46 protein-coding genes, 6 pseudogenes and 1 riboswitch (2 of these 53 running past the window's edge) are annotated in these 57,058 nt (G+C 73.6%); of the genes and pseudogenes, 26 read left to right on the top strand and 26 right to left on the bottom strand.

The window, feature by feature from the left end:
* Positions 1-288, top strand: the 3' portion of a protein-coding gene (locus GEV43_RS54665) for a lytic transglycosylase domain-containing protein (RefSeq protein WP_160820084.1). 192 nt of this gene lie to the left of the window's left edge; only the last 288 of its 480 coding nucleotides appear in the window; its start codon lies beyond the left edge, outside the window; the stop codon is at positions 286-288.
* Positions 289-358: 70 nt separating this feature from the next.
* Here the strand turns inward: GEV43_RS54665 and GEV43_RS07685 are convergent, their stop codons facing one another.
* The 3 genes from GEV43_RS07685 to GEV43_RS53200 all read right to left on the bottom strand — a co-directional run bounded on the left by GEV43_RS07685 (position 359) and on the right by GEV43_RS53200 (position 3,155).
* Complete coding sequence (locus tag GEV43_RS07685) at positions 359-1,753, bottom strand: aspartate ammonia-lyase (protein ID WP_160820083.1); 1,395 nt, start codon at positions 1,751-1,753, stop codon at positions 359-361.
* 116 nt (positions 1,754-1,869) lie between these two features.
* Positions 1,870-2,613 (bottom strand): hypothetical protein, encoded by a 744-nt coding sequence (locus GEV43_RS53205; protein ID WP_309239512.1) that lies wholly within the window; start codon positions 2,611-2,613, stop codon positions 1,870-1,872.
* Entirely contained in the window at positions 2,496-3,155 is a 660-nt protein-coding gene (locus tag GEV43_RS53200; protein ID WP_254715863.1) for a serine/threonine-protein kinase, read from the bottom strand. The genes GEV43_RS53205 and GEV43_RS53200 overlap by 118 nt, the downstream gene beginning before the upstream one ends.
* Before the next feature lie 179 nt (positions 3,156-3,334).
* On the opposite strand from GEV43_RS53200, the gene GEV43_RS07675 reads away from it, so the two are divergent.
* A complete protein-coding gene (locus GEV43_RS07675; protein ID WP_160820082.1) occupies positions 3,335-4,846 on the top strand; it encodes a serine/threonine-protein kinase in 1,512 nt (503 codons plus the stop codon).
* Here the strand turns inward: GEV43_RS07675 and GEV43_RS07670 are convergent.
* Together GEV43_RS07670 and GEV43_RS07665 are read right to left on the bottom strand one after the other, a co-directional pair.
* Positions 4,827-6,467, bottom strand: coding sequence for a fumarate hydratase (locus tag GEV43_RS07670; RefSeq protein WP_160820081.1), 1,641 nt, complete (start codon positions 6,465-6,467; stop codon positions 4,827-4,829). The two genes, GEV43_RS07675 and GEV43_RS07670, sit on opposite strands and share 20 nt — an antisense overlap.
* A gap of 163 nt (positions 6,468-6,630) precedes the next feature.
* Positions 6,631-7,596, bottom strand: coding sequence for a DMT family transporter (locus tag GEV43_RS07665; protein ID WP_160820080.1), 966 nt, complete (start codon positions 7,594-7,596; stop codon positions 6,631-6,633).
* Positions 7,597-7,709: 113 nt separating this feature from the next.
* Between GEV43_RS07665 and GEV43_RS07660 the strand changes: the two genes are divergently transcribed.
* A complete protein-coding gene (locus tag GEV43_RS07660) occupies positions 7,710-9,248 on the top strand; it encodes a PLP-dependent aminotransferase family protein (protein ID WP_160820079.1) in 1,539 nt (512 codons plus the stop codon).
* A gap of 316 nt (positions 9,249-9,564) precedes the next feature.
* Here the strand turns inward: GEV43_RS07660 and GEV43_RS07655 are convergent, their stop codons facing one another.
* The 3 genes from GEV43_RS07655 to GEV43_RS07645 form a co-directional block, all read right to left on the bottom strand.
* Positions 9,565-10,785, bottom strand: coding sequence for an MFS transporter (locus GEV43_RS07655; RefSeq protein ID WP_160820078.1), 1,221 nt, complete (start codon positions 10,783-10,785; stop codon positions 9,565-9,567).
* Positions 10,786-10,948: 163 nt separating this feature from the next.
* Positions 10,949-11,776 carry an ABC transporter permease gene (locus GEV43_RS07650; protein ID WP_160820077.1) on the bottom strand — a complete coding sequence of 276 codons (828 nt, stop codon included), beginning with the start codon at positions 11,774-11,776 and terminating at the stop codon, positions 10,949-10,951.
* Positions 11,773-12,744 carry an ABC transporter ATP-binding protein gene (locus tag GEV43_RS07645; RefSeq protein ID WP_160820076.1) on the bottom strand — a complete coding sequence of 324 codons (972 nt, stop codon included), beginning with the start codon at positions 12,742-12,744 and terminating at the stop codon, positions 11,773-11,775. The genes GEV43_RS07650 and GEV43_RS07645 overlap by 4 nt, the downstream gene beginning before the upstream one ends.
* An 83-nt stretch (positions 12,745-12,827) precedes the next feature.
* Between GEV43_RS07645 and GEV43_RS07640 the strand changes: the two genes are divergently transcribed.
* The gene (locus GEV43_RS07640) at positions 12,828-13,445 is read left to right on the top strand and encodes a DUF1707 domain-containing protein (RefSeq protein WP_160820075.1); all 618 of its coding nucleotides are present in this window, start codon (positions 12,828-12,830) and stop codon (positions 13,443-13,445) included.
* A gap of 333 nt (positions 13,446-13,778) precedes the next feature.
* On the opposite strand, the gene glpX is transcribed toward GEV43_RS07640, so the two are convergent.
* The gene (gene glpX / locus GEV43_RS07635; protein WP_160820074.1) at positions 13,779-14,813 is read right to left on the bottom strand and encodes a class II fructose-bisphosphatase; all 1,035 of its coding nucleotides are present in this window, start codon (positions 14,811-14,813) and stop codon (positions 13,779-13,781) included.
* Between the two features lie 181 nt (positions 14,814-14,994).
* On the opposite strand from glpX, the gene GEV43_RS07630 reads away from it, so the two are divergent.
* Together GEV43_RS07630 and GEV43_RS55895 are read left to right on the top strand one after the other, a co-directional pair.
* Positions 14,995-15,657: a TetR/AcrR family transcriptional regulator gene (locus GEV43_RS07630; RefSeq protein ID WP_160820073.1), complete on the top strand. Its 663-nt coding sequence runs from the start codon at positions 14,995-14,997 to the stop codon at positions 15,655-15,657.
* 310 nt (positions 15,658-15,967) lie between these two features.
* Positions 15,968-16,560 (top strand): annotated as a pseudogene (locus GEV43_RS55895) (DUF4245 domain-containing protein).
* 68 nt (positions 16,561-16,628) lie between these two features.
* Here GEV43_RS55895 and GEV43_RS07620 read toward each other — a convergent pair.
* Both GEV43_RS07620 and xseA read right to left on the bottom strand, forming a co-directional pair.
* Positions 16,629-16,835, bottom strand: a complete 207-nt coding sequence (locus GEV43_RS07620; RefSeq protein WP_160824375.1) for an exodeoxyribonuclease VII small subunit — start codon at positions 16,833-16,835, stop codon at positions 16,629-16,631.
* Positions 16,836-16,859: 24 nt separating this feature from the next.
* Positions 16,860-18,082, bottom strand: a pseudogene (gene xseA / locus GEV43_RS07615) (exodeoxyribonuclease VII large subunit).
* 159 nt (positions 18,083-18,241) lie between these two features.
* On the opposite strand from xseA, the gene GEV43_RS07610 reads away from it, so the two are divergent.
* The gene (locus GEV43_RS07610) at positions 18,242-18,682 is read left to right on the top strand and encodes a MarR family winged helix-turn-helix transcriptional regulator (RefSeq protein WP_160820072.1); all 441 of its coding nucleotides are present in this window, start codon (positions 18,242-18,244) and stop codon (positions 18,680-18,682) included.
* 12 nt (positions 18,683-18,694) lie between these two features.
* The gene (locus tag GEV43_RS07605; protein WP_160820071.1) at positions 18,695-19,924 is read left to right on the top strand and encodes an MFS transporter; all 1,230 of its coding nucleotides are present in this window, start codon (positions 18,695-18,697) and stop codon (positions 19,922-19,924) included.
* 206 nt (positions 19,925-20,130) lie between these two features.
* Here GEV43_RS07605 and GEV43_RS07600 read toward each other — a convergent pair whose 3' ends face one another.
* The gene (locus GEV43_RS07600) at positions 20,131-20,973 is read right to left on the bottom strand and encodes a hypothetical protein (protein WP_160820070.1); all 843 of its coding nucleotides are present in this window, start codon (positions 20,971-20,973) and stop codon (positions 20,131-20,133) included.
* 247 nt (positions 20,974-21,220) lie between these two features.
* Here GEV43_RS07600 and GEV43_RS07595 point away from each other — a divergent pair, with 247 nt between their 5' ends.
* Positions 21,221-22,186, top strand: a complete 966-nt coding sequence (locus GEV43_RS07595) for a 4-hydroxy-3-methylbut-2-enyl diphosphate reductase (protein WP_160820069.1) — start codon at positions 21,221-21,223, stop codon at positions 22,184-22,186.
* Between the two features lie 270 nt (positions 22,187-22,456).
* Here GEV43_RS07595 and GEV43_RS54660 read toward each other — a convergent pair.
* Both GEV43_RS54660 and GEV43_RS07585 read right to left on the bottom strand, forming a co-directional pair.
* Positions 22,457-22,717: pseudogene (locus tag GEV43_RS54660) on the bottom strand (DUF6542 domain-containing protein); the annotation flags it as partial.
* 152 nt (positions 22,718-22,869) lie between these two features.
* On the bottom strand, positions 22,870-24,318 hold the full coding sequence (locus GEV43_RS07585) for a DNA recombination protein RmuC (RefSeq protein ID WP_160820067.1): 1,449 nt from the start codon (positions 24,316-24,318) through the stop codon (positions 22,870-22,872).
* 143 nt (positions 24,319-24,461) lie between these two features.
* On the opposite strand from GEV43_RS07585, the gene GEV43_RS07580 reads away from it, so the two are divergent.
* The 10 genes and pseudogenes from GEV43_RS07580 to GEV43_RS07535 all read left to right on the top strand — a co-directional run bounded on the left by GEV43_RS07580 (position 24,462) and on the right by GEV43_RS07535 (position 40,061).
* A complete protein-coding gene (locus tag GEV43_RS07580) occupies positions 24,462-25,469 on the top strand; it encodes an alpha/beta hydrolase (RefSeq protein WP_160820066.1) in 1,008 nt (335 codons plus the stop codon).
* A gap of 114 nt (positions 25,470-25,583) precedes the next feature.
* On the top strand, positions 25,584-26,675 hold the full coding sequence (ychF, locus tag GEV43_RS07575) for a redox-regulated ATPase YchF (RefSeq protein WP_160820065.1): 1,092 nt from the start codon (positions 25,584-25,586) through the stop codon (positions 26,673-26,675).
* Between the two features lie 620 nt (positions 26,676-27,295).
* Entirely contained in the window at positions 27,296-28,237 is a 942-nt protein-coding gene (locus tag GEV43_RS49655; protein ID WP_309239510.1) for a conjugal transfer protein, read from the top strand.
* 51 nt (positions 28,238-28,288) lie between these two features.
* Entirely contained in the window at positions 28,289-28,573 is a 285-nt protein-coding gene (locus tag GEV43_RS07565; RefSeq protein ID WP_160820064.1) for a hypothetical protein, read from the top strand.
* Between the two features lie 89 nt (positions 28,574-28,662).
* A pseudogene (locus tag GEV43_RS55890) lies at positions 28,663-28,956 on the top strand (conjugal transfer protein); the annotation flags it as partial.
* A 163-nt stretch (positions 28,957-29,119) separates the two neighbouring features.
* Positions 29,120-33,214, top strand: a complete 4,095-nt coding sequence (locus GEV43_RS49650; RefSeq protein ID WP_241682825.1) for a hypothetical protein — start codon at positions 29,120-29,122, stop codon at positions 33,212-33,214.
* Positions 33,215-33,335: 121 nt separating this feature from the next.
* A complete protein-coding gene (locus tag GEV43_RS07550; protein WP_160820061.1) occupies positions 33,336-35,825 on the top strand; it encodes an ATP-binding protein in 2,490 nt (829 codons plus the stop codon).
* A complete protein-coding gene (locus GEV43_RS53670) occupies positions 35,822-38,368 on the top strand; it encodes a type IV secretion system protein (RefSeq protein ID WP_164717179.1) in 2,547 nt (848 codons plus the stop codon). Before GEV43_RS07550 ends, GEV43_RS53670 begins: the two co-directional genes overlap by 4 nt.
* Positions 38,368-39,012 (top strand): conjugal transfer protein, encoded by a 645-nt coding sequence (locus GEV43_RS07540; protein ID WP_160820060.1) that lies wholly within the window; start codon positions 38,368-38,370, stop codon positions 39,010-39,012. Before GEV43_RS53670 ends, GEV43_RS07540 begins: the two co-directional genes overlap by 1 nt.
* Positions 39,009-40,061 (top strand): lytic transglycosylase domain-containing protein, encoded by a 1,053-nt coding sequence (locus tag GEV43_RS07535; protein ID WP_160820059.1) that lies wholly within the window; start codon positions 39,009-39,011, stop codon positions 40,059-40,061. Before GEV43_RS07540 ends, GEV43_RS07535 begins: the two co-directional genes overlap by 4 nt.
* 112 nt (positions 40,062-40,173) lie before the next feature.
* On the opposite strand, the gene GEV43_RS07530 is transcribed toward GEV43_RS07535, so the two are convergent.
* Both GEV43_RS07530 and GEV43_RS07525 read right to left on the bottom strand, forming a co-directional pair.
* A complete protein-coding gene (locus GEV43_RS07530) occupies positions 40,174-40,548 on the bottom strand; it encodes a ribonuclease domain-containing protein (RefSeq protein ID WP_160820058.1) in 375 nt (124 codons plus the stop codon).
* 135 nt (positions 40,549-40,683) lie between these two features.
* Entirely contained in the window at positions 40,684-41,205 is a 522-nt protein-coding gene (locus GEV43_RS07525; RefSeq protein WP_160820057.1) for a MarR family transcriptional regulator, read from the bottom strand.
* 60 nt (positions 41,206-41,265) lie between these two features.
* Here GEV43_RS07525 and GEV43_RS07520 point away from each other — a divergent pair, with 60 nt between their 5' ends.
* From GEV43_RS07520 to GEV43_RS07510, 3 genes are all read left to right on the top strand, one after another.
* Positions 41,266-42,552 carry an amidohydrolase family protein gene (locus tag GEV43_RS07520; protein WP_160820056.1) on the top strand — a complete coding sequence of 429 codons (1,287 nt, stop codon included), beginning with the start codon at positions 41,266-41,268 and terminating at the stop codon, positions 42,550-42,552.
* A 60-nt stretch (positions 42,553-42,612) separates the two neighbouring features.
* Positions 42,613-43,425, top strand: a complete 813-nt coding sequence (locus GEV43_RS07515; RefSeq protein WP_375539033.1) for a Mut7-C RNAse domain-containing protein — start codon at positions 42,613-42,615, stop codon at positions 43,423-43,425.
* Between the two features lie 109 nt (positions 43,426-43,534).
* Positions 43,535-43,912, top strand: coding sequence for a (deoxy)nucleoside triphosphate pyrophosphohydrolase (locus GEV43_RS07510; protein ID WP_309239509.1), 378 nt, complete (start codon positions 43,535-43,537; stop codon positions 43,910-43,912).
* A gap of 195 nt (positions 43,913-44,107) precedes the next feature.
* Here GEV43_RS07510 and GEV43_RS07505 read toward each other — a convergent pair whose 3' ends face one another.
* Positions 44,108-45,148, bottom strand: coding sequence for an NlpC/P60 family protein (locus tag GEV43_RS07505; RefSeq protein ID WP_160820055.1), 1,041 nt, complete (start codon positions 45,146-45,148; stop codon positions 44,108-44,110).
* 7 nt (positions 45,149-45,155) lie between these two features.
* Positions 45,156-45,294, bottom strand: a riboswitch (cyclic di-AMP (ydaO/yuaA leader).
* Positions 45,295-45,514: 220 nt separating this feature from the next.
* Between GEV43_RS07505 and typA the strand changes: the two genes are divergently transcribed.
* The gene (gene typA / locus GEV43_RS07500; RefSeq protein WP_160820054.1) at positions 45,515-47,368 is read left to right on the top strand and encodes a translational GTPase TypA; all 1,854 of its coding nucleotides are present in this window, start codon (positions 45,515-45,517) and stop codon (positions 47,366-47,368) included.
* Between the two features lie 139 nt (positions 47,369-47,507).
* On the opposite strand, the gene GEV43_RS07495 is transcribed toward typA, so the two are convergent.
* Positions 47,508-48,230, bottom strand: coding sequence for a hypothetical protein (locus GEV43_RS07495; RefSeq protein ID WP_160820053.1), 723 nt, complete (start codon positions 48,228-48,230; stop codon positions 47,508-47,510).
* A gap of 176 nt (positions 48,231-48,406) precedes the next feature.
* On the bottom strand, positions 48,407-48,901 hold the full coding sequence (locus GEV43_RS07490; RefSeq protein WP_160820052.1) for an FHA domain-containing protein: 495 nt from the start codon (positions 48,899-48,901) through the stop codon (positions 48,407-48,409).
* Here GEV43_RS07490 and GEV43_RS53665 point away from each other — a divergent pair.
* On the top strand, positions 48,887-49,327 hold the full coding sequence (locus tag GEV43_RS53665; protein ID WP_160820051.1) for a hypothetical protein: 441 nt from the start codon (positions 48,887-48,889) through the stop codon (positions 49,325-49,327). The two genes, GEV43_RS07490 and GEV43_RS53665, sit on opposite strands and share 15 nt — an antisense overlap.
* The gene (locus GEV43_RS53660; RefSeq protein ID WP_164717129.1) at positions 49,291-49,737 is read left to right on the top strand and encodes a hypothetical protein; all 447 of its coding nucleotides are present in this window, start codon (positions 49,291-49,293) and stop codon (positions 49,735-49,737) included. Before GEV43_RS53665 ends, GEV43_RS53660 begins: the two co-directional genes overlap by 37 nt.
* Here GEV43_RS53660 and GEV43_RS07480 read toward each other — a convergent pair.
* The 5 genes and pseudogenes from GEV43_RS07480 to GEV43_RS49630 all read right to left on the bottom strand — a co-directional run.
* Positions 49,625-50,472 (bottom strand): annotated as a pseudogene (locus GEV43_RS07480) (4Fe-4S single cluster domain-containing protein). The gene GEV43_RS53660 and the pseudogene GEV43_RS07480 sit on opposite strands and share 113 nt — an antisense overlap.
* The gene (locus GEV43_RS07475; RefSeq protein ID WP_160820050.1) at positions 50,469-52,388 is read right to left on the bottom strand and encodes an AAA family ATPase; all 1,920 of its coding nucleotides are present in this window, start codon (positions 52,386-52,388) and stop codon (positions 50,469-50,471) included. Before GEV43_RS07475 ends, GEV43_RS07480 begins: the two are co-directional and overlap by 4 nt.
* A gap of 35 nt (positions 52,389-52,423) precedes the next feature.
* Positions 52,424-53,581: a response regulator receiver protein gene (locus GEV43_RS07470; protein ID WP_160820049.1), complete on the bottom strand. Its 1,158-nt coding sequence runs from the start codon at positions 53,579-53,581 to the stop codon at positions 52,424-52,426.
* A gap of 39 nt (positions 53,582-53,620) precedes the next feature.
* On the bottom strand, positions 53,621-54,883 hold the full coding sequence (locus GEV43_RS49635; protein ID WP_241684123.1) for a hypothetical protein: 1,263 nt from the start codon (positions 54,881-54,883) through the stop codon (positions 53,621-53,623).
* A gap of 349 nt (positions 54,884-55,232) precedes the next feature.
* Positions 55,233-55,727, bottom strand: a pseudogene (locus GEV43_RS49630) (protein kinase); the annotation flags it as partial.
* A 48-nt stretch (positions 55,728-55,775) separates the two neighbouring features.
* Here GEV43_RS49630 and GEV43_RS54655 point away from each other — a divergent pair.
* Complete coding sequence (locus GEV43_RS54655) at positions 55,776-56,147, top strand: hypothetical protein (RefSeq protein WP_309240068.1); 372 nt, start codon at positions 55,776-55,778, stop codon at positions 56,145-56,147.
* A gap of 25 nt (positions 56,148-56,172) precedes the next feature.
* Here GEV43_RS54655 and GEV43_RS07460 read toward each other — a convergent pair whose 3' ends face one another.
* Positions 56,173-56,670, bottom strand: coding sequence for a DUF4282 domain-containing protein (locus tag GEV43_RS07460; protein ID WP_160820048.1), 498 nt, complete (start codon positions 56,668-56,670; stop codon positions 56,173-56,175).
* Positions 56,671-56,770: 100 nt separating this feature from the next.
* Positions 56,771-57,058, bottom strand: the final stretch of a protein-coding gene (locus GEV43_RS07455) for an LCP family protein (RefSeq protein ID WP_160820047.1). The gene runs 1,308 nt beyond the window's last position; the window shows 288 of its 1,596 coding nt (coding positions 1,309-1,596); the start codon falls outside the window, past its right edge; the stop codon is at positions 56,771-56,773.

The raw sequence follows: 57,058 nt of genomic DNA, 5'->3' as shown, positions 1-57,058 counted from the left end.
AAGAAGCCCACGCGCGCGCAACGGAACAAGGCCCTCGCCAAGCCCATGGTGAAGAAGCGCGGATGGTCCACTCGGCAGTACGGGTGCCTGGTGAAGCTCTGGAACCGGGAGAGCCACTGGAACCACAAGGCCCACAACCGCTCCAGCGGCGCGTACGGCATCCCGCAGGCGTTGCCGGGCCGCAAGATGCGCAGCGCCGGGAAGGACTGGAAGTCCAACCCCGCACGCAGATCAAGTGGGGGCTCGGCTACGTCAAGGGCCGCTACAAGACGCCCTGCCGCGCCCTGAAGCACGCCAACGGCCGCGGCTGGTACTGAGGTGAGCGGCAGGGGGCGGGCACGGCCCGCCCCCTCGCCCGTCAGGACGAGTTCGTCATGCCGAGCACGTCGAGGGCCTTGTCGAGCTGCTCGACGGTGAGCGTGCCGTTGTCGACGTGGCCGCGCTCCAGGACGACCTCGCGGATCGTCCGGCGCTCGGCCAGCGCCTGCTTGGCGATCTTGGCCGCCTCCTCGTAGCCGACGTACTTGTTGAGCGGCGTCACGATCGACGGCGACGACTCGGCGTACTCGCGCAGGCGGTCCTCGTCGGCCTCGACGCCCGCCACGCAGCGGTCGGCGAGCAGCCGCGCGACGTTGCCGAGCAGGGTGATCGACTCCAGGACGTTGCGGGCCAGCATGGGCAGCATCACATTCAGCTCGAAGCTGCCCGCCGCGCCGCCGAACGCGATCGCCGCGTCGTTCCCGATGACCTGCGCCGCGACCTGCGTGACGGCCTCGGGGATCACCGGGTTGACCTTGCCCGGCATGATGGACGAGCCGGGCTGGAGGTCGGGCAGCCGGATCTCGGCGAGCCCGGCGCGCGGGCCCGACCCCATCCAGCGCAGATCGTTGGCGATCTTGTTGAGGCCGACCGCGATGGTACGGAGCGCGCCGCTCGCCTCCACCAGGCCGTCGCGGGCGCCCTGCGCCTCGAAGTGGTCGCGCGCCTCGGTCAGCGGCAGCCCGGTCACGCGGGCGATCTCGGCGATGACGCGCGGCGCGAAGCCCTCGGGGGTGTTGATCCCCGTGCCGACCGCCGTGCCGCCGAGGGGCAGCTCGGCGAGGCGGGGCAGGACGGCCTGGAGCCGTTCGACGCCGTAGCGGACCTGGGCGGCGTAGCCGCCGAACTCCTGGCCCAGCGTGACGGGCGTGGCGTCCATCAGGTGGGTGCGGCCCGACTTCACCACCGTCGCGAACTCGGCCGCCTTCCCGCCGAGCGCGCCCTCCAGGTGCCGCAGCGCCGGGATCAGGTCGTTGACGACGGCGCCCGTGGCCGCGATGTGGATGGACGACGGGAACACGTCGTTGGACGACTGGGACGCGTTGACGTGGTCGTTCGGATGGACGGGACGGCCGAGGCGCTCCTGCGCGAGCGTCGCGACGACCTCGTTGGCGTTCATGTTGGAGGACGTCCCCGAGCCGGTCTGGAACACGTCGATCGGGAACTGGTCGTTCCACCGGCCCGCCGCGACCTCCAGCGCCGCCGCGTTGACGGCGGCGGCCAGGTCCCCGTCGAGCACGCCGAGCTCGGCGTTCACGGTCGCCGCCGCGGCCTTGATCTGCCCGAGCGCCGCGATGTGGGCGGGCTCCAGGCCCCGCCCGGAGATCGGGAAGTTCTCCACCGCGCGCTGGGTCTGCGCCCGCCACTTCGCCGCCGCCGGGACCCGCACCTCGCCCATGGAGTCGTGCTCGACCCGGAACTCCTGCTCGGTCATGGAAAAGCCACCTCCGTCAACGAATCTATCCCCGCCCTGGTGGCAGCCACGCGAGCGCCTCGCGCATTCCCGCCGTGCCCGGACCCGGGAGGCGGCCGGCGGGCCGGGGACGGGTGTCAGCCGCCGGAGGGCTTCGCGCTGACGGTGTAGTTCTTGCGCTCGCCCGGGGCGCCCGCCGCCTGCCGGTGGCCGCGCACCCAGACGTCGCAGGCGGACGCGTCGTACACCACCGCGTTGATGCGGGGCTGCGCGTAGCGGCGGGCGTCGCCCTTGACGAGCGTCTCGTCGCTCAGGACGGTGGTGGTCGCGCCGGGCACCGACACGAAGATCCGGCACGCGCCGGTACGGGCCCGTACGGCGAAGGTGCTGGTCTCGGCCCCGGCCGGGGCGGCGTCGCCCGCTGCGCCGCCGTCGCGCTTGGCGGGCGGGGTGGACGGCGCGGTGGGCGACGGGCCGGGGCTCTCCCGCATCATCCCGACGATCAGCGCGGTCGCGCCGATCCCGCAGGACGCGACGGTCGCGCCGATCAGCGCGAGCACGGCCATCAGCCGCAGCCGCGGCGTCGGCGGGCGGCGGCCGGAGCGCGGCCCGGACGCGGCCCGTTCGAGCCGGTCGACCGCGCGGGCGTGGCTGAGCCGCCGGGTCGGGTTCTTCTCCAGCAGCCCGGTGATCACGGGGGCGAGCGCGCCGGCGTGCTGCGGCGGCGGCGTCGACTCGTTGGCGAGGGCGCTCAGCGTCGCCATCACGTTGTCGCGCTCGAACGGCGGGCGGCCCTCCAGCGCGGCGTACAGCGTCGCGCCGAGCGACCACAGGTCCGAGCGCGGGGTGGCCTTCTCGCCGGCGGCGACCTCGGGCGCCACGTACGCGGGGAGCCCATGAAGTGCCCGGTCTTGGTCAGGCTCGCCGAGCCGGACGAGAACGCCAGGCCGAAGTCGGTCAGCACGACCCGGTCGCCGTCGAGCAGCACGTTGCTCGGCTTGAGGTCGCGGTGCACGATCCCCGCCTGGTGCGCGGCGCCGAGCGCGTCCAGCAGCCTGCGCCCGATGTGCCCGACCCGCTCGGGCGGGAGCGGCCCGTCGCGCTCGATGAGCTGCTCCAGGCTCGGCGCCTCGATCAGCTCCATCACGATCCACGGGCGGCCCTGCTCGATGACGACGTCGTAGACCTCGACGATCGAGTGCGCGCGCAGCTGCGCGGGGGCGCGCGCCTCGCGGAGGGTGCGCCGGTAGAAGACGACCCGGTCGTCCTCGGAGAGGTCGTCGGGGAGCCGCAACTCCTTGATCGCGACGGCGCGGTCGAGGAGGTCGTCATGCCCTCTCCACACGGTGCCGTTGGCACCCTGGCCGATTTCCGAGACCAGCCGGTAGCGCGTCGCGAGCACGAGGCGCTCTGACTGAGACATGGCGGAAAAGATACCGGAGTGGCCATGCGGTCAGCGGGGAGACCTTGGGACCAACTTGGATTTAGGTCCAATACTGTGACCTACTGGTTCGTACCGCCTGCGCGGGGTCCCCTCTTCGTGGATGGTGGGGGGAGCAGTGCCCATGAGGACGGTGAGCACTCCGATCCCGGGAGGCTTGCGTGGACGCGACGGAGCACGGGGGCGGCGCCGCGCCGCTCGTACCGGGGGACCCGCCCGCCATCGGCCGCTTCACCCTGCTCGGACGGCTCGGCGCGGGCGGGATGGGCGTCGTCTACCTCGCGCGCGACGAGTCCGGCCGCCGGGTCGCGGTCAAGGCGCTGCGCTCGGCCGCGGCGAACGACCCGTCCGCCCGCGCCAGGTTCCGCGCCGAGGCCGGGTACGCCCGCCGCGTCGCCTCGTCGTGGACGGCCCGCGTCATCGAGGACGGCAGCGCCCTGGTCCGGCCGTTCATCGTGTCGGAGTACATCGAGGGGCCGCCGCTGGCGCGCGTCGTCGAACGGGACGGACCGCTGCCCGCCGCGACCGTCGAGGCCGTCGCGATCGGGGTCGCCGCCGCGCTCGCCGCCATCCACGGCGCCGGGCTCGTGCACCGCGACCTGAAGCCGGCCAACGTGCTGCTCGCCCGCTCCGGCCCGTGGGTGATCGACTTCGGCATCGCCCGCGCCGTGGACCTCGCCCAGGGCCCGACGCAGAGCGGGTTCGTGATGGGCAGCCCCGGGTGGATCGCGCCCGAACGGCTCCTCGGCGGCCCGGCGACCCCGGCCTCCGACGTGTTCGGCTGGGGCTGCCTCGTCGCGTACGCCGCGACGGGCCGCCATCCGTTCGGCGCGGGCGACGGCGACCTCGTCGCGGGACGCATCGTCCACCTGCCGCCCGACCTGGCCGGGCTGCCCGAACCGCTGCACGGGCTGGTGTCGGCCGCGATCGCGAAGGACCCGTCCGACCGGCCGTCCGTCGACGACCTTCTCCTGGCGCTGCTCGCCGCCCGTTCGGAGGCGCGGACGCAGCGCCCGCCCAGCGCGCAAGCGGCGGACGGCGTGGAAACCGCGCCCGCCGGTACGGCCGCCGAGGCGATCGCCGCGCTCTGGCAGCCGCCGCCCGTTCCCCCCACGGACCCGCCCGCCGCCACGCAGGACCCGCGGCCTCCGGACGTCGCCACGCGCCTGCCGGACGGCACGCCGAGCGAACGACGCGAGGAGCGACGCCGGACCGGTGCGCCCTGGCTGCGGGCGGGGCTGCCCGCGGCGCTCGCGAGCACGGCGGCGGTGGTGGCCGTCGCGGTGGCGGTCAGCCTGGACGCCGGGGCCGGTGCGGGGGAGCCGGGGCGGACGGTGACCAGGCCGCCGTCCGGAGGGCGCGTCGGCGAGGACGTGTCGGAGGGACGGGCCGTACCGTCCGCGCGGAAGATCCCCGCGCCGGACCCGCCGCCGAACGGTTCGCGCGGCGCGGACGCCCCGGGGCCGTCCGGCGGCGGCGCCGCGCCGGCGGCGCCGACCTCCGGGAAGAAGAGCACGCCGCCGCCTGCGCCTTCGTCCGGGGGACCGACCGCGACGCCGACGGTCCCGCCGACGTGGCTGCCGGGGGTCCCGCCGTGGCACGGCAAGCCGCGCAAGCCGCGGAAGAAGCAGCGGCCGAGGTCCGGGTCCGGGTTCAGCGACGGCCGATGGTGAGGACGGGGCCCGTCGTGTCGGCGAAGAAGTCCTCGCCCTTGTCGTCCACCACGACGAACGCCGGGAAGTCCTCGACCTCGATCTTCCAGACGGCCTCCATGCCGAGCTCCGGGTACTCCAGCACCTCGACCTTCTTGATGCAGTCCTGGGCGAGGCGCGCGGCGGGGCCGCCGATCGAGCCGAGGTAGAACCCGCCGTGCGCCTTGCAGGCGTCGGTGACCTGCTGCGACCGGTTGCCCTTGGCGAGCATGACGAGCGAGCCGCCCGCCGCCTGGAACTGCTCGACGTAGGAGTCCATCCGCCCGGCCGTGGTGGGCCCGAACGACCCGGAGGCGTACCCCTCGGGCGTCTTCGCGGGCCCGGCGTAGTAGACGGCGTGGTCGCGCAGGTACCGCGGCATCGGCTCCCCGGCGTCCAGCCGCTCCTTGATCTTGGCGTGCGCGATGTCGCGGGCGACGACGAGCGGGCCGGTCAGCGACAGCCGCGTCCGGACCGGGTACTTCGTCAGCTCGGCGCGGATCTCGTCCATCGGCCGGTTGAGGTCGAGGTGCACGACGCCGTCGTCGAGGTGCTCGTCGGTCGTCTCGGGCAGGTAGCGGGCCGGGTCGGTCTCCAGCCGCTCCAGGAAGACGCCCTCGGCGGTGATCTTGGCGAGGGCCTGCCGGTCGGCGCTGCACGACACCGCGATCGCGACCGGGCAGGACGCGCCGTGCCGGGGCAGCCGGATCACGCGCACGTCGTGGCAGAAGTACTTGCCGCCGAACTGCGCGCCGATGCCGAGCCTCTGCGTCAGCTCGAACACCTGCCCCTCCAGCTCCACGTCGCGGAACCCGTGCCCGAGCGGCGACCCCTCGGACGGCACGGTGTCGAGGTAGTGCGCGGAGGCGTACTTGGCGGTCTTCAGCGCGTACTCGGCGGACGTGCCGCCGACGACGATCGCCAGGTGGTACGGCGGGCACGCGGCCGTCCCGAGCGAGCGGATCTTCTCCTCCAGGAAGGCCAGCATCCGCTTGGGGTTCAGGACGGCCTTGGTCTCCTGGTAGAGGAACGACTTGTTGGCGCTGCCGCCGCCCTTGGCCATGAACAGGAACTTGTACGCGTCGCCCGGCGTCGCGTACAGCTCGATCTGCGCGGGCAGGTTGCTGCCGGTGTTCTTCTCGTCCCACATCGTGACCGGCGCCATCTGCGAGTAGCGCAGGTTCAGCTTGGTGTACGCGTCGTACACGCCCCGGGACAGGTGCTCCTCGTCGGCGCCGTCGGTGAGGACGTGCTGGCCGCGCTTGCCCATGATGATCGCCGTGCCGGTGTCCTGGCACATCGGCAGGACGCCGCCGGACGCGATGCCCGCGTTCTTCAGCAGGTCCAGGGCCACGAACCGGTCGTTCGGCGACGCCTCCGGGTCGTCCAGGATGCGGCGGAGCTGCGCGAGGTGCGCGGGCCGCAGCAGGTGCGAGATGTCGTGCATCGCGGTCTCGGTGAGCAGCCGCAGGGCCTCCGGCTCGACCTGCAGGAACGTCCGGCCGTTCGCCTCGAACGTGGACACGCCGTCGGAGGTCAGCAGCCGGTACTCGGTCTCGTCCGGGCCGAGCGGCAGCAGGTCGGTGTAGGAGAACTCAGGCATGTGACTCGCAGATCCTCGCGTCATCCGATGGGGGCCGCCCTACAGGGTACGGCCCCGTTCCCGCGGGCTCCGCGCCCCCGGCCACCCGGCTCCGCGCCGCCCGGCCGCCCGGCTCCGCGCCCCTCGGCTACCCGGCTCCGCGCCGTGCGGCCGAGCCGTCCGGTCACCCGGCTTCGAGCGCCGGCTCGCGTCCGGCGGGCCCGTCCGGGACGGTCTCGGGCCGCCGGGCCCGGGACGGGCGCAGGCCGATCACGACGCCCGCCGCGACGAGCGCGGCGCCCGCGAGGTCGGCCGGCCCCGGGCGGCCGAGGCCGAGCAGCACGGTCGTGATCACCGCCGAGACCGGGATGAGCCCGGCGAACAGCCCGGCCCGGTCGGGCCCGAGCCGGCCGAGCGCGTCGTACCAGAGCAGGAACGCGACCGTGGTGACGACCACCGACAGGTACGCCAGGCCGGCCAGCTCCGCGCCCGTCGGCGCGCGCAGCACGCCCGCGCCGTCCGCCGCGAGGCCGGCCGCCAGCAGCATCGGGGCCGCGAGCGCCGCCGAGTACGCCGACACCCGCAGCGGCCCGAGGCGCGGCAGCACCGGGACGGCCAGCAGCGAGAAGCACACCTCGCCCGCGAGCGCGCCGAGCGCCAGCAGCAGCCCGCGCGCGGTGCCGCTGCCGAGCCCGTTCGCGAGCGCGGCCCCGGCGGTCACCACGCACGCCGACACGACCAGGACGGGCGCGGGCCTGCGGCGTTCGAGCAGCGGACCGGCCAGCGCCAGCGCGATCGGCACGGTGGCGATCACCGTCCCGACCGTCGCGGGCGAGGTGTCCTCCGTCGCCAGCACGATGAACACGTTGAACGCCGCGAGCCCGGTGCCCGCGACCGCGGCCAGGTACACCCACTCCCGCCGGGTCGGACGGGCGGCGCGGCGGGTTTCCGCGCCGCGCGGCCCGGCGCGCCGGGACTCCACGGCGCGGCAGACGGCGAGCAGGATCGCGGCGGCCACCGCGTAGCGGACGGCCTGGCCGCCGAAGACGGGGTAGTCGGCGATCGTCGCGGACACGGCGGTCAGCGATCCGACGAGCGACATCGCGACCGCGGCGCCGACCGTCCCCCGCGTGCTGGTCGAACGGTTCATGGCATGGAACGCTAGGTCCCGTCTGGTTCACGCGACAGGACCAATCGGGTCCCGGTCGAGTGGACCAGGGGGCGGAGGTGACGCCTGCGGCCCCTCTCAACGCTGAGTGTGATGTGACCGATCTCCACCTTCCTCTCGACCGGAGCGCCGGACGCCTCGCCGCCCAGATCGCCGCCGGGTTCCGCGCGGCCGTCCGATCCGGGCGGCTCGTCGCCGGGACGCGGCTGCCGTCGAGCCGCGACCTGGCCCGCGATCTCGGCGTCTCGCGCGGCGTCGTCGTCACCGCGTACGAGCAGCTCGTCGCCGAGGGCTTCCTGGTCTCCCGGCGCGGCGACGGCACCCGCGTGGCCCCGCTCGCCCGCCCCGACGGCGCGGGCCCGGCGCCCGCGGGCCCGGAGCCGTCCGCGTGGCTCGGCGGCCCCGTCGCGATCAGGGCCGGCGGCCCGGACCCGGGACGGGCCCCGCGTCCGGCTCCCGACCCGGCGCCGCCCGCCGCCGACACCGAAGTGTGGCCAGAGGGTCAGGCGTCCGGCGGCCCGCCCGCCGCGCCGGTCGCGTACGACCTGTGGCCCGGGACGCCCGACCTCGCCTCGTTCCCCCGGGAGCGCTGGACGGCCGCCTCGCGCGCCGCGCTGCGCGCCCTCCCGCACGACGCGTTCACCTACCCCGACCCCGGCGGCGTGCCCGCGCTGCGGACGGAGCTGGCGGGCTACCTCGGCCGGGTCCGCGCCGCGCACGCCGCGCCGGACCAGGTCGTGATCATGAACGGGGTGGCGCACGCGCTGTCGGCGCTGGTCCGGCTGCTGGTCGAGGACGGCCACCGCGTCCTCGCCGTCGAGGACCCGACCAGCGCCCGGCAGATCCCCATGCTGGAGGCGACCGGCGTCGCCCTCGCCCCCGTCCCGGTGGACGGCGACGGCATCGACGTCGCCGCCCTCGCCCGGACGGGCGCGCGCGCCGTCCTCGTCACGCCCGCGCACCAGTACCCGACCGGCGTGGTGCTCTCCCCGGCCCGCCGCGCCGCGCTGATCGCCTGGGCCCGCGACGTCGGCGGCGTGATCGTCGAGGACGACTACGACGCCGAGTTCCGCTACGACCGCGACCCGGTCGGCTGCCTCCAGGGCGTGGACCCCGACCGGGTCGTCCTGCTCGGCTCGGTCAGCAAGTCCCTCGCGCCCGCGCTGCGGCTCGGCTGGGCCGTCGCGCCCGGCGACCTCGCCGGGCGCCTCCGCGTCCACCGAGCCCGCACCGACCTCGGCGGGCCGGTCCTGGAGCAGTACGCGCTCGCCGAGTTCCTCTCCGGCGGCGGCTACGACCGGCACCTGCGCATGATGCGCCGCCGCTACCGGGCGCGCCGCGACGCGCTCGCGGACGCGCTGCGCGCCCATGTACCCGGTGTGATGGTTCACGGCGTCTCAGCGGGAATCCATCTCTACGTGGAACTCCCGCGCGGCGCGGACGAGCGCCAGGTGGCCCGCGACGCCGCCGAGGCCGGCGTGTGCGTCGCGGGCGCCGCGCCGATGTGGTCGGCCGAACGCGCCGGTCAGGCGCCGCCCGCGCTCGTCCTCGGGTACGCGCGCCTCGGCGAGGCGCGGCTGGAGGAGGCGGCGCGGCTGCTGGGGCGGGTGGTTACCCAGCGTGCTCGCGGGTAGGAGAAAGATCCCCGGTGTAGGAGGTACGGATGAGCCTGGACGAGTCCGCCCGGCAGCTCAAGATGGCCGTTCACGACGCGCAGGTGGCGTTCGACTGTGTCGGGCTCGGCGATCTGGAACGGGCCCAGGAACACGCGGTGACCGCCCGCGCGGCGGCGGACGCCGCCGAGGTCGCGCTGGCCCAGGCGATCAAGGACCTCTCCCCGAAGAGGCCCAGCTCGCGGGCGAACGAGCCGTCAGCGCTCTGGAGGAGAACGTCTGACCCCGCGCGTCGCGCGACGGGGCGTCCGAGCGGGTTCCACGGCCGCCGCGCGCGTCACGCGACGGGGCGTTCCATGGCGGGAGCGTCGGGCTTCGCACCGGGCACGGGCCTCGGGGCGAAGCCCTTCGCCGTCGCGAACACGACCAGGATGAGCACGGTCGGCACGATGAACGCCAGCCGCAGCCCGTTCTCGTCGCTGACGGGCGCGATGGCGCCGACCACGGCGGCGCCGAGCACGAATCCCACGTAGTTGAAGATGTTGACGCGCGCCACGGCGACGCCGAGGCCGGTCGGGTCGACGCGCCCGGCGGCGGTGTACGACACCGGCGCGATCACGCTGAGCCCGAGCCCGGCGACCGCGAACGCGGGGATGGCGACGTAGGCGTTCGGCGCCGCGACCACGCCGACCATGCCGGCGATGCCGACCAGCCCGCCGATCCGGACGATCCGCACCGCGCCCGAGCGGCGCACGCCGAGGTCGGCGACGGCGCGGCTGACGACCATCGCGACCTGGTACGCCACGTACCCGAGCGGCGCGACCCAGTCGCTGCTCGACAGCTCGTCGTCGAGGTACTTGGCGCCGTAGCTGGAGATCGCCGAGTCGGCGAGGTAGGCGACGGCCATCGCGGCGCCGACGACGAGGATCGGGCGCCAGGGGACGCGCCGCCCGGCGGCCTTGAGCTCGCTCGCGGACGGGCCGTCCGCCTCCTCCTCGCGCCGGAACAGGCGGTGGCCGGTGGACAGCGACACCGCGATCCCGAGCGCGGAGGCGATCGCGAACCCGGTGAGCAGCGACAGGTCGATCTTGTTGCAGAGCGAGGCCCAGAGCCCGCCGAGGATGCCCGCGACGCTCCAGACCGCGTAGAACCCGGTGATCAGGCTGATCCCGTGGCGGCGCTCGACCGTGACCGCCTGCGCGTTCATCGAAGCGTCCACCGCGCCGACGAACAGCCCGAACAGCGCGACCGCCCCGTACAGCGCCGGGTCGTTGTCGCCGGTCAGGCCGACCAGGACGATCGTGACCGCGACGGCGGGCTGGGCGACGCGCAGCACCGGCCCGCTGCCGACGCGGGGGAACAGCAGGCCCGACAGGACGCTGCCGACGCCCGCGATCAGCGGCACCATGAGCAGGACGAGCGACAGCGTGGCGTCGCTGAGGTGGTGGGTCTTCTGGATCTGCGGGACCTGGGTCACCAGCGAGGCGAAGCACAGCCCCTGGACGGCGAAACCGGCGTAGGTGGCGAACCGTGCCTGACGGTCCCGCGTCGTGGTCATCCGGACTCCAGGAATATGAAGAAGATTCGCGTCAGCGTAGAGACCGGAGCCCGTGCCGGTCAATGCCGGTCTGCGCCGGTCAGAGCGCCCCGGCCCCGCCCGTTCGCCCCTCGCGTGGCCGGAGGCCGGGCCGGGGGCCGGTCCGGGCCGGTCGGGAGACGCCTCAGTCGATGAGGCGGCGGCGCATGCCGCGTACCGCGATCGCCCACGCCAGCCCGGCGAACGCCCAGAGCGCGGCCAGGTGCCCGAGGTCGGCGAGGGGCCGCAGCCCGAAGACCGCGTGCCTCACCAGCTCCACGCAGTGGAACAGCGGGTTGCACCACCCGGCGTACTGCGCCCAGCGCGGCAGCGACCCGACCGGGAAGAACGTACCGGCGATCAGGAACAGCGGCGTCACCACCCCGGTGATCACGTAGTCGAACGAGTTGATCGACGGCACGACCGACGAGGTCCACATCCCGAGCAGCCCGAACCCGAGCGCCGTGAAGAACACGACGAACGGCACCAGCAGCATCCCCGGCGCCGGGGCCAGGCCGAAGAACATCGCCACCACCAGCGGCGTGCAGGAGTACACCGCCGACTTCGCCGCGATCCACAGCGCCTCGGCCGTGACCAGCTCGTGCACGTCCACCGGCGCGGCCAGCATCGCGTCGTAGGTGTGCTGGAAGACCCGCCGGATGTAGCCGTTGAACATGCCGGGGAACACCGAGGTGAACAGCGCCGCCGTCCCCACCACGCCGGTCGCCACGAAGTCCAGGTAGCGGTAGTCGCCGATCGCCGCGACCATCGACCCGAACCCGTAGCCGAACGCCAGCAGGAAGAACGTCGGCTCCACCATCGAGGCGAACGACTGCGACTTCCAGTAGCGCTTGTAGAGGGCCAGCTCGTGCCGCCAGATCCCGCGCACCGGCGCCATCTCGAACCGCCGCAGCCGCGCGGGCGGCGCGGGCCGCGGGGGCGGGGCGGCGCCCGCGCCTTCCGCCGCGTTCATTCGACCCGCTCCCCGGTCAGCACGACGAAGACGTCCTCCAGGCTCGCCGCGCGCCGCACCCCGTCCGGGCCCAGCTCGTCCGCCAGCGACGGCGGGATCGTCTCGGCCTTCAGCACCGACACCGACGGACCCGTACGGCGCGTCGGCAGCCCGGCGGCGCGCGCGATCCGCTCGACCGCCTCCAGCCGGTCCGGCGGACCGTAGTGCTCGACGACCCGTTCGCCCGCGTGCTCGGCGACCAGCTCGGCGGGGCCGCCGCGCGCGACGACCCGGCCGTGCGACATCAGCGCGCAGCCGTCGGCGAGCCGTTCGGCCTCCTCGATGTAGTGCGTCGACATCAGCACGGTCGTGCCGCGCGAGCGCAGGCCGTCGATCAGCCCCCACAGCTCCGCGCGGACCTGCGGGTCGAGGCCGACCGTCGGCTCGTCCAGCAGGACGAGGGCCGGGCGGTGCACGAGCCCGCGCGCGATCAGCAGCCGCCGCCGCATCCCGCCCGACAGGTCGTCCACCTTGGTGAGCCGCCGCCCGGTCAGGTGCGCGAGGGCGAGCGCGTCGTCCACCGCCTCCCGCCTGGCCCGGCGCGGGACGCGGTAGAGGTGGGCGAAGACCTCCAGGTTCTCGCGGGCGGTCAGCTCCTCGTCCAGGTTGTCCTGCTGGGGGACGACCCCCATCGCGGCCCGCGCCCGCTTCGACTCGCGCGGCACCGCGAACCCCAGCACGGTGATCTCGCCCTCGTCCGCGATGGCCTGCGCGGTCAGCAGCTTCATGGTGGTCGACTTCCCTGCACCGTTCGGGCCCAGCAGCCCGAGGCAGGTGCCCGCCGGGACGTCCAGGTCGAGGCCGTCCACGGCGGTGAAGCCGCCGAAGCGCTTGACGACCCCGCGCAGGCTGACCGCCGGGGGCGCCTCCGGGCCGGCGGGTTCGGCGGACGCGGACGCTGACACGGCTTGCTGGCGTTGTGCCGTCATCCCGTCACCGTAGGCTGCGGACCCGTCCGGACCCCACGGATTTTTCCGGCGTTCCGCCGGGTGCCGGACGCTAACCTGTGGGGGTGCAAACGCCCGGCCCCCGCCGTCCCGCCGAACAGGCGACCCGCGTCCGCGACCTGCGCGCCTCCGACGCCGACCGCGAACGGGTCGTGGCCGTGCTCGGCGAGGCCCTCGCGGACGGCCGGCTGAGCGCCCAGGAGCACGACGAGCGGACCACCCGCGCCTACGCCGCCCGCACCCTCGGCGAGCTGACCGGCCTCACCGGCGACCTCAGCCCCGAGGAGGCCCAGCCGATCCTGGTGGACGACCGGCCCGTCTCGGTCGTGTTCGGCCGGACGCGCCGCGACGGCCGGTGGGTCGTCCCGGTGAAGCTGCCGCTCGTGGCGCTGTTCGGCACGGTCGAGCTCGACCTGCGCGAGGCCGTCCTGCAACGCCGCCACATCGTGCTCGACGCGCTGGTGCTCGGCGGCCGGATCAGGCTGCTCGTCCCAGACGGCGTACGGGTGGACGTGACGGGCCGCACGATCCTCAGCACCCGCGAGGTGCGCACCAGGCCCGCCGCCGAGGGCCCGACGATCGAGATCGGCGGCACGATGGTCTTCGGCTCGGTACGGGCCCGCGCCCCCAAGCGCACGCTGCGCCAGCGCGTCCGCGGACGCCTCGGCCGCGACCGAACCTGACCCCGCCCCCGCGCTACCCCGACGTCCGCCCCGCCCACCCGGTCCCGCCGACCCAGTCACGCCCGCCTGCCGGTCACGCCGCCTGGCCGCGTCCGCTTGGCCGCGCCCGCCCGGTCACGCCCGCCCGGCCATGCAAGCCCGCCCGGTCACGCACGCCCGGTCACGCACGCCCGGTCACGCACGCCCGGCCATGCAAGCCCGCCCGGACGCGCCCGCCTGGCCGGTCACGCCGCCCGGCTACGCACGCCCGGCCGTGCAAGCTCGCCCGGTCATGTACGCCCGGCCGGACCCGGCGGGTCCCGCCGGGGGCGGGGCGGCGGGGGGGCGGGCGGGTCAGACGGCGGTGTCGAAGTTGATCGCGCTGTACGCGCGCAGCTTGTTGAGCTGGTGTTCGCTCGACACGTTGCGGATGGTGCCGCTGCGCGACCGCATGACCAGCGAGTGCGTGAACGCGGTGCCCTTCTTGTAGCGGACGCCGTCCACCAGCTCGCCGTCGGTGATCCCGGTCGCGGCGAAGAACACGTCGTCGGACGTCACCAGGTCGTCGGTCGTCAGCACCCGGCCGAGTTCGTGGCCCGCGTCGACCGCCTTGCGCCGCTCGGCGTCGTCCTGCGGCCACAGCCGGCCCTGGATCACCCCGCCGAGCGCCTTGATCGCGCAGGCCGCGATGATGCCCTCGGGCGTCCCGCCGATGCCGAGCAGCAGGTCGACGCCGGTGCCCTCGCGGGCCGCCATGATCGCGCCGGCCACGTCGCCGTCCAGGATGAACTTGATCCGCGCGCCCGCCTCGCGGACCTCCTTGACGATCCCCTCGTGCCGGGGCCGGTCCAGGATCACCACGGTCACGTCGTGCGGGGACGAGCCCTTGGCGCGGGCGATCGCGTTGATGTTGTCGGCGATCGGCCGCTCGATGTCGACCACGTCCGCGGCCTCGGGGCCGGTGACGAGCTTCTCCATGTAGAACACCGCCGACGGGTCGAACATCGACCCGCGCGGCGCGACCGACAGGACCGCGATCGCGTTGTTCATGCCGAGCGCGGTGAGGCGGGTGCCGTCCACCGGGTCCACCGCGACGTCGCACTCCGCGCCGCCGCCGTCCCCGACCTCCTCGCCGTTGTAGAGCATCGGGGCGTTGTCCTTCTCGCCCTCGCCGATCACGACCACGCCGCGCATCGACACGGTGTTGATCAGTTGGCGCATGGCGTTCACGGCGGCGCCGTCGGCGCCGTTCTTGTCGCCCCGGCCGACCCAGCGGGCGGCGGCCATCGCGGCGGCCTCGGTCACCCTGACCAGCTCCATCGCGAGGTTGCGGTCGGGCGCCGAGGGCTCGGTCGCGAGCGGGGACGAGACGGTGGTTTCGTCGGACATGGCGGGGCAGCCCTTTCGGTCGTCGATGACTCGGATTCTCCGGGGACCGGGCACCGTGCCACAAATTGGACCAGACCAGAGGACGGAACGGCGAGCGGCGGCTCCCGGCCGGGGACGGATTTGCCGGCCACACGGTCGAGGGATCGTTTCCCCCGGGGAAGAGGGCGTAATCTCAGCACTCATGAGCAGCGACATCGATGTCTCGTCCGGCGGGGTCACCTCGGGCGGGGGTGGGCCCGTCCGGACCTCCGACCGCGGGGCCGCCACCCGCGGCGCGTTGCTGGGAGCGGCGCGGGACGTCTTCTGCGAGGCCGGGTTCGCGCAGGCCGCCGTGACCGACATCGTCGCCAAGGCCGGGGCGAGCGTCGGCAGCCTCTACCACCACTTCAACGGCAAGGCCGACCTGTACCTCACGCTGTTCGAGGAGTTCCAGGGCCGCCAGCAGGAGCGCACCCGCAAGGCGATCAACGCGGTGCGGGAGGCCGGCGAGACCGACCCGATGCGCCAGTTCATCGCGGGCGCCGGCGCCTACCTGAACGGCTGCCTCGACGAGCGCGACGTCGCCCGGCTGTTCATCTCCGGCGACGGCCCGCCCGGGTTCGACCGGGTCATGCGGCAGCGCCTCAACAAGTGGGCCCGCCGCAACGCCGCGCTGTTCCACACCTCCGACGGCGGCGTGGACGAGGCGCTCGTGATCGTTCTGACCGGGGCGATGGCGGGCGCGGTGTCGGAGGTGTCGCTGATGGACGACGACGCCGCCTCGCACCGGCTCGCCGACGAGATCATGGGCATCGTCGGGACGATCCGCAACCCGCGCACCCACCCCGGTACGGAGCAGCCCTGACCGTGCGGGATCCTGGAAGGGTGACCGACAAGACCCCTTCCCCGGCGCCCGAGACCGAGACCGAGGCCGCCGGGACCCCGGAGCCCGCGTCCCGCCCCGGCGCCCAGGCGGAGGCCGGCGGCGAGGGCCGTACGCAAGCGCAGGCCGAGGCCCGTACGGAGGGCGCGGAGCCGAGCGCGGAGGCCGGGGCGGAGCCCTCCCCGAGAGCGCGGACACGGCGGACGCGACAGAAGCGGCGGACACGGCGGACGCAGCGGCTCCGGCGGGTCCCGCGGGCTCCCGTGCGGGCGGGCCTCCGGCGGAGATCCCGGTGAGCGCGGCCGTCCACAAGCGGCTGACGACCGGGCTCGGCGGGTTCACGCTCGCGATCGCGGCGTGCCTGCTGATCGTGGCGGCGATCTGGGCGATCACGCCGCGCGGCACCAAGGAGGTCCTGCCGACCGTCGACTACGGCTCGCAGCTGTGGGCGATGTCGAAGGACGCGCCGTACACCGTGCACGCCCCGCAGGGGCTGGCGCCCGGCTGGCGGCCGACCAGCTCGCGGCTGCACGGCCTCGAAGGCGGCGGGCAGCCGGTCGCCTGGCACCTCGGCTTCGTGACGCCGGCCGACGAGTACGCGGCGCTGGAGCAGAGCAACGAGCCCGCGGCCAAGTACGTCCCCGGATGACCAACAGCAAGAACGCGATCGGCGCCCAGCAGGTCGCCGGGACCACCTGGGCGAAGTACTACCGCAAGGACAAGAAGCAGAACTCCCTCGCCCGCACCCTGCCCGACGGCGTGAGCCTCGTGGTCACCGGTACGGCCTCGTTCGAGGAGCTGGCGGTGCTGGCGGGCTCGCTCAAGCCGCAGCCGAAGCAGAACGCGTCGCTCGCCCCGTCGCCCGCGGCGACGCAGCGTTCCTGACACCCCGCAGCGGCACCCCGCAGCGGCACCTCGGAGCGGCACCCAGGGAAGGCGCTCGGCTCTGACGCCTAGAACGGCGCCGGGGCCTCGCCGGTCTCGGGCGCGGCCATCGCGGCGGCCAGCCGGGCGCGGGCGCCCTCCAGCCACTCCTCGCAGACGGCGGCGAGCTTCTCGCCCCGTTCCCACAGGCCGAGCGACTCCTCCAGGGTGAGGCCGCCCGCCTCCAGCCGCTTGACGACGTCGGTCAGCTCGTCGCGTGCCTGCTCGTACGACATTCTCTCTTCGGCCACGCGCCTACCTTAGGACTCCTGGGACTCCGCCGGACCCGACGCGGTCACGGCGAGGCGGCCCTCGGCCAGGCGCAGGACGAGGCGTTCGCCCTCGTCGGCCTTCGCCGCCTCCCGCAGGACCGAGCCGTCCTCGCGCTGGACGATCGCGTAGCCGCGGTCGAGCGTCGCGGCGGGGGAGAGGGCCAGCAGGCGGGCGCGGGTGTGCGACAGCTCGTCCCCGGCCCGGTCGAGCGCCCCGGACAGGCAGCGCCGGGTCCGGTCGCGCAGGGCGAGGACCTGCTCGGACTGCCGTTCGACCTCCCGGACCGGGTCGGCCAGCGCGGGCCTGGACCGCACCGCCTTCAGCCAGGCCAGCTCGCGCTCCAGCCCGCCCGCCAGGCAGCGCCGCCCGCGGTCGCGGAGCTGCCGGACGAGCTGGAGCTGCTCGCGCACGTCCGGGACGGCCTTCTTCGCCGCGTCCGTCGGGGTGGAGGCGCGCACGTCGGCGACCAGGTCGAGGATCGGGCTGTCCTGCTCGTGCCCGATCGCGCTGACGACCGGGGTGCGGGCGGCCGACACCGCGCGGACCAGCGCCTCGTCCGAGAACGGCAGCAGGTCCTCCATCGCGCCGCCGCCCGCGCGATCACGATCACCTCGATCTCGGGGTCGGCGTCGAGCGCGCGGAGCGCCTCCATGACCTCGCCGACGGCGTACGAGCCCTGCACGGCCGTGTTCTCCACGCGGAACGCGACGGCGGGCCAGCGGCGCCGGGCGTTCTGGAGGACGTCGTGCTCGGCGTCGGAGTCGCGCCCGCAGATCAGCCCGATCCTGCCGGGCAGGAACGGCAGCGGCTTCTTGCGCTCGGGCCGGAACAGCCCCTCGGCCGCGAGCACCTGCTTGAGCCGTTCGAGCCGGGCGAGCAGCTCGCCGACGCCGACCGGGCGGACCTCCAGGGCGCTCAGCGAGAACGTGCCCCGGTTGATCCAGAAGTCGGGCTTGGCGTGCACCACGACGCGCGCGCCGTCCGTCACGGCCGGGCCCGCGGCCTCGACGACGGCGCGCGGGCCGACGACGCGTACCGACATGTTGGCCACCGGGTCGCGCAGGGTCATGTAGACGGTGCCGCCGCGCGCGTTGAGGTCGGTGATCTGCCCCTCGACCCAGATCCGGCCGAGGCGGCCGATCCAGCCGCCCACCGCCTGGAGGACGGTCCGCACGGGAACGGGCGATTCCGCCGTGGTGTCCATCGCCATGTCCCGCAGCCTACGGGCGCGGCGGCGGTACGGTCGCCATCCCCGGCCGAAGCCGCACGGCCCAGGGGCCGGGGACCGGCGGGCGGAAGGCCGGTCGCTCCGGAGCGGCACTTGAATAGTTAGCTCACCTAACTTAGACTGGCTAAGTAGTTCGAGGAGATGACCGTGACCGAGTCGAACCGCGCGCTGGCCGAGCAGCTCAACGGGCGCCTGCGCGACGTGGTGCTGATGCTGCGCCGGGTCAACGCCGACCAGCCGATCACCAGCCAGCAGCTCTCGGTGCTCGGCTCCCTGCGGGACGGTCCCCGCCGGATGACCGGGCTGGCCGCCGAGCACGGCGTGCGCCTGCCCACGATGACCGCCCAGATCAACCGGCTCGAACGCGACGGGCTCGTCACCCGCGGCCGGGACGTCTCGGACGCCCGGGTCGTGACCGTCGGGCTCACCGCGGAGGGGGACGAGCGGCTGCGCTCCGGGCGCGAGCGGCGCCTGGAGTTCCTGGCCGAACGGCTCGCGGTCCTCAGCGAGGCGGAGCGCGCGGCCGTCGCCGCCGCCCTGCCCGCCCTCGGCAAGCTCTTCGCCGCTCCCGGAAACCCCTGAGAGGAAGGTCACATGCACGCACAGCCCGCGGACACCCCGAAGGGCGGCGGCATCCTGCGACAGCCCATGTCGGTCTGGGCCACCGCCTTCGCCGCGGTCGTCGCCTTCATGGGCATCGGGCTCGTGGACCCCATCCTGCCCGCCATCGCCAAGAACCTCGACGCCTCGCCGAGCCAGGTCTCGCTGCTGTTCACCAGCTACTTCCTGATCACCGCCGTGGCGATGCTGATCACCGGCTGGGTGTCCAGCCGGATCGGCGGCAAGCGGACCCTGCTGATCGGCCTCGCCCTGGTCGTGCTGTTCGCCGGCCTCGCCGGCACCTCCGACGGCGTGGGCCAGCTCGTCGGCTTCCGCGCCGGCTGGGGCCTCGGCAACGCGCTGTTCGTCGCCACCGCGCTCGCCGTGATCGTCGGCGCGGCCACCGGCGGCGCCGAGTCGGCCATCATCCTGTACGAGGCGGCGCTCGGCCTCGGCATCTCGCTCGGCCCGCTCGTCGGCGCCGTCCTCGGCGACATGAACTGGCGCTACCCCTTCTTCGGCACCGCGATCCTCATGGCGGTCGGCTTCCTGCTGATCACGACGCTGCTGAAGGCCGGCCCGAGGCCCGCCGAGAAGACCCGGCTGAGCGCCCCGATCCGCGCGCTCGGGCACGGCGGGCTCGCCACCACCGCGTTCACCGCGCTGTTCTACAACTACGCGTTCTTCACGATCCTCGCGTTCACCCCGTTCATCCTGGGCATGGACGCGTACGGCATCGGGTTCGTCTTCTTCGGCTGGGGCGTGCTGGTCGCGCTGTCGTCGGTGTTCGCGGCGCCCGTGCTCCAGCGCCGCTACGGAACGGTCCGGGTCATGCACGCGGCGCTCGTCCTGCTGGTGCTGTTCCAGCTCGGCCTCGCCGTCTTCGGGCACCAGGGGATCATCGTCTGCACGATCCTGTCGGGCATCCCGATCGGCATGAACAACACCGCGTTCACCGAGGCCGCCATGGAGGTCTCCGACAACCCGCGGCCGGTCGCCTCGGCGGGCTACAACTTCGTGCGCTGGCTCGGCGGCGCGCTCGCCCCGTTCTTCGCCACCAAGATGGCCGAGCACGTGAACGACGGCCTGCCGTACTACGTCGGCGCGGCGAGCTGCGCGGTCGCCATCGTCATCCTCGTGGCGCGCCGCCGCCACCTGGCGCCCCTGGAGCGCGTCGACATCGACCACGCCTTCGAGGACGCCCCGCTCCCGGCCCAGACCTGACCCCGCTCGTTCTGGACCGTCCCCCGGAAAGAGAACGGCCCCTCCGGGAACCCTTGCGGGTCCCGGAGGGGCCGTTCCGCGTCTCGCCGCCGTCCGCCCTGGCGCCAGGGGCGAACGGTCGCCGACCTCGGGGCCGGACGGCCGTCAGGGGCTCGAACGTGCTGTCAGGCGGGCGTTCGAGGGCCTCGCCGGTCGCCCGGCGCCGGTCAGTGGAGGCCGTTCAGCTTGGCGATCCGGTTCTCGTACATGCGCAGGACGTCGGCGCGGGCCGCGTGCTTGCGCTCGTACTCGCGCAGCAGCTTGACCTGGTCGGCGGACAGGCCGCGGAGCCGGGCGCGGAGCTGCGGCAGCGTGGCCTCGTCGTAGTCCGGCACCGGCAGGTCGGCCGCCACCTTCTCGGCCTCGGCGGGCGCGGCGGGCTTCACCTCGGGCTTCGGCTCGAACGCCGCCTTCTCGGCGGACTCGGCGTCCGGCTTCGGCGCGGGCTTCCGCTCGGGCGCGGGCTTCCGCTCGGCCTTCGGCTCGGCGGCGGGCTTGGCTTCGGGCTTGGCCTCGGGCTTGGCCTCGGGCTCGGGCGCGGCGGCGGGCTTGACGTCCGGCTTGGCCTCGGCCTTCGGGTCCGGCTTGGCCTGCGCGGCCTTCGGAGCGGGCCGGGACGCGGGCTTCGGCTCCGGAGCGGGCTCGGCGGCGGGCTTGCCCACCGAGATCTCCGAGCCGGCCTTCGGCCTCGCCGGAGGCCGGGCGGCCCTCGCGCGCGGCTCGGGCTCGGGCTCGGCCTCCTCGCCGCCTCGGACCCGTTCCACGACGCGTCCCACCACCTTCTCGGCGGTGTGCTGCACGTCGCCGCGCAGCCGCCCGATCACCGGGCGGACGCCGCCGCCCTCGGTGATCTCCTTGTAGTCCTTGGTCACCCGATCGCTCAGCAGCAGGGCGCGGCCGACGCCGAACATGGCCAGCCGGACGGCGTGCAGAGGGAGGTCGCGGACCTGTTCGCCCACCGTGTCCTGCACCTGCTGCTTGAGGCGGCGCGGCGATCTCGTCATCGTCATCCATCTCCCTGCCGTCCGGGACGCCGGACTGGGTCGATACGGCACCGTCTGTCAATCATCACTTTGCCGCATGGGTGCGATACCGGTCACCCCGGGTTAATGGATTTCTGTCCAAAAGCCGCGTGGAGTGGGTCACAGAGCGGGCTTCACCAGAGCTTTGTGCCCTGGCGGGCCGGGCATGTCGGGCCCCGCCCCGCCGGCCCGGCGGTCGTACGGCACGGGCGGGGCGGCTCGTACGATGGGGGGCATGACCTCCAACAGCCAGCGCCGTGTCCTGCTCGCCAAGCCGCGTGGTTACTGCGCCGGCGTCGACCGCGCCGTCGAGACGGTCGAGATCGCCCTGGAGAAGTACGGGGCGCCGGTCTACGTGCGCAAGCAGATCGTCCACAACGTGCACGTGGTCAGGACGCTGGAGGAGCGCGGCGCGGTCTTCGTGGACGAGACCGAGGAGGTCCCCGAAGGCGCCATCGTGGTGTTCTCCGCGCACGGCGTCGCGCCGGCCGTGCACGCCGAGGCCGAGGGCCGCGGGCTGCGCACCATCGACGCCACGTGCCCGCTGGTCACCAAGGTGCACAAGGAGGCCGTGCGGTTCGCCGCGCAGGACTACGACATCCTGCTGATCGGGCACGAGGGCCACGAGGAGGTCATCGGCACGAGCGGCGAGGCCCCCGACCACATCCACCTGGTCGACGGGCCCGGCGACGTCGCCAACGTCGAGGTCCGCGACCCCGAGAAGGTCGCCTGGCTCTCCCAGACCACCCTCTCGGTGGACGAGACGATCGCGACGGTCGACAAGCTCCGCGAGCGCTTCCCGAAGCTGATGGACCCGCCGTCCGACGACATCTGCTACGCCACCCAGAACCGGCAGGTGGCCGTGAAGGAGATGGCCGCCGAGTCCGATCTGGTCATCGTGGTCGGCTCCACCAACTCCTCCAACTCCGTCCGCCTGGTCGAGGTCGCCAAGGAGCACGGCGCGGACGACGCCCACCTGGTGGACTACGCCGACCAGATCGACCCGGCCTGGCTGGAGGGCGTCACCACGGTCGGCGTCACCAGCGGCGCGTCCGTCCCGGACGAGCTCGTCCAGGGCGTCCTCGCCTGGCTCGCCGAACGCGGCTACGGCGACGTCCGGGAGATCGAGTCGGTGCAGGAGAAGATGCGCTTCGCCCTGCCGCACGAGCTCCGCAAGGACCTCCGCATCACCCCGGTCTGACCCGCCCTTCGACCGCGCCCGGCGCGGATGCCGCGGGTGCCGCGAGGCCGCGTCCGGTGGGCCTCCCGGGGGCGGCGGGTCAGTCGACCTCGCCGTGGGGAGGCGGGGCCGTTCGCGGGCGGGCGACTCGTCCCAGCGGACGGGGTTCTCGTTCTCCTCCTGCTCGAACAGGCGGCTGCCGACCAGCTTGCCGCGCAGCTCCCGCGCGTTGGCGACGAGGCCGCGCGGCGCGGTGATGGCCAGCACCAGGATCGTGCCGAGGAACAGCCACGGCGCGGTGGTGGAGAGCGCGGCGAGCACGCCGACGGAGACGCTGGTCAGCAGCGACCCGTCCCCGGCGCTCGTGGCGAGCACGGCGAGGGCCGTCGCCACGAGGAACACCAGCGGCGGGCTCACGGCGAGGGTGAGCAGGTCGGCGGGCCGGGTGGCGAGCGCGGCGAGGACGCAGCCGGCGGTGAAGCCCGCGCCGGCGAGCACGTCCACCCCGAACCAGCGCGCCGTCAGCCCGCCGAGCAGCGCCGCGCCGAACATCACCACGACGCCGCCGCGCCCGGTCAGGGCGGCCTGGCGGGCGGCCGGGGCGGACGGGCGCTGCCGGGGCGTGGAAGCTGCGCGCTGACCTCGCACTGGACCCCCTGGGGACGGCGAGGCGCCGCCGGGCGCGTCGCGTACCGACGATGTACTCATTGCCACCTCTCCGTCCGATCAACCTGATCAGGGATGGCCCGTCCGCCGAAACCTACCGGTTCCGAGGGCGGTGCGGTCGGCGGGCGCGTCCGGGCCGTGTCCGCCCGGTCATCCGGAACGGGGCGGTCGTCGTCGGCCGGCTCGGCGGGCTCGTACGGCTCGGCGGGCTCGTGCGGCTGGGCGAAGGCGCGCGGCTGTGCGGGGCCGTACGGGCCGTACGGAGCGTCGCTGCCGCCCTCCTCGTGGGCGGTCAGCTCGGCCGCCGACAGGGCCCGGGGGCTCTCCTCGACCGGTTCGGGGCCGTCGAGGGACGCCTCCACGACGCCGAGCTCGTTCAGCTTGCGGGCGCTGACGAGCACGCGCGTCTCCAGCGAGCCGACGGTGCGGTTGTACGACTTGATCGCGCCGGTGAGGGAGCGGCCGAGCTCGTCGACGTGGCGGCCCATGGTGCCGAGCCGCTCGTACAGCTCCTTGCCGAGCTCGAACACCGCGCGGGCGTTGCGGGACAGCGCCGCCTGCTGCCAGGCGTACGACGCGGTGCGGAGCATCGTGATCAGCGTGGTGGGCGTCGCGATGTGCACCCGGCGCCGCATCGCGTACTCCAGCAGGGACGGGTCGCGGTCGAGGGCGGGCGCGAGGAACGCCTCGCCCGGGATGAACAGCACGACGAACTCCGGCGCCGGGCTGAACGCCTGCCAGTACGACTTCGCGGCGAGCCGGTCCACGTGGTCGCGCAGGTGGCGGGCGTGCGCGTCGAGCCGTACCGGGTCGCCGGTCTCCGCGGCCTCCAGGTAGGCGGCCAGCGACACCTTGGAGTCGACGACGATGCTCTTGCCGCCGACGAGCCGGACGACCATGTCGGGCCGTACGGTCCCGTTCTCGCCGGGGGCGCTCGCCTGCTCCTCGAAGTCGCAGTGGTGGGTCATCCCGGCCAGCTCGACCACGCGGCGGAGCTGGAGCTCGCCCCAGCGGCCCCGGGCCTCGGGGCGTTGCAGGGCGCGGACCAGCCCGCGCGTCTCGCCGCGGAGCTGCTCGGAGCTCTGCCGGACGAAGTCGACCTGCTTGGCCAGCATCGCGTGGGACTCGCGGCGGCCCGTCTCGACCTCGCGGAGCTGCTCCTCGACCTTGGCGAGGGTCTCGCGGAGGGGCGCGACGAGGTGCTCGACGGCCTGCTCGCGGCGCTGGAGCTCCCCGGCGGCCTCGGCGCCCGCGGTCTTCAGCCGGGCGTCGGCCAGCTCCAGGAACCGCTGGTTGCTGGCGTCCAGGGCCTTCGCCGAGAGGTTCTCGAAGTGCTCGGCCATCCGCTCCTCGGCGTAGGCGAGCTTCTCCTCGGCCGCCTTGGCGCGGGCGATCAGCGTGCCCTGGCGGGACGTGGCGAGCGCGTAGCCGACGACCACGCCGAAGGCCGCCCCGACGAGGAGGCCGGCGAACAGCGCGAGGTCCATCCGTTCATCGTGACAGCGGACGGGGGAGCGCCGGTGCGACGCGCCGGGACACCGCCCGGACCCGGCAATTAGACTCAGCGTTCACTAACGCCCCACACGGCTGCGAACCAGGCGAAACGCCGCTCCTGCCCCGAGGAGACCGCATGACCACCAGGATCCGTCCCGTTCCGATCAGGACCGTCGCGACCACCCCGGCCGAACGGCGCGTCGCCCGCGCCCTCGCGCTGGAGCCGGGCGGCCCGCCGTCCCTCCAGGCCCGCGTCGCCAACCGGATCATCCGCACGTCCATGAAGACCGCGTGGCACTACAGCCCGGACACCGAGGCCGGGCTGCTGTGGATCCAGAAGGCGACCGCGCTGCTCGGGCGGTTCCAGACCGTCCCGCGGGGCGTCGCGATCACGCCGCAGGAGCTGGACGGGCGTACCGCGGAGTGGGTGCGGGCCGGGGCCCCGGACGAGGACAAGGTCCTGCTCTACCTGCACGGCGGCGGCTACTTCTTCGGCGGTCCGCGCCTCTACCGCCCGTTCAACTGGCGGCTCTCGGCGGCGACCGGGCGTCCCGTCCTGGCGCTGGACTACCGGCTCGCGCCGCGCCACACGCCCGCCGACGCGCTGGACGACGCGCTCGCCGCGTACGACTTCCTGCTCTCGCGCGGGTACGCGCCGCGGAACATCGTCGTCGGCGGGGACTCCGCGGGCGGGCACCTCACGCTGGCCCTCCTGCTCGCCCTCAAGAGCCGCGAGACCGCCCTGCCGGGCGCGGCGATCTGCCTGTCGCCCTGGGTGGACCTGCTCTGCGAGTCGGACTCGCACCGGCTCAACAAGAGCAGCGACGCGCTCATCCCCGCCGGGAAGCTCGCCTGGCTGGGACGGGAGTTCTGCCGCGACAAGGAGGAGAACGACCCGCTGTTCTCGCCACGCAGGGCCGACCTGTCGGGCCTGCCGCCGATGCTGTTCGTGGCGAGCGGCACGGAGATCCTGCGCGACGAGACCCTCGACGTCGCCGAACGCGCCCGCGCCGCCGGGGTCCAGGTCCTCTACCAGGAGTGGGACGGGCTCGTGCACGTCTTCCCGGTCTTCGCCGACTTCATGCCCGAGGGCAAGGCCGCGTTCCGGCACATGGCCGAGTTCCTGCTGGGCGCCGGCGTCTGACGCCCGTCCGGGCCCGCGCGGGGCCTCCGGACGGTGGCCCGAACGGCGGGATCACGCGGTGTTCACCGGGACGTCGTCCGTCCGGGGTCGCGCGGGCCCATAAACTTGACGGCCGTGAGCCTCTCCATCGGAATCGTCGGCCTGCCGAACGTGGGCAAGTCCACCCTGTTCAACGCGCTGACCAAGAACGACGCGCTGGCCGCGAACTACCCGTTCGCGACCATCGAGCCCAACGTCGGCGTGGTCGGGGTGCCCGACCCGCGGCTGGCGCGGCTGGCGGACATCTTCGGCTCGCAGAAGATCATCCCGGCGACGATGGAGTTCGTCGACATCGCCGGGATCGTCAAGGGCGCCTCGGAGGGGCAGGGGCTCGGCAACAAGTTCCTCGCCAACATCCGCGAGACCAACGCGATCTGCCAGGTCATCCGCGCGTTCCACGACCCCGACGTGACCCATGTGGACGGCGACACCGACCCGTCCCGCGACATCGAGACGATCAACACCGAGCTGATCCTCGCCGACCTCCAGACGATCGAGAAGGCCCTGCCGCGCCTCGACAAGGAGGCCCGCACCAAGAAGGACAAGGACAAGCTCGCCGTCGTCGACGCCGTCACCGCCGCGCAGAAGCTCCTGGACGAGGGCGTCACCCTCTTCGCGGGCGCCGAGAAGGCCGGGATCGACCTCGCCCTGCTGCGCGAGCTGCACCTGCTCACGGCCAAGCCGTTCCTCTACGTCTTCAACCTGGACGAGGAGGAGCTCACCGACGAGGCGCTGCGCGCGCGCCTGCGCGACCTCGTCGCCCCCGCCGAGGCCATCTTCCTGGACGCCAAGATCGAGGCCGAGCTGATCGAGCTGCCCGACGACGAGGCCCTGGAGCTCCTCCAGGGCATGGGCCAGGACGAGTCCGGCCTGTCGCAGCTCGTCCGGATCGGGTTCGGCACCCTCGGCCTCCAGACCTACCTGACGGCCGGGCCGAAGGAGTCGCGCGCCTGGACGATCCGCAGCGGCGCCACCGCGCCCGAGGCCGCCGGCGTCATCCACACCGACTTCCAGCGCGGCTTCATCAAAGCCGAGATCGTCTCGTTCGACGACCTGGTCGCCGAGGGCTCGATGGCCGCCGCCCGCACGGCGGGGAAGGTCCGGATGGAGGGCAAGGACTACGTCATGCGCGACGGCGACGTGGTCGAGTTCCGCTTCAACGTCTGAGCACGCCCCGCGTCTTCCGGCCCCCGGCCGCGCACACCGCGCGACCGGGGCCGACGCGTGCGCGGGCCGCGCGGCGTGTGCGGGTCGCGCGGCGTGTGCGGGTCGCGCGGCGTGTGCGGGCCGGGGATGGTGCCCGGTTGCGGTCGGGCGGTCGCATTCGGTGGGCGATGTGTCCCGAAGGCGACACTATGACGGATTCCGGGGGGAATAGATTGCGGTCCGGACGGTCACGGGGTCAGCAAGCACCGTCCGAGTCGCCCTGCTTGTCCGAAACGGGGTGTGGCGCGCCGTTCGGAGGATCGGATACGGGATCGTCACCGTTTGGCAATCTTCCCCGTTCCTGCTGAGGTGGATTGCATTATCCACAACCGCGTGCCGGGGGTGTGCTTCGCCGCGATGCGCTGGAACAATTGACGCTCGTGGTTACGCTGGGCCCGGGGTGGGTTCAGAAATGACCCGCGCACGCGACAGGAACCAGGCACACATGACCGCGCCGACCGGGGGCGAGGCGCGAGCGGAGGCAGGATGGCTCGCAGGTCGGCCGTGGGACACGGCCGTGAGACCGCCGTGGTCGAGGAGTCGGCACCGGGCCGCTCGCTCGGCGCGTCGTCCGTCGACCCGTGGGACGTGCCGGAGCCGCGGGGCCGCCGCGGCCGCGGGCGCTCCGACGACGGCGGGCGCGGCGGCGGCGGCCGCTGGGCGGCTCCGGCGGGCGCTGGTGGGTGTGGGTCGGCCGCGCGATCCTCTGGGCGCTGATCCTCGTCATCCTGGTCAACGGCATCCGCGCCCCGTTCGAACGGTTCACCGCCGACGAGTCGTCCGACGGGGCGGGCGAGGCGAAGCCCGGCAAGGCCGCGCAGTTCCCGAGCAGCGCCGCCGGGGCGTTCGCGTTGCAGTTCGCCAACGTCTACCTCAACTACGACCAGAAGTCCGCCCCCCAGCGCGCCGAGCAATTGCGCACGTTCGTGCCCGACGGCACCGACGCGCAATTCGGCTGGAACGGCGTCGGCACGTTGCAGTTGCAGTCCGTCCAGGTCGCCGGAGTCGACGCCCGCGACGCCAACAACGCGACGGTCACCCTCCTCGCGCGCAGCGCCGACAAGTGGTTCCGGCTGGCCGTTCCCGTCTACGCCAAGAACAGCGCGCTCGTCATCTCCGGCCGGCCCGCGCTGCTGCCGCCGCCGACCAAGGCCGCGCTGCCCCAGGAGGGCGTCAAGGACCGCGACACCGCCCTGGAGGGCGAGCTGAAGCCGTTCCTCGGTACCTTCTTCGGAGCGTACGCCCACGGCGACCAGGCGGCCCTGTCCCGCTTCTCCGACGGCACCGCGATCGGCGGCCTGGCCGACGCGGTCCAGTTCGTCCAGGTCAACGACGTCGTCGCACCGAAGGGACCGGCGGGCGAACGCACGGTCACCGCCACGGTGACCTGGCAGGTCCCCGGCAGCGGCGCCGCGGGCAACGGAGGCGAGCTGGCGCAGTCCTACCAGCTCGCGATGGTCAAGAAGGGGACGACCTGGTACGTGAGAGACATTCGCGGCAGTACGGAACCGAGCACGTCATGAGAGGCCGCGACGTGATGACAACCCCCGCCGACCCAGGAAGGCAGTAAGTCGATGCTGCACCACATTATGGCGTCGATTCCGCATGAGGTCTTGGCGGCGCCCAATGATGAACTCAAGACCGATCAGCTCGCCGATTGGCTGCGCCAGATATTCGGCCCGCTCTTTCTCGTGATCGTCTCGATCGTGGCGATCTTCTTTCTGTTCACCCGCGAGATCACGCGGTTCGTTCAATTCATCGTGCTGGCGATCGGCATTGGAGTGGTCTTCTACGTGCCCAACATCATCGAGACCACGGCCAAGGCGATCGCCAAGGCCCTGGGCGTGGACATGACCTGACCCCGGGGCGGGGTCCGGTCGAGGTCCGGCACGGCCCCCGGGCGGGCCGTCAGGCGACACTGTGCTTGCGCAGTTAGGGGAGTAGGGGCGTGGATCTACCCACGTACACGAACATATGGCGCATCGAGAAGCGGCTGTACAAGCTGTACGACCTGCGGCTTCCGATGCCTCTGCCACTGGTACAGATCGGCGTGTTCGCGGGCGTGTTCGTCCCCTGGATCCTCCTGCTGAAGTTCGTGGGGATCCCGTTCGAGTCCCCGTGGCACGTGCTCTACATCGTCCCGCCGGGCATCCTGACGTGGATGGCGACCCGTCCCGTCATCGAGGGCAAGCGCCTCACCGAACTGCTGCTCTCGCAGGGCCGCTACCTGGCCGAACCCCGCACCTGGTGCCGCCTCACCCCCATCCGCGAGCCGCGCGAGGTCGTCATCGTCGCCCGGGTCTGGCGCCGCCCCAGGCGCCCGCCCCGGTCGCCGCCCCGAACGCGCGGCCGTCAAGTCCCGCAAGGCCCGCAAGGCCCGGAAGTCGGCGCAGGCCCGTCCCGCCGTGCAGGAGGCGGCCGTCCCCACCGCCGCGACCCTCCTGCCCGGCCCCGCCATGGCCGACGCCCCGCAGCCGCTCGCCGAGTACGCCGCCCAGCGCGAGGCCGTCCCCTCGCACACCGTCCTCCCGCAGCCCGCGTCCGTCCCCCCGCCTCCCGCCCACCAGCCCGCCGCGCGCCCGGACTACCAGCCGACCGCCTTCGCGCAACCGACGGCACCGAGCCCGTCCGCGTCGCTGGCCCGTACCCCGGCGCAGGCGCCCGGGTCTCTGGGCACGTCCGGGATGCCGGGAACGCTCGGCACCGAGGACGACGTCCGCGTCGCGGGCCCCGAGCACGCGCCGCAGCGCAAGCCGTGGCGCCGCACGTCCCGCGACATCTCCCACGAGGACGACGTCCAGATCGAGCGTCCACCGGCCACCCCGCAACTGGAGACGCCCCCGGCCGAGCCCGCGGCGGGTTCGGGCAAGCGCGCGCTGGCGTCCGGCGTCCGCCGCCCGGGCTCCGAAGGCGAGTTCTGGCAAGCGATCTCCCCAGCCGAGCCGCCCACCACGACCCCGACCTCTGCACCCGCGTCCGCCGCGACGCCGGGCCCCACGCCCGCGTCCGCCGCGACGCCGGGCCCCGCCACCCGTCCTGACATTCCGCAGCAGCCGCCCGCGTGGCGCACCGCCGCCACCCGCGACGACCTGCCGCAGCGGACGCCATCGAAGGCCGACGCCGGGCCGACCCGCGAAGACGTTCCGCAACGGCCCTCCACCCAACCGCCCGCAGAGACCCCGCGCACTGACACCTCGCAGGGGCCCGCAGAAGTCCCGCCCGCGAACGTCCACCCGCATCCCGCTGCGTCCAAGGCCACCGCGGACGCCGACGCCCACCAGCCGACGCCCAAGCCCCAGTCCGCAGCAAGCACCCCAGCCGAGGCGGCCCCACCGAACGCCCCGACCACCCGCGAAGACGTCCCGCAGCAGGCGGCCGATCGGGAGGCCCAGGAAGCCCCGCGCGAGGACGTTCCGCAGCACAGCGCTGACGAGAGGGCCGGCGAGGCCGCGCACGAAGTCGTTCCGGCGGAGGGGCCTGCTCAGGGGACTGGCGAGGCCACGCGCGAAGGCGTTTCGCAGGAGAGTCCCGCTCAGGGGACTGACGAAGCCACGCGCGAGGACGTTCCGCAGGAAGACCCCGAGCGGAAGGCGGGCGAGACCACGCGGGAAGCCGTTGCGCAGCAGACTTCAGACCAGAAGGTCGGCGCAGCTGCGCGTGAAGACGGCGTCCCGGAGTCGTCCGTTGTCGCGGAGGAGCAGGCGGAGTCCGAGGACCAGCCGCCCACGCCGACGAGTCACGAGCACGCCCAGGAGGACGCTCCCGGCGTCGCCGACGCTTGGCGACCGGCCCCCGCGAAGGCGCCCCGCAGCGGAAGGACAGGCAGGACCCGGGGCCTGCGCGACGTTCTCAACGAGCCCGTCGGACCGCAAACCGGCGAAGACGGCGTGGCCAGGGAACACGAGCAGCAGACCCGCGAAGACCTCCCCAGCCAGGCCAACGCACCGGCGGACGTCAGCAGAGACCAGGAGTCGGCCGGCGAGAGCGTCCCCAGCGACCAGACCATCTCCGAGCCTTCGCGCCCGGCCACCGAGTCCGTCGCCAGTAGCGATCGGGAGTCGGAGGGCGAACGCGCTGCGAACGAGCACGGCGCTTCCGAACGTCCGCGTCCGGCGGCGGCGACAGGCGCCAGCACGGAGGCGAGCGAGCAGGAAGGCGCGGGAACGGAGCAGTCCACGCCAGGGCGGGGAACGCAGGGGCGGCAGGAGCCGGAGCAGAAGGTCGCTCCCGCTGCGTTCGGGGCCGGGCCGGAGAACGCGCAGGAGCCGACCGACGTGCCGTCCGCTGGCGAGCAGCCGGTTGTTGGCGTTCCGGCGGCTCAGCCACCGGCGGTGATGCGTCCCGTCGCCGGATGGTCCGTTCCGGAGCGGCCCATGGCTGCGCAGGGACCCGCCGACGACGAGGCCGCCGGAGAGCGGCACGCGGACGAACGTCCCGCCGCGTCGCGTCCGATGGCCGCGCAGGCGCCGGGAGATGCCTCGACAGGTAGAGAACGGGCTGGCGCCCAGGAGTCCCGTGAGGACGCCGAGCGGGCGCAGCAGAGGCCGCAGTCGCCTGCGTTCGGGCAGCCTTCGGCAGGGCAGCCGCACCACGTACAGGCGAACGGGCCCGGAGCGGGTGCTCAGCGGCCTAACGTTCGACAGCCGGGTGTTCAGTCGCCGGGCGAGCGGACGCCGGGCGTTCAGCAGCCTGGCGTCCAGGGGCCCGGCAGGGGGCTGCCCGGCGGCCAGCGGCCCAACGTCCCCGCGCCGGGCGCGGGGCAGCCGAACGTGCGGCAGCCGGGCGTTCAGGGACCGGACGGAGATCGCTTGGTGGCGCGGGAGCGCGGTGTCGAACGGCCAGAGCAGCCGTTCCCCGGTACGACGCGGCCGGGAACGGCTGCGGGCGGTGGGCGCGGGCAGGGAACGGAGGGCGAGCCGGTGACGCCCCCGTCGCCGACGCAGCCGTCGCAAGCGGTGCCGCCCCCGCAGGTTCCGCAGCCGACGCAGCCTCCGCAAGCGCCGCCGCACACGCAAGCGCCGCAGCCTCCGCAAGCGCCGCAGTCGCCGCGTGCGTCGCGTCCGGGCGAGTCTCCGCAGCCTCCGCAAGCGCCGAGGCCCCCGCAGCAGCCGGCGCAGGCTCCGCAGCCGACTCGGCCGGATATTCCGATGGTGCCGGGGGCGTTCGGTGCTCCGGCAGGGGAGAACGGCGGCGACGACGCGGAGTGGCGGCCTGCCAAGGGGGAGGGGGCGCAGCAGCCTCCGTTGCGCAGGGAGCCGCCGAAGCCGTGGTCCAAGGGGCTGTCCAAGCCCGCGCGGCCCGCGTCGACCGATGCGATGGTGTGGCCGCCGGTTCCCGCGCCGCGGCGGGACGGGCCCGTTCAGCAGGAGCCGCCGGAGCAACCGTCCGCGCCTCCGCAGCAGCCTGTGCCGCAGCAGGGGTTCTCGCAGGGGACGCCTCCTGCGATGCCGCCGCAGGGCATCCCGATCGAGCCGGAGCCGCAGCAGCCCGTTCCGGAGGAGCAGCCGCCGCCGCGCGAGGTGCGGTCCGGGCCCGCGTCGCCGGTGCGGCCGAGGCCGTTGCCGCCGCCTCCGGCGCCGCCGCCGTCCGGCCCGGCGATCACGCCGCCCGACCCCGAGCACGAGGTCACCAGCGGCGGGCTGCGCCGCCTGATCCAGGCGGTCGGCGGCGGGCACGGCGAGGCCGACGCCGAGTACCAGATGCGGTTGCAGCAGCCGTTCCACGGGACGCGGCACGTCGTGGTGCTCGGCTGCACCGGCGGCGCGGGGCAGACCGTGACCGCGCTGATGCTGGGGCACACGTTCGCGCAGCACAACGGCGAGCCCGTCGTCGCGATCGACGTCAACCCCGGCCCCGGGGCGCTGGCGCGGCGCACGCGGAGCGAGACCAACGAGACGCTGACCGGGCTCATCACGCGGGCCGACCAGGTCGGCAGCCTGACCGCGATGCGGCGCTACACCTCGCAGGCCAAGTCGGGCCTGGACGTGATCGCGGCCGGGAAGAACCCGTTGCAGGCCCTCGACGACCGCGACTACGCGCTCGCGATCCGGACGATCGACCGGTTCTACTCCGTGACGCTGCTCGACGCGGCGGCGGCGGTGGTCGCGCGCGTGCTGCCGTACGCCGACCAGGTGGTGCTGGTCGCGCCCGCGAGCGCCGACGCGCCACGTGCCGTCGCCATGACATTCGAGTGGCTCGACGGACACGGATATGAGGATCTGCGGTCCCGCGCCGTGACGGTGATCAACGGGGTCAGCCGGCGCAGCATGGACGACGTCGAGCAGGCCGAAGCGGTCGCCCGGGGCCGCTGCCGGGCCCTGGTGCGGATCCCGTGGGATGATCACCTCAGCATGGACCGCGCGCCGCGCAACGAGCTCAAGTCGTTGCGCGCGCCGACGCGGCGTGCCTATCTTGCCCTCGCCGGCGTGGTCGCCGGCGGGTTCACCGTCGTGCCCGAGCGTTACCAGGAGCTTCAGCAGGAGCAGGAGGCCACCCGATGAGCGCCCCCACGCGCCCGCGCGGACCCGCGCAGGCCGGGCCCGACGACCCGTTCCGTGACCGGCTCCGCGGCGCCGGCGCCGCGTGCGCGCCGGACGCCGCCCGCGCTTCGGGGGAACCACGATGAGCAAGTCCAGCCGGCTGGCGGTGCGGTACTTCGACGACCGCGTGCTGCTCACCGACACCGCCGCCTGGGCGTACTTCAGGCTGCCGACGGTGTCGTACGAGTTCACGACGGGGGAGGAGCGCGAGGCGCTCGCCACCAACATCACGATCGCGCTCGCCGGGATCCGGATGCAGGACGCCGAGGTGCACCTGCGGATCGCGCACCGCACGTACCCGGCGGCGGAGTGGGCGCTCGCGCTCGACCAGACCTCCGACGGCGGCTCGGGCTGGCGCGAGTACCTGGAGGAGACGTACGCGCACGTCTGGGCGAAGGACTTCTGGACCAAGGAGGTCTACCTCGGCGTCCGGCTCGGGCCGCGCGGCATGGGCGCGCACCTGTCGGGCGGCGTCCTCGCGCAGCTCCTCGGCTTCTACAACAGGAGCGAGAAGGTCCTCGGCGTCCACGACGACGCGATCGACAAGAAGGAGATCGCGCGCTGGACCGACCAGGCCGAACGGATCGGCCGCGCCCTCGGCGGCTCCGCCCTCTACGCGCGGCACGCGACGTCCACCGAGGTCGCGTGGCTGTTCCAGCACGCGGTGACGGGGTCGCTCGCCGACCCGCCGCCGTCCGCCGTCCCGCGCCGCACGTGGGGCAAGGGCGAGATCGAGGCGCTGGTCGAGGGGGCGATCCACAACGGCCGCTCGTACCTGAGGGTCGAGCAGCCCAACTTCACGGGCGCGGGACGGGGCGCGACGGCGCAGTCGTACGTCGCGTACCTGTCGTTCGCCCGCTTCCCGGACATGATGGCGTTCCCGGACGGGGAGCCCTGGTTCCACTACGCGGACGCGCTGCCGTTCCCCGTCGAGATCAGCGCGCGGATGAAGCTGATCCCGCCCGCCAAGGCGTCCAAGGACGTCTCGCGCAAGCTCGCGCACGCCCGCGACATGGACCAGCACATCCGGGAGGCGGGCGCGGAGGCGCCGATCGCGCTCGCCGAGCAGATCGACGCGGCCCGGATGCTGGAGCACGGCATCACCAAGGAACGGCTCCCGTTCGTCTACGGCTGGCACCGGCTGATCGTGTCGGCGCCGACGGAGGACCTGCTCGCGCAGCGGGTGGACGCGGTGGTCGAGCACTACCGCGACATCGGCATCGACGTGGTCAACTCGACCGGCGACCAGTTCTCGCTGTTCCTGGAGTCGCTGCCGGGCGACCGGCTGCGGCTCAACGCGTACGCGCAGCGGCAGCCGCTGCGCACCATCGCGGGCGGGATGCCGGTCGCGACCGTCGACCTCGGCGACCGCACCGACGAGAACGGCGAGGGCTGGATCGGGCCCTACATCGGGGAGACGCTCGGCCGGGCGCGGTCGATCGTCCACTTCGACCCGCTCGTCGCCGCGGCCCGCAACCGGCCGACGGCCGTCGCGATCACCGGTGAGCCGGGCGGCGGCAAGACCACCCTCGCGCTGATGCTGATCTACCAGATGTCGCTGCGCGGGGTCACGGTCGCCGCGATCGACCCGAAGGGCGACGCCGAGTCGCTCGTCGAACTGCTCAAGGCGCGGGGCCGCAAGGCGCGGATCCTGCCGCTCGGGTCGGCCGCCCCGGGGCTGCTCGACCCGTTCTCGTTCGGGGACGACCTCGCGGCGAAGAAGACGATGGCGACCGAGACGCTGCGGCTGCTGCTGCCCCGCATGTCGGAGGAGCGCGAGTCGGCGATGATCCAGGCGGTCGGCGCCGTCGCCAACGCCGAGCGCCCGTCCCTCGGCCGCGTGGTCGACCATCTGGAGGGCTCGGAGGACCCGGCGTCCAAGAACCTCGGGGCGGTGCTCCGCTCGATGTCGGAGATGCGGCTCGCGCGGCTCTGCTTCGACCCGTCCGGCGGCGAGCGCATCGACACCGCCGGGTGGACGACCGTGTTCACGCTCGGCGGCCTCACGCTGCCGGACGTGACGATCTCGCGCGAGGACTACTCGTACGAGCAGCGGCTGTCGGTCGCGCTGATGTACCTGGTGTCGCAGTTCGCGCGGCGCCTCATGCACGGCCTCGACCGGCGGCTGCCGAAGGCGATCTTCCTGGACGAGGCGTGGGCCATCACATCGACACCCGAAGGGGCCAAGCTGGTGCCGGAAGTGTCGAGAATGGGCCGTTCTCGCAACACTGCGTTGATCCTGGTGTCGCAGAACGCCGGAGACCTCTTGAATGAGCAGGTGACCAACTGCCTGTCGTCGGTGTTCTCCTTCCGTTCCTCCGAACGGGTCGAGGTCGGGAACGTCATGGCGCTTCTCGGGGTGGAGGCGTCCGACGAGCACAAGGCCGTGCTGCGCAACCTCGGCAACGGCGAGTGCATCTTCCGCGACCTGGACGGCCGCGCCGGCCGCATCGGCGTCGACCTGATCTCCGAGGAGCTCCAGCGCTGGCTGGACACCAACCCGACCCGGTCCCGTCCGGAGTCGGCAGCACTGACCGCCGCGGGGGCCGAGGTCGAGGAGGCCCATCGATGACAGGTCCCCGCAACCGGGCGACGCGCCTCCAGCGCTCACCCGGCGAAGGGCTCGACCCCGCCCAGTTCCACCCCCGTTCCTCCGGCCGCGCCCGCTCCCTCCTCCCGGGCCCGCTGGCGCGCACCCGCAGGCCCGGCCGCGGGCGTCGCCATCGGCCGCGGAGCCGCCGTTCGGCGCTGCTGCTCGTCATCATGGCGATGTTCCTCATCAGCCCGGTGTCACCGGCGTCGGCGTCGATCCCGCTGCCGAGCCCGAGCGACGCGTGCCGGCCGGCCGACAACCCCGCGCCGGAGTCGTACGGGTCCGGGACGGACGGGATGATCAAGCCGCCCGACTACCCGGACGCCAAGCTCCAGAAGACGCCGGTCGAGGACCTGACGTACTACGACCGGTTCGGGACGGCCGGCCAGAGCTGGTACGCGGTCGACATGGGCTGCTCGGACGCGATGGCGATGATGGGCAACGCCCTCGCCAACACCACGTTCACGCTGGTGCGCGCGATCGACCGGACCACGATCAGCGTCTACCAGGCGGCGGCGTCGGAGTCGCTGCTCGGCTGGCTGAAGAGCACCGTCGACGGCGTGATCACCGGCATGGGCAAGACGTTCAACGCCCGGTACTGGTCGTGGGTGGTCATCCTCGGCGCGATGTGGCTGGCCTGGTGGGGCCTGGTCCGCAAGCGTGCCAGCAAGGTCACCGAGGGCGTGATCTGGATGGTCGCCGCGATGGTGGCGCTGATCTGGCTCGTCGCCCGGCCCGCCGACTTCACCACGCTCGGGACGAAGGTGTCGGAGGCGACGAGCGCCGCGTTCAACGCCGCGCTGCCGCAGAGCGACACCAAGGGCAGTACGTGCATCCCGCCGCCCGAGGGGCGGCGGAGCCCGACGGCCGACCCGACGATGGACGCCACGACGCGCAACGCCAACGGGCTGTGGGTCGCGCTCGTGTGCAAGCCGTGGCTGATGGGCGAGTTCGGCACTACCGACCCGAACGCCAAGGTCGTCAAGGACAACGCCGACAAGCTGCTGTGGTCGCAGGCCGTGGACCTGCCCGAGACGTACGGCGGCCAGAAGGTCGACCTCGCGAAGAAGGCCGACGCCTACAAGGAGGTCTCCAAGAGCATCAAGGAGGACCACTCCGGCGTCTACCCGCTGTTCCAGGGCAAGAACTGGACGAGCCGCCTCGCGGTGGCGTTCGGCGGGCTGTTCGCGGCCCTGGTGGCGGGGCTGCTGATCCTGGTGATCGCGATCGCGCTGATCGTCGTCAAGATCGCGTTCCTGCTGCTGCTCGTGGCCGGGCCGATCTTCCTCGGGATCGGGATCCATCCGGGCATCGGCCGGGTGATCGCGATCAGATGGCTCGAACTGCTGCTGTCGATGCTGCTGAAACAGGCGGCCCTCATCGGGGTACTGTCGCTGCTGCTGTGGGCGTACGGGCTGATCCTCGGCGAGACGCTGCCGTGGGGCTTGCAGATCCTGCTGATCGCGCTCGTTACGGCCGCGGCGTTCATCTACCGCAAGCCGTTCCAGCATCTGTTCTCGGCGGTCGGCTACTCGGCGGTCGGGGCGCGCGACAAGGGTGAGGCGCAGCTCGACAAGTCCATCCTCGAGGCGCGCAAGAACACCACCGCGCTCGCGGGCGCCGTCGCGGCTCCCGCCGCGGCCGGTTACCGGCTGGGCCGGTGGGGAGGCAAGCGCGACGCGGCGGCGGAGGCCGCGGCGGGCGGGCTCTCGGACGCGTCGGTCGGCTCCGGAACGGCCGCCGAGCGGCGTTCGGCCGCAGCGGGCGACGGGGTGTCGCCGGACGCGGCGCCGGTCCTCGCGGCGAAGCCCCGCACCGGTGCGGCCGCCGGACAGGGACGCTCCACGCGCGGCGCGCCCCCGCTCAACCTCCCCTCGCGTGCGGGGGCGTTGAGCGACAAGCGCGGCGACTCCAACGGTTCGGCCGCGGCTCGTCCGGGCGGTGGTATCGCGGCGGCCCGTCCTAGCGGAACGTCCCGTCCGAGCGGCGGTTCGGCGGGCGCGGGCGCCGGGGCGGCCGGTGCCGGGGCCGCGGGCGCGGGGCCGGGAACGTCCGGCGGGATCAGGGCGTCCGGCGCCGGATCGTCCTCCCGTCCCACGTCGTGGTCGGGCCGGGGCGGAGGCGGCGGCACACCGTCCGGCGGCGGCTCTGGCGGTTCCGGTGGTCCTGGCGGCAACGGGTCGGGCGGCGGGTCGGAAGGCTCGTCCGGCGGTGGCGGCGGCTGGTTCGCCGGCGTCGGCCGTTCGTCCGGTGGCGCGGGACGTGGCCGTGGACGCGGCGGCGGTGGCACCGCGCCTCCTTCCGGCGGCGGGAAGCCGTCCGGAGGGAAGGGCGGAGGGAGCGCGCCCACCCGAGGCAAGGACCCGGCGTCCGGGGTGCCGAAGCCGCGCGCCGGCGCGGGCGACTCGGGCTCCGGCGGCGCGGGAGGGCAGCAGGCCGCGCCCCCGCTGTGGGGTCGGCGCGGAGACGAGGGCGAGCCGCCGATCCCGTTCTGGCTGCGTCCGGTCGACCGGGACGAGTGATGAACCTGTCGGACCGCCAGCGCAAGCTCGTCTTCGGCGGGCTCGTCGTGGTGCTGGCAGCCGTCGGCGTCTACCTGACGGTCGCGGCGCCGGACCACGACTCCGGCGCCGACCCCGCGCCGTCCGCCCGCCCGACCGCCACGCCGACCGGGCCCACCGGCCCGGCGTCGCCGCCGCCCGGCATCGCGACGCCGGTGTCGCCGGGCGGGTTCGACATCTACCGGCTGCTGCCGTTCTCGCAGGCGGAGTTCGGTACGGCGGCCGACCTGGCCCAGCGGTTCACGGCCGCGTACGGGACGTTCCGCTTCGACGAGGACCCGAAGACCTACATCGGGCGCCTCGCGCCGATGGTCACCGGGGAACTGCGCGCCGAGCTGGAACGCGGCGCGACGGCGCCCGGACTGATCGAGGACCGCCGGCAGCAGCAGACGGTCGCGACCGGCGGCGCCACCCTCGACCGCGTCCGCGATATCGAGGACAACTCGGTCATCTTCCTGGTGACGGGCAAGCAGGAGGTCACCGAGGGAGGCAAGAAGACCCAGAAGAGCGAGCAGTACGCGGTGACCGTCGCGCGTGACGGCGGGTCGCTGAAGGTCTACTCCTTCGCGCCCGCCGACGCCGGGCAGCAGGGCGACACGGGATGAACCGCCGCAACCTCCTCGTCGCCGGAGCCCTGGGCGTCGCCGGGATGCTGTTCGTCGCGCTCATGGTCGTACCGACGCTCTTCGGCGCGAGCCAGTTCATGTTCGGCGGCGGCGCGGGCAGCGGCGGCTGCGTGGACGTCTCGCAGGCCGGGGCCCAGCCCGCCGCCGCGACCGACGCCAAGGCCATCCCCGCCAACTACCTCGACCTCTACAAGAAGGCCGGCGACCGGTACGGCATCCCGTGGAACGTCCTCGCGGGAATCGGAAAGGTCGAGACGAGCCACGGAACGTCCAAGCTCCCCGGCGTCAGCAAAGGCGAGAACTACGCGGGCGCGGGCGGGCCGATGCAGTTCCTCCAGCCCACCTTCGACTCGTTCGGCGTGGACGGCGACAAGGACGGGAAGAAGGACCGCTACGACCCGGACGACGCGATCCCGAGCGCCGCCGCGTACCTCAAGCACAATGGCGCGCCCCAGCGAATGCGCACCGCGATCTTCCAGTACAACCACTCGTGGGACTACGTGAACCTCGTCCTGGACTGGGCGAAGAAGTACGTCGGCGGCGATTTCAAGGTCGTTCAGTCCAACGGTGTGGAATGCCAGGACAACCAGCTTCCCGCCAATGCCAGCGAACTCGTCAAGCGCATCATCGCGTTCGCCATGGCTCAACGGGGCAAGCGCTACATCTTCGGCGCGAACGGCCCCGACGCGTGGGACTGCTCCAGCATCCTCCAGGCCGCGTACCGCAGCGTCGGCCTCGCCATTCCCCGCACCACCTTCGAGCAGTGGCCGTTCGGCGTCAAAATCAAGAAGGGCACCGAACAGCCGGGCGACCTGGTCTTCTTCAACTCCGGGCCGGGCACGTCCACCGACAACCCGGGCCATGTCGGCATGGTCATCGGGAACGGCAAGATGATCGTCGCGAGCTGCTCGACCTGCGTCCCCAACATCGGCGTCAAGTCCTACAAGCGCCCCGACTGGATCGGCTCCACCCGCCCCCTGGCCCGTCCCGCCTTCAAGCAGAAGCTCTCCGAACTGGCCGCCCAGTAACCCGGCGGCTAACCCGCCCGAGGCGTGCACTCGTGCACAACCCCGAACCGCTTCTGCGCGATCCGCATGAAACGCATGGTCATCGGATTGTGATTTGGGGGTGGGTTCGAGGTCAGCAGGTGAAGTCGATGTCGGAGAAGGTGCGGTAGTGGTCGGGGGTCCAGTACATGCCGTCGTGGCCCTCGTCGCCGGACGTGATGATGCGGCGGGGGCCGCGGGTGGAGTCGCCGGGGGTCCTGACCGTGTACTCGTGGTAGAAGCCTCGGGGTTCCTTGGGGAGCAGGCCCTCGCGGTTCTGGAAGACGGTGCCGTCCTGGGGGTACGGGTACGGGCCGCCCTTGTCGATGAGCGCGATGGTGTCGTCGGCCTGGGCGGGGAGCGTCGTCTCGCAGACGGGTGGGAGCGCGGCGGCGTCGGCGGACGGGGCGAGGAGGGTGAGCGCGAGGAGCGGGGCCAGGAGGAACGTGAGGAAGCGGGGGGTCTTCATGGGCCGAGTGTCACTCCGCGCGGCGCTCCCGTCACGGGTCTAAGGGACTTTTCGGCCGATGTTGCCGAGTGCTTTACCGGTCGTTCGGTACGGCAGCGGGAGGCGTTCGAGACGCGGGCGGCGTAGCGCGGGGGATCAGCGGTAGCGGCGGCGGCCGATGACGGCGAGGACGTCGCGCAGGGCGTCGGCGGCCTCGCGGACGGCGTCCGGGGGGACGCCGGTGAAAGCGTCCTCGTGGGCGCGGGCGGCGGCGCGGAGGGCCTGGCCCGTGACGCGCAGCCCGGCGGAGGTGAGCTGGACCCAGCGGCTGCGGCCGTCGCCGGTGTTGGCCTCGCGTTCGACGTAGCCGGCCTTCTGGAGGCGTTGCAGGACGTTGCTCGTGCCGCCGGAGGTCAGGAACGCCGAGCGGGTCAGCTCGCTCGGCTTCAGCCGGTACGGCTCGCCCGCGCGGCGCAGGACGTTCAGCACCTCGAACTCGGCGTAGGTCAGGCCGAGGTCGGTGAGGTCGGCGCGCAGCGCCTGCTGGACGAGCCAGGTGACGCGGGTGGCGCGCTTGCTGAGCTCCAGCATCCCGATCAGCGGGGCCGCGAGCCCGTCTTCCTCCCAGGCCGCCACGAGGTCGTCCACCTCGTCGCGGGGCCGGTCACCATCCTGCACGCACCGAGGATACTCTCCCGCTGGTTGCTTTTTGAAAAGCTAGTTTTTAAGCTTTTGGGTATGACTTCAACCAAGCTGCTGCGGAACGGCGTGGTCGTCGACACCGTGCCCGAGCCCGCCGTGCTCGGCCGGGCGGACGTGCTGATCGAGGACGGCCTGATCACGGCCGTCGGCCCGGACCTGGCCGCGCCGGGCGCCGAAGTGATCGACGCGAGCGAACGGATCGTCCTGCCCGGGTTCGTCGACACGCACCGGCACACCTGGCAGGCCGGGATCCGCGCGATCCTGCCCGACAGCACCCTCCAGACGTACATGGAGCGCGTCTTCGGACGGCTCGTCCCGCGCTACCGGGCGCAGGACGTCCACGCGGGCGTGCTCGCCGGGGCGCTGGAATGCCTCGACGCCGGTGTCACCACGGTGCTCGACTGGTCGCACATCCAGTCGAGCCCCGCCCACACCGAGGCGAACGTGTCGGCGCTGCGCGAGTCAGGTGTCAGGGCGGTGTTCGGCTACTGCTACGGCGGCCCCGGCGGGCCCGACGCGCTGGCCGCCGAGACGCGCCGCGTCCGCGAGGAGTACTTCGAGACCCCGGACGCCCTGCTGACCATGGCGTTCGCCGCGCTCGGCCCCGACCTCGCCCAGGAGGAGCGGGCCCTCGCCGAATGGCGCGCCGCCCGCGACCTGGGCCTGCCCGTCACCGTCCACATGGGCGGGCACGGGCCCGAGAGCGCCGCGCGGGGGCTGGCGTTCCTCCAGGACAACGGGCTGATCGCGCATCCGACGACGTACGTCCACGCCAACTGCTACACCGATGAGGCGCTGGTACGGATCGCGCGGAACGGCGGGACGGTGTCGGTGTCGCCCGCGGTCGAGGCGACCATGGGCTTCGGCGCGCCGCCGACCGGCCGCGCCCGCGCCGCCGGGATCCCCACCGCGCTGAGCGCCGACACCGTCTCCAACGGGGCGGGCGACATGTTCTCCCTGATGCGCGCCGCGTACATGCTCGAACGGGGCCGTCCGGACGGCGCCGGGATGGGGTTCACCACCCGCGACGTCCTGCGCATGGCGACGATCGAGGGCGCGGAGGTCGCCGGGCTCGCCGACGTCACCGGCTCGCTCACCCCCGGCAAGCAGGCCGACGTGCAGCTCCTGCGCACCGACACGCTCGGGATGGCCTGCGCGTACGACCCGATCGCGGCCGTGGTCCTCGCGGCCGACACCGCGGCCGTCGACACCGTCCTGGTCGGCGGCGAGGTCGTCAAGCGCGGCGGCGTCCTGACGAGGCACGACGTGCCGTCGGTGCTGGCGGCCCTGGCGGAGTCCGCCGCGCACGTCACCGCCGCGTGACCGCTCGCACGGCGAACAAATGCGGAGGAGAACGTCACCGGCGCGTGGCATGCTGATCGCGTGGAAGCCGACCATCGCGCCGCACCGGAGGACGACCGGCAGCACGAGCTGACCGTCCGGGTGGCCGGCGAACTGCTGATGTTCCTGCCCTCGTCGCGCCGGACGGAGACGCAGACGGTCCCCTGGGACGGCACGTCGTCCCTCGGGCACGTCGTCGAGTCGCTCGGCGTCCCGCTGCCCGAGGCCGGTCCGATGACCGTGGACGGGCGCCCGGCCGAGCCGTCCACCCGGCCCGTCCCCGGCGCGGAGGTGGCGGTGGCCGCGGTGCCGCGCCCGCAGCCCGTCCCGCTGGAGCCGGGCCAGGACGCGCCGCGCTTCCTGCTGGACGTCCACCTCGGCACCCTCGCGCGCCGGATGCGGCTGCTCGGCCTCGACACCGCCTACCACAACGACATGGACGACCCGGCGCTCGTCGTCCAGGCCAACGCGGAGCGCCGCGTGCTGCTCACCCAGGACCGGGGGCTGCTGCGCCGCCGCGCCCTCTGGTTCGGCGCGTACGTGCGGGGCTCGCGCCCGGACGACCAGCTGCGCGACCTGCTCGACCGGTTCGCGCCCGTGCTGAGCCCGTGGACCCGCTGCACCGCGTGCAACGGACGCCTCGTCCCGGTCGACAAGAGCGAGATCGAACGCGGGCTCCGGTCGGGCACCCGCCGCAGCTACGACGTGTACGGGCGCTGCGAGGACTGCGGCCAGGTCTACTGGCGCGGCGCGCACGGCGACCACCTGGAGAGCATCGTGCGCGAGTCCGTCCGCGCCGTCGAGACGGCCCGTTCGGGAGCCGCCGGTCCGGCGCCGGCGGCGGACCCGGCATGATGTCCGCACGGCAGGACGACGGCGCGCCCGCGGGGCCGGCGGGCGCCGCACGGCCGGGCACGGCGCCGGACGGCCGCGGAAGGGGCTGGTTGCGATAGACCTCGTCGTGGTGGGCGCCGCGATCATCTCGGACGGCCGGCTGCTGGCCGCGCAGCGCGCCGAACCGCCGCACATGGCGGGCGGCTGGGAGCTGCCGGGCGGCAAGGTCGACCCGGGCGAGACCGACGAGGACGCCCTCGTCCGCGAGTGCGAGGAGGAACTGGCCGTCGAGGTCAGGCTCGGCCGCCGCGTCGGCGGCGACTGGCGGCTGAGCGAGAGGAGCGTCCTGCGCGTCTGGACGGCCGAACTCGTCCGCGGCGAGCCGCAGGCCCTCGAACACCTGGCGCTGCGCTGGCTCACCCCCGCCGAGCTGTACGACGTCGACTGGCTCCCCGGCGACCTCCCCGCCGTGGACATCCTCGCCAAGGACCTGGCCGCTCCCTCCTGATCCCCCGGTGGCCGGCAGCGGCCGCGTCTCGTCCGGGCGGAAGACCACCCGCGCCACCTCAGCGCGCGATCGTCCAGGAGCCTGTTCGGTGCTTGTTGCGGCGACGACGCGCTGCCGGGCGGCGGGGGAGGGGCCTGTAAAGGGGCGCGGCTCCCCGCACAGGGGATGCGGGGAGCCGCGGGGGTGGGAAGGCGATTACGAGATGCGGTTGGCGCCGGCGTAGTCGGAACGGTCCGAGAGATTGGAGATCTTCACCACATCGCCGGTCTGCGGGGCGTGCAGGTACTTTCCGCCGCCCAGGTAGATGCCCATGTGGTGCAGGTCACCGCCGAAGTAGACCAGGTCGCCCGAGCGGAGCGAGCCCTTGCCGACCTTGCTGCCCATGGCGAACAGGTCGCCGGTGTAGTGCGGCAGGCCGGGCTTGCCGACCTGCGCGTACGCCCAGACCACCAGGCCGGAGCAGTCGAACGTGGTCGGGCCCGCGGCCGCCCACACGTACGGGCTGCCGAGCTTGGTCAGGGCCTTGCGCACCATCCTGGCGGGCAGGCCCGAGCCCTTGATCGTCGCGGACAGGCCCGTCTTCGGGTCCTTGACGTGCGTGATGGTGAGCTTGTCGAGCTGTTTGGTGACCTCGTCCACCTTGGACTTGGCGGTCTTGCGGGCCGCCTCGGACTGCTCGGCGGCGTGCTGGACCTGGGCGGTCCGCGCGGCGGCGGCGGCCTTGGCCCTGTTCGCCTGGTCGATCTTGGCCTGGAGGCCGGCGACGGAGGCGGCGCGGGTCTGGGCGAGGTAGGCCGAGTCGGTCAGGCCGTCCGTGCCGTGGCCGGAGCCGAAGGCCGTCTCGGGGCTGCCGTTCATGTACGACGCGGCGGCCATCCGGCCGAGCTGCTCGCGGGCGGGCGCCGCCTGGGCCTCCAGGTCGGCAGCGGTCTTCGCGGCGGCCCGTTCGGCCTTGACCGCCTTGCCGAGCTCGACGCGGGTCTTGTTGTACTGCTCGGTGAGCTTCTCGGCCTCGGTGTTGAGGTCGTCGAGCCGCTTGCGCAGCTCCTTCTCGCTCGGCTTCGGCGTCTGCGGGGCCGCGGCCAGGCGCGCGGCGGCCGGGACGGCCGAGGGGTGGCGGGGGGACGTGGCGGCGCGGGCCGCGACGGGACCCGCCGCGCCGAGCCCGAGAACGATGATCGTCGCCGCGGTGGCGGCGGGCGTGACGCGCCGCCGCCGTCGGGGATCCGGTGCCAAGCCGGTGCTCTCCTCTCCTTCGTCGCCTACCGGGTTAGCTGACGGGTTCGGGCCAGGAGTCGCCCTACGGCGCGCGCCTCGCGGCGTGCGCAGACTCACCCCAGGGGGTTGGGTCCCCGGTTCCCCGCGCACGGTCCGCGACGTGCGGCCCGCCGGGGGATTCGGCGGCCGGCCGCTGCCCCGGGGGCGGGGCTCGGGAACGGCCGGATCTTGGGGGAGAGTACAAAGGATGGGCAAAGAAGGCCAATTGCGGCGGTCTGGGCGGGTGTGGCGGGACGACGGCCGGGGGGACGCCCGCGGCCAAGTAGAATGGGGTATGCCGCGCGTCTGCGGCGACCTCCGAACTCTCACGCAAGGCGAAGCCGCATGCCCATCTCCACGCGCGACGATCTACGGAACGTCGCGATCGTCGCCCACGTCGACCATGGCAAGACGACGCTCGTCGACGCCATGCTCTGGCAGTCCGGGGCCTTCCGCGAGAACCAGGACGTCGACGACCGCGTCATGGACTCCAACGACCTGGAGCGCGAGAAGGGGATCACGATCCTCGCCAAGAACACCGCGGTCCGGCACAACGGCATGACGATCAACATCATCGACACCCCCGGCCACGCCGACTTCGGCGGCGAGGTCGAGCGCGGCCTGTCGATGGTCGACGGCGTCGTCCTGCTCGTGGACGCCAGCGAGGGCCCCCTCCCGCAGACCCGGTTCGTCCTGCGCAAGGCGCTGGAGGCGAAGCTGCCGGTGATCCTGGTCGTCAACAAGACCGACCGGCCCGACGCCCGCATCGCCGAGGTCGTCGACGAGACCTACGAGCTGTTCATGGACCTCGACGCCGAAGAGGACCAGATCGACTTTCCGATCGTCTACGCGTCCGGCCGCGCCGGGCGCGCCTCGCTGGAGCAGCCCGGCGACGGCGAGATGCCGGCCAGCGAGGACCTGGAGCCGCTGTTCCAGGTGATCACCGAGACGATCCCGGCCCCGGCGTACGACCCCGACCACTCGCTCCAGGCGCACGTCACCAACCTGGACGCCTCCAGCTACCTCGGCCGGATCGCGCTGTGCCGGGTGCACGCCGGCGTGATCAAGAAGGGCCAGCAGGTCGCCTGGTGCCGGCACGACGGCAGCGTGGAGAAGGTCCGGATCACCGAGCTGCTGATGACCGACGCGCTCGTCCGCAAGCCCGCCGACGAGGCCGGGCCCGGCGACATCATCGCGATCGCCGGCATCCCCGAGATCATGATCGGCGACACCATCGCCGACCCGGACGACCCGCGCCCGCTGCCGCTGATCACGGTGGACGAGCCCGCGATCTCGATGACCATCGGCACCAACACCTCGCCGATGGCCGGCCGCGAGAAGGGCACCAAGGTCACCGCCCGGATGGTCAAGGACCGCCTCGACCGCGAGCTGGTCGGCAACGTGTCGCTGAAGGTGCTGCCGACCGAGCGTCCGGACGCCTGGGAGGTGCAGGGCCGCGGCGAGCTGGCCCTGGCCATCCTGGTCGAGAACATGCGCCGCGAGGGCTACGAGCTGACCGTCGGCAAGCCGCAGGTCGTCGCCCGCGACATCGACGGCAAGAAGCACGAGCCGGTCGAGCGCCTCACCGTCGACATCCCCGAGGAGTACCTCGGGGCGGTGACGCAGCTCATGGCCGTCCGCAAGGGCCGCATGGAGCACATGACCAACCACGGCACCGGCTGGGTGCGGATGGAGTTCCTGGTGCCGGCGCGGGGCCTGATCGGGTTCCGCACCGAGTTCATGACCGACACCCGCGGCACCGGCATGGCCCACCACGTGTTCGAGGCGTACGAGCCGTGGTTCGGCGAGCTGCGCACCCGCCCGTCGGGGTCGCTGGTCGCCGACCGCTCCGGCGCCGCCACCGCGTTCGCGATCACCAACCTCCAGGAGCGCGGCACGTTCTTCGTCGGCCCGACCACCGAGGTGTACGAGGGCATGATCGTCGGGGAGAACTCCCGCTCCGACGACATGGACGTCAACATCACCAAGGAGAAGAAGCTGACCAACATGCGCTCCTCCACGGGCGACGAGCTGGAGCGGCTCACCCCGCCGCGGCTGCTGTCGCTGGAGGAGGCGCTGGAGTTCTGCCGCGAGGACGAGTGCGTCGAGGTCACCCCGGCGTCCGTCCGCATCCGCAAGGTCGTCCTGAGCGCCAAGGACCGCGAGCGCACCCGCGCCCGCACCAAGCGCGCGGGCTGACCCGCCCTCACGGCCTGTACGGGCCGTACGGCGATCGAGGCGCGGCCCACGCACGCGTGACGTGACGGAAAGGCCCCGGCGAGCCGCTCGCCGGGGCCTTCCGCGTTCGCGCTAAGGGAACGGCTGGACGGCCGGCCGGCTAGCGGACGTCGACGAACGTCGACTTCTGCGGGAAGTCCCAGTAGTGGGTCTTGTCACCCGGGTACTGGTACTGGAAGTACATGTCCTTGTAGACTTTGAACCGGGCCTTGAAGTAGCCCTTGGAGTTGGTGGTCGGGCGCGCGTACCAGTACCACTTCTTCTGGCCCTTGATGCGCCCGATGATGTAGACGCGGCGGCCCTTGTACGGCACGTACTTCGTCCCCGGGTTGTGCGAGAACAGCCCGCTGAACGTCACGTAGCCGCCCTTGCGGACCTTGCGCGGCGTCACCTTCCACTTGGTCGTCCACGCGTTGATGCGCTTGTCCCGGACCTCGGCGCTGACCGTCGCCTTGAGCGCGGGCCCGCCCGCGAAGCGGACGCGGTAGTACCCGTGCGGGAAGTAGACGTAGTACCGGCCGGAGAACGCGCCGCCAGCCTTGGTCTTCGGCTGCGCCTGCCCCTTGGAGAGCGGCAGCTTCCGCCAGCCCTTGCGGCTCGCGTTCGCGGTCTCGACGACCAGCGGCGTGCCCGCGCCGACGGTGGTGCCGTCGGCGGTCAGCGTGCCGGAGACGGTCAGCTTCGCGTCGGCGGTGGTGGAGATCTTGAACCCCGTGACGTGCGTCGGGGCGGGCCCGGCGGCCTGGGCGGCCTGCGCGGGCGGGGCGGCGAGGAGCGCGGCCGACACGGCGGTCGCGCCCACGACGCTGAGAGTTCTGCGCATGGATGATCTTTCGGCTCGTTCCGGTGCGCGCCGCCGGACGCGGCGCGCGCAGTAGAGACGTGCGGAAAGATCATCCGGATGGCGCGGCGGTGATCACGAATGCGCAACGGGCGGCGGGCCGGGCCGTACGGCCCCGGACCCGCCGCCCGCGCGGCACCGCTAGTTGAGCGGCACTGCTAGTTGAGCTGGACGGTGCCCGTCACGTCGGCGGCCAGGCGGAGCTGGTCGCCGTCGCGCAGCGGCGCCTCCACCCCGCGGGGCAGCCGCTCGCCGTTGACGAACGTGCCGTTGGTCGAGCCCTCGTCGCGGACCCAGGCGGTGCCGGACGGGTCGAGCCAGACCGTCGAGTGCCGCCGCGACACGTTGTCGTACTGCGTGAACGTCGCGGCCACCGGCGACTGGCCCGCGTCGCGGCCGAGCACCAGGTGCTGGCCGACCGAGACCTTCAGCTCGCCGCCCGGGAACATCATCCGCAGCACGGGCGTGCCCTTCTGCGGCAGCGGCCGCAGGCACGAGTCGCACTGCGCGGCGCCCGGGTTGGTCAGCACCGCCTCGCAGTAGGGGCACATGAACGCCGTGCTGTCGCTGCCGTGCGGGCGCTGGCCCGGCGCCCCGCCGTGCTGCTGCTCGGGCGGGAGGAGCGTCGCCTCGCGGCCGTGCGGCGGCGGCATCGGCGGCTGGTGCTGCCCCTGGGGCGGCTGCTGGTACTGGTGGTCGGCCGGGCCGGGCGGCGGCGAGTACTGCTGGTCGTGCGCCGGCGGCGCTCCCCACTGGTCGGGCTGGTGCTGCGGCGGCGCCTGCTGCTGGGGCGGCGGAGCGCCCCACTGGTCGGCCTGAGGCTGCGGGGGTGCCTGCTGTTGCGGGGGCGGTGCCCCCCACTGGTCGGCCTGGGGCTGCGGTGCCTGGTGCTGATGCGGTGCCTGCTGCTGCGGTGGCGGAGCGCCCCACTGGTCGGCGGGAGGCTGCGGTGCCTGGTGCTGCGGCGGCGCCTGGTGGTGGGGCGGCGGAGCTCCCCACTGGTCGGCCTGAGGCTGCGGGGGTGCCTGCTGTTGCGGAGGCGGTGCCCCCACTGGTCGGGCTGGTGCTGCGGAGCCTGATGCTGCGGCGGCGCCTGCTGCTGGGGCGGCGGAGCGCCCCACTGGTCGGCCGGGGGCTGCGGAGCCTGGTGCTGCGGAGGAGCCTGGTGCTGCGGGGGCGCCTGCTGGTACGGCTGGCCCTGCTGCTGGTGCTCGTAACCGGGAGGTGGCTGGTTGTAGCCGCCGGGAGCCTGGTCGTACCCGCCCGGAGCCTGGTCGTAGCCGCCCGGGCCCGGACGCCGCGCGGCGCCGCCGCCGGCGCGCGCCAGGTTGGCGCCGCAGCTCAGGCAGAGCAGATCGCCCTGCTGGAACGGCTCGTCACAGACAGGACAGTTCAAGGTCGCCATGACACATCCCCCGAGCGCACCCCGGCGCGTTCGAGCGTCGATGTGAGGTGCTCCATGTCACCCCTTCGCGGGATCCCGATGTAGTACACCCGCCTTCCCTCCGGCCCCTCGTCCACGGACACCTGCACTCGGGGCCCTGCGTCTTCCTCAGTCTGCACGACGCCGGCCGCTGCTCCGTACCGCCGCTCCCGAGCGGGGAGATCGGAACGACGCGCTGGTTGGCCGACCCCCTCCAGAGTAGAGAGCCACTCCCGGAGTGTCCCGCCTCCGGATTCAGCCGGTCGACGTACGGCCCCGTGATGACGGCGTCGCACATGCTCATGATCTCGCGCGTCCCGGAGGAGCGCGAGAGCCGAGTGTAGACATATCCGCTGTAGACGAGTATGTCCAACGGAATCGTCTCACGGCGGAGGCCGTCCCGCCACGCGCGGATCCCGCGCAGCAGCGCCGCCAGGGCCTCCGGCTGCTGGAACGGTTCGCCCCCGAGATCGTCACGCCGTCCACCGGGCCGGGCAGGGACGCCAGCCAGCCCAGCACCGCCGCCACGGGCACGGCCCGGCCCGGATCGGCGTCCCAGGTGTCCCTGGACAGGCACCCGGGGCAGTGCAGCGTGCAGCCCTGCGTCCAGATGCCCGCGCGGGTGCCGGGCCCGAGCGTGGTGACCGGGTAGTGCGCCTTCGCCAGCAGCAGCGCCGGCCCGTCCCCGCCGTCCCGGCGCGGCCCCTCGGAGCCGGAGCCCGCGGGCCCGGGGCCGGAGGCGGGGTCCGCGGGGCCGGGAGCGCGGTCCGCAGCGGGGTCCGCGGGGCCGGGCGGGCTCACTGGAGGTCCAGGTGGACGATGCCGCCCTCGCGCCGGATCGCCGACACGGTGATCCGCTCGTCCGGCTTCAGGTCGCGGTCGAACAGCGCGCGGGCCAGCGGGTTGACGAAGTGCGACTCCAGCGCCATCCCGATGCCCCGGCCGCCCTTGTCGAGCTCGGCGGTGCACCACTCGCGCAGCGTCTGGAGCGCCTCGCCCTTCACCGCGAGGACGAGGCGGTGCTCGTCGGTGACGCGGCGGCAGATGTTGGCGAACTGGAGGTCGAAGATCTTGTCGGCGGCCTCGCCGGCGATGAAGTCGAACACCACGATGTTGTCGCCGAACCGGTTGAGCAGCTCGGGGCGGTTCAGCACGTCGGTGAAGTGGTCGGCGACCGCGCCCTTGATCCGCTGCTCGATCTCGTCGTAGGTCATGCCCGGCGCGATGTTCTGCACCCGGCCCTGCGGGGCGTGCCCCCCGCCGTCCGAACGGGCCGTCAGGTCGCGGCCCGGGACGTACATCCCGAGGTTCGAGGTGAAGATCAGGATGGCCTCGGAGAAGTGCACGGTGTTGCCGCGGCCGTCGGTGAGCCGCCCGTCCTCCAGGATCTGGAGGAACTTGTCGAGGATCCGCGGGTGCGCCTTCTCGATCTCGTCGAACAGGATCACCCGGAACGGGTCCTCGCGGACGGCGTTGGTCAGCTCGCCGCCCGCCTCGTGCCCCACGTACCCGGGCGGCGACCCGATCAGCCGGTCGCCCGACCCCTCGGCGGAGAACTCGCTCATGTCGAACCGCAGGTAGGCCGACTCGTCCCCGAAGACCAGCTCGGTGATCGCCTTGGCCAGCTCGGTCTTGCCGGTGCCCGTCGGCCCGGCGAAGAACAGCACCCCGCGCGGACGGCTCCCCGACCGCGTCGCCTGCGCGCCCGACAGGCCGAGGACCGCCCGCTTGAGGATGTCGAGGGTCTTGGTGACGGCCTGCCGCTGCCCGATCACCCGTTCGGGGACCTTCCGCTCGCCCTCCAGGACGCGGCGGCGCAGGTGCCCGCGGCTCCACGGGTTGTCGAGCACCCCGAGCTTGTAGGTGCGGACGGCGTCGGGCAGGTCGGCCAGGCTGACGTTGCGCTCCTTGGCGAGCCGGGTCACCTCGATCATCGACTGGAGGGTGAGCCCGTCGGCCTGCTCGGCGAACGCGTCGCACGCCGCCGCGGCGGCCTCGTCCGCGCCGACGTCGCTCACCCCGAACGCGCGGGCGAGCAGCCGCGCGGTCTCCTGCCGGTCGCCGAGGTGCGGGCGCGGGATGGTGATCTCGCGGATGTTCTCGTTGTCGTTGGTCAGCCAGGGCGGCAGGTCGCCGGGCCGCTCCACCAGCCAGATGATCGGGTTGTAGAGCGGCTTCGGCCGCGCGCCCACCACCCGCACGGGGCGGGCGCTGCGCGACAGCTTCGCGCAGTAGCGGAAGAAGTCGCGCTCGGCGGGCTCCAGGTCGGTCGGGGTCCGCGCGATCCGCGACGCCGAGTCGATGACGAACGCGGCGCGCAGGTTCTCCTGGGGCCGCGCCACCCCCGACAGGTGGCGGGTGAGGCCCTCCAGCGACGGCTTCTCGTCGGCCTTCAGCTTGCCGAGGAGCTTCTCCGCCGCCTTCGCGGCCTCCTCGGCGATCTCGTCGCCGGTGTCGGGATACACCTGGAGGCCGTCCACCGGGTCGTACACGACCATGCAGGACGACCCGCTGGAGCGCAGCGACTCCCACAGCAGGTCGCGCAGCGGCAGCAGCCGCGCGGGCCCGACGGCGTCGGTCGGCGGCGCGAGGAAGCTGTCGTAGAGGTTGCCGGACAGCACGTACTGGGAGTGCACCGACAGCGTCGCGTCCAGCTCGCGGATGAACGGCGGCCACCCCGGCAGCCGTCCCCCGAGGGTCGGTGATTCGATGCTCATCAGGCTGACTCCGCTCGCGGCTCGCTCTGCTCCGGTCACTTCTCGCGTTCGCGGCCGCGCTCGCGCCGTCCGGCGCGGGCCGCGGGCCGCCGCGCGCGGGCGGCGACCGGCAGCTCCCGCACCCCCGGCTCCAGCCGCCACGTCACGTCGGAGCGTATCCCCGCCCCGGCCAGCCGGTCGCGCGCGGCCTCGAACGCCTCGCACCACTCGCGCTCGCGCTCGACGTCGACCCGGCGGTCGTCCTCGCTCTCGGCCGGACGCTCCCGGACCATCGACGCGCGGACCTGCCCGACGCCGTCCACCCGCATCTTCACGCTGTGGTCGGGCCAGCTCCCGCGGGTCAGCACGACCGTGCCGTCCGACGCGGTCAGCGTCTCGAACCCGGCGTCGACCTCGTACCCCATCCCGGTGAACGCGGCCGTGATCGAGTCGAGCACGTAGCGGCGCTCGGCCTCGGCCTGCTCGGCGGCGTCCCGTTCGGCCTCGGCGCGGCGCAGCGCCTCGCGGCGCTCCTCGGTGCGGCGGTTGGCGTCCCGCACCCGCAGCCGCACCTCCGTCAGCGCGGCCTCGGCCTCGCCTGCGCCCGCGTCCGCGAGGAGCCGCGCCGCCTCGGCGACCGCGCGGCGCTCGGCCTCGGCCGCGTCGGGCAGCAGGCGCGCCAGCACCCGTTCGAGCGTCGCCTGGAGTCCGCTCCCGCCCTCGGGCCCGTCCTGCTCCCGCTCCTGGTGCCGTTCGCCGGACGGGGCGGACGGGCCGGTGTCGGCGCGGAGCCCTTCGGCGGGCGCGGTGAAGATCTGCGACGTCACCTCGGCGGCGAGATGCTCGGAGAGCCGCCGCTCCGCCTCGTCCAGCAGGCGGTCGGTCGCGGCGCACCACGCGGTCAGCTGGTCCGGCGTCTCGTCGGCGGGCGTCAGCGGCGCGGGCAGCTCCGCGTCGGCGCCGATCCTGTCGCGGGACCGCGCGAGCGCGTCGATGCGGGCGTTGCGTTCGAGGACCTCGCGCAGCGCCCGCTCGTACGTGCGCGCCTCGGCGAGCGCGGCGGCCCGGGCCTCGGCGCGTTCGCCCGCGAGCGCGGCCAGGGCCTCGGCGCCGCGTCCCGCCGCCCCCGCCGTACGGCCGAGGACGCGGTTCATCCCCAGGGTGAGGACGACCGCCGCGTCCAGTGCGATGTCGGCCTCGACGCCGCTGCTCACGTTGTCCCTCCCGGAACGGTCATGCCGGGGCCCAGTGATTCATGCCGCGGCCCGGCGCTCTTCCTCCTCGCGGGCCTGCCGCCACTCGTGCAGCCGGAACCCGGCGGCGACCGCGTGCGCGCCCGCCCCGGCGACCATGACCAGCACCCACAGCACGCCCGCGATGGACGACATCAGCATGGACAGCAGCAGGAAGCCCAGCAACGGAACGATCGCCGCGATCAGCATCAGCCCGCATCCGCGCCCCCGCGTCTGCCTGGCGGCGCCCGACACCGCCCGCCCGGCCTTGGACAGCCCTCGGCCGCCCGCGCCCAGCAGCTTGGACAGCCACGACCACGGGCCGTACGGCAGGTAGTCCGTGCCCTGCGTGCGCGCCAGCAGGACCTCGGCCCCGCACTGCACCGCCCACACCAGCACGGCGACGGCCGCCAGCGCGCCGAACCCGAGGCCCGACCCGCCGCTCGGCGCGCCCACACTGGACGTCCCCGACTCCTTCTCGCCGAACACGGCGCCGACCACCCAGCTCCCGGCCAGCCACAGCGCGAGGAACGGCACCGACCACGCGGCGGCGCGGGCGACGGCGGAGCCGCGTCCCGCGAGCCGGAGCCGTTCCCGCTCGGCCCGCTGGGCGCGCAGCGCGGCCGACCGCTGCTCGGCGGCGTGCAGCTCCCGCGCCCGCGCCTCGCCCTCCAGGGCGGCCTCGGGCGCCGCGCGGGCGACCGCGAGGAGCCGCAACGGGTCGTCGCCCGCGCCGTCCGCCATCCACGCGAACCACGGCACCTCGCCCCGTACGGACGCGCGGGCCCGCGACGCGGCGTCCGCGAGCGCGCGCCGCGTCTCCGCCGGACGCGCGGCCAGCGCCAGCAACGTCAGCAGGACGACGGGCGGATCGTCCGCCGGGATCCCCCCGGCGACCGCGACGCCCCCGGCGACCGGGGCCCCACTGGCGACCGGCACGCCGTCACCGCTCCCGCCCGCTGCCGGAAGGCGCGCGGCGAGACCCGCCGGCGTGGCCTCGTGCTCGCGGAGCCAGCGCGCCAGGTCGTTCCAGGCCCGCACGTGGACGCGCCACTGGTCGTCGATCCCCGCCAGGTCGTGCCCCTGCTCGAACCCCGCCAGGACGCGCAGCAGGCTCTGCTCCCACAGCTCGCGGCCGAGCAGGCACGCGGTGCGGTGGTCGGGATGCGCCGCGTCCCCGGCCAGCGCCGCCAGCACCGGCAGGTCGTCCGCGGTGACGCGGCGGCCGAGGAAGTGCGGCGGCATCGACGGGTCCAGCCACCGGACGAGGTGCAGCAGCTTCACGTCCGGCGCGAGCCCGGTGGTCAGGTAGCCGTCGACCAGCCCGATCCGGCTGTCGTCCGGGACCTCCGCGAGCCAGTCGCGCAGGCTCCGCCACGCCTCGCCCGTCTCGCCCCGTCCGAAGAAGTACAGCGCCGCGTAGTCCCACCGCTCGACGAGCGCGCGCCAACTCGGCCCGGTCGGTGAACCGCCGCCCGTTGAACGGCACGCCCGCGCCGGGCGGAGCGGCCGGGGCGACTGGTCTCGGGGCCTCCTTCGCGACGGGGGGCGCGCCTCCGCCGAGCCACTCCGCGAGCTGCTCCCCGCCCCACCGGGCGCGCGGGTCGCGCGTCAGCAGCCCCTGGCAGAGCAGCCGCAACCGCCCGTCCGGAACGTCGTCGGCGCTCACCGGACGCGTCGCGAGATGGTCGACCACCGCCGTCTCGCTCAACCCCAGGAACGGCGCGCGCCCGGTCACCAGCTCCCGGACGATCATCCCCAGCGACCACCAGTCGCGCGCCGGGGACACCTGCCCCGACAGCGACTCCGGCGCCGCGTACGCCAGCGTCCGCGACGACGAGGCGAACACCACGCTCTCGTCCAGGACCCGGCTCAGCCCGAAGTCCGCGATCGCCAGCCGCAGCGGCGCGGCGGCGAGGACGAGCACGTTCTCCGGCTTCAGGTCGCGGTGCACGATCCCGACCCGGTGCAGCGCCGCCAGCCCGGACGCGAGCTGCGCCGCGATCTCGGTGACGGCCTCGGCGGGCAGCGGCCCCGCCATCAGCGCCCGCAGGTTCCCGTCCGGCGCGTACTCGGTGATCTCGTAGTCGCGGCCGTCGGCGTGCCCGGTCTCCAGGATCCGCAGCACGTTCGGCGAGCCCAGCGCGGGCAGCTTCGCCCACACGTCCCGGTCGGCGTGGTAGCCGCGCCGGAACACCTTCACCACGTACTCGCCGCCGCGCGCGTCGCGTGGGGCCCGTGCGTCGCGCACGTCGCGCACGTCGCGCACGAGCAGCAGGTCGGACTCGGCGCCCTGCACGGGAAGCTCGGCGACGACCTCGTACCGTTCGGCGAGAACGGCCGGCAGCCGCATCAACGTCCCGCCGCCCTGCGCGCCCCCGGCCCCGTCCCGCCGCGTGTCCGCAGGCCCGCCCGCGCGCGGCGCGGGAACCTCCGGATCGCGATGCGTCACACCGGGATCCCGTCGCGTCTCACGCGGTGGAGCGTCGCCTCCGGACCCTGGCTCCTCGAAGTCGGCCACCTGCACTGCCCCGTCTATGTCGCGTGACTCCCGGCGAGCCTAACCCCACCCTCTAGATCTTGTCCTTGATCACCCGCAGGTGCTCGACCCCCTTGAACCGCACCACCACGGCCTCCATGAAGATGCGGGCGAGAATCGCCTGGAAGAACCACATGACCGGGGAGCTGAGCATGATGAGCAGGCCGAGCAGCCACCCGTTGCGCAACTGCGCCACCCAGATGCCGAGCGCCACGACCATCAGCGCGAACAGACTGATCAGCAGCAGGGCGAGGATATAGAAGACCTTGATCAGCTTCGGCGTCACCAGGTAGTCGAAGTTGGCGTCGAGCAGGGCGCCGAAGAGGCCCTTGTCGGTGCGTTCCGGGGGGACCCAGCCGCCTTGCGGGACGGGGGTCTGGCCGGTGTCGGAGGGACGGGGCCCCGGGACGGGACCGGGGCCGGGACGGGTTTGGGGGGGTGGGCCGTAGGGGGTGGGGCCGCCAGGGGGGCGGGGCGGCGGTGGGGCCGGCTGGGGGTGGTGCGGCTGGCCGGGGTCGGAAGGGTGCGTCATCGCCGTCGTCTCCTGGGTGGTGTCCCTACGGGACGACTCTAGGGCCTGCCGCGCCGGGCGAGGGAGAGCCGCTCCGGTACGGTCCCGTCCGTCCCGCAGGCTAGGCGCAGGGGTTCTTCTGGCCCGCCTTCACCCCGCCGTCGATCTTGTTGATCGGAGGCGGGGCGAGGGTGAGGCCGTTCTTGCCGATGACCAGGCGGACGCCGCCCTTCGGCGCGTCCGGGTCGGCGGAGAGCAGGGCGGCGGGGACGGCGGGAGCGAGCGCGGACGCCTGCGCCTCGTCGGCCGGCGCGTACGTGATGCGGCTCTCCGGCGCCGCCGGCGCCTCCTCCACCTTCTTCGCGACGTCGAAGCCGCGCCGTTTCAACTGGTCGGTGATCCGCTCGAC

The organism is Actinomadura sp. J1-007, from assembly GCF_009793335.1.
Lineage (GTDB): Bacteria > Actinomycetota > Actinomycetes > Streptosporangiales > Streptosporangiaceae > Spirillospora > Spirillospora yumaensis.
The sequence above is the reverse complement of the archived record's forward strand: the minus strand, read 5'-3'. Positions and strand labels throughout refer to the sequence as shown.

What these genes read in the sequence shown, in the direction of transcription:
- GEV43_RS07685 (WP_160820083.1), bottom strand. Translation starts at nt 1,753, where the DNA reads ATGACCGAGCAGGAGTTCCGGGTCGAGCACGACTCCATGGGCGAGGTG.
- GEV43_RS53200 (WP_254715863.1), bottom strand. Translation starts at nt 3,155, where the DNA reads ATGTCTCAGTCAGAGCGCCTCGTGCTCGCGACGCGCTACCGGCTGGTC.
- GEV43_RS07670 (WP_160820081.1), bottom strand. Translation starts at nt 6,467, where the DNA reads ATGCCTGAGTTCTCCTACACCGACCTGCTGCCGCTCGGCCCGGACGAG.
- GEV43_RS07665 (WP_160820080.1), bottom strand. Translation starts at nt 7,596, where the DNA reads ATGAACCGTTCGACCAGCACGCGGGGGACGGTCGGCGCCGCGGTCGCG.
- GEV43_RS07655 (WP_160820078.1), bottom strand. Translation starts at nt 10,785, where the DNA reads ATGACCACGACGCGGGACCGTCAGGCACGGTTCGCCACCTACGCCGGT.
- GEV43_RS07650 (WP_160820077.1), bottom strand. Translation starts at nt 11,776, where the DNA reads ATGAACGCGGCGGAAGGCGCGGGCGCCGCCCCGCCCCCGCGGCCCGCG.
- GEV43_RS07645 (WP_160820076.1), bottom strand. Translation starts at nt 12,744, where the DNA reads ATGACGGCACAACGCCAGCAAGCCGTGTCAGCGTCCGCGTCCGCCGAA.
- glpX (WP_160820074.1), bottom strand. Translation starts at nt 14,813, where the DNA reads ATGTCCGACGAAACCACCGTCTCGTCCCCGCTCGCGACCGAGCCCTCG.
- GEV43_RS07630 (WP_160820073.1), top strand. Translation starts at nt 14,995, where the DNA reads ATGAGCAGCGACATCGATGTCTCGTCCGGCGGGGTCACCTCGGGCGGG.
- GEV43_RS07620 (WP_160824375.1), bottom strand. Translation starts at nt 16,835, where the DNA reads ATGTCGTACGAGCAGGCACGCGACGAGCTGACCGACGTCGTCAAGCGG.
- GEV43_RS07610 (WP_160820072.1), top strand. Translation starts at nt 18,242, where the DNA reads ATGACCGTGACCGAGTCGAACCGCGCGCTGGCCGAGCAGCTCAACGGG.
- GEV43_RS07605 (WP_160820071.1), top strand. Translation starts at nt 18,695, where the DNA reads ATGCACGCACAGCCCGCGGACACCCCGAAGGGCGGCGGCATCCTGCGA.
- GEV43_RS07600 (WP_160820070.1), bottom strand. Translation starts at nt 20,973, where the DNA reads ATGACGATGACGAGATCGCCGCGCCGCCTCAAGCAGCAGGTGCAGGAC.
- GEV43_RS07595 (WP_160820069.1), top strand. Translation starts at nt 21,221, where the DNA reads ATGACCTCCAACAGCCAGCGCCGTGTCCTGCTCGCCAAGCCGCGTGGT.
- GEV43_RS07585 (WP_160820067.1), bottom strand. Translation starts at nt 24,318, where the DNA reads ATGGACCTCGCGCTGTTCGCCGGCCTCCTCGTCGGGGCGGCCTTCGGC.
- GEV43_RS07580 (WP_160820066.1), top strand. Translation starts at nt 24,462, where the DNA reads ATGACCACCAGGATCCGTCCCGTTCCGATCAGGACCGTCGCGACCACC.
- GEV43_RS07565 (WP_160820064.1), top strand. Translation starts at nt 28,289, where the DNA reads ATGCTGCACCACATTATGGCGTCGATTCCGCATGAGGTCTTGGCGGCG.
- GEV43_RS07550 (WP_160820061.1), top strand. Translation starts at nt 33,336, where the DNA reads ATGAGCAAGTCCAGCCGGCTGGCGGTGCGGTACTTCGACGACCGCGTG.
- GEV43_RS53670 (WP_164717179.1), top strand. Translation starts at nt 35,822, where the DNA reads ATGACAGGTCCCCGCAACCGGGCGACGCGCCTCCAGCGCTCACCCGGC.
- GEV43_RS07540 (WP_160820060.1), top strand. Translation starts at nt 38,368, where the DNA reads ATGAACCTGTCGGACCGCCAGCGCAAGCTCGTCTTCGGCGGGCTCGTC.
- GEV43_RS07535 (WP_160820059.1), top strand. Translation starts at nt 39,009, where the DNA reads ATGAACCGCCGCAACCTCCTCGTCGCCGGAGCCCTGGGCGTCGCCGGG.
- GEV43_RS07530 (WP_160820058.1), bottom strand. Translation starts at nt 40,548, where the DNA reads ATGAAGACCCCCCGCTTCCTCACGTTCCTCCTGGCCCCGCTCCTCGCG.
- GEV43_RS07520 (WP_160820056.1), top strand. Translation starts at nt 41,266, where the DNA reads ATGACTTCAACCAAGCTGCTGCGGAACGGCGTGGTCGTCGACACCGTG.
- typA (WP_160820054.1), top strand. Translation starts at nt 45,515, where the DNA reads ATGCCCATCTCCACGCGCGACGATCTACGGAACGTCGCGATCGTCGCC.
- GEV43_RS07495 (WP_160820053.1), bottom strand. Translation starts at nt 48,230, where the DNA reads ATGCGCAGAACTCTCAGCGTCGTGGGCGCGACCGCCGTGTCGGCCGCG.
- GEV43_RS07490 (WP_160820052.1), bottom strand. Translation starts at nt 48,901, where the DNA reads ATGCCGCCGCCGCACGGCCGCGAGGCGACGCTCCTCCCGCCCGAGCAG.
- GEV43_RS07475 (WP_160820050.1), bottom strand. Translation starts at nt 52,388, where the DNA reads ATGAGCATCGAATCACCGACCCTCGGGGGACGGCTGCCGGGGTGGCCG.
- GEV43_RS07460 (WP_160820048.1), bottom strand. Translation starts at nt 56,670, where the DNA reads ATGACGCACCCTTCCGACCCCGGCCAGCCGCACCACCCCCAGCCGGCC.